46 protein-coding genes, 1 pseudogene and 1 riboswitch (1 of these 48 cut by a window edge) are annotated in these 57,671 nt (G+C 43.2%); of the genes and pseudogenes, 10 read left to right on the top strand and 37 right to left on the bottom strand.

Features of this window, described 5'->3' with window-relative positions:
- Positions 1 to 337 precede the first annotated feature (337 nt).
- Positions 338 to 1,252, top strand: coding sequence for a LysR family transcriptional regulator (locus ASD24_RS02905; protein ID WP_056691219.1), 915 nt, complete (start codon positions 338 to 340; stop codon positions 1,250 to 1,252).
- A gap of 420 nt (positions 1,253 to 1,672) precedes the next feature.
- Here ASD24_RS02905 and ASD24_RS02900 read toward each other — a convergent pair whose 3' ends face one another.
- The 6 genes from ASD24_RS02900 to ASD24_RS02875 all read right to left on the bottom strand — a co-directional run bounded on the left by ASD24_RS02900 (position 1,673) and on the right by ASD24_RS02875 (position 7,954).
- Positions 1,673 to 2,026 (bottom strand): hypothetical protein, encoded by a 354-nt coding sequence (locus tag ASD24_RS02900; protein ID WP_056691215.1) that lies wholly within the window; start codon positions 2,024 to 2,026, stop codon positions 1,673 to 1,675.
- Positions 2,027 to 2,054: 28 nt separating this feature from the next.
- Positions 2,055 to 3,233, bottom strand: a complete 1,179-nt coding sequence (locus ASD24_RS02895; protein ID WP_056691213.1) for a Ger(x)C family spore germination protein — start codon at positions 3,231 to 3,233, stop codon at positions 2,055 to 2,057.
- A complete protein-coding gene (locus ASD24_RS02890) occupies positions 3,230 to 4,330 on the bottom strand; it encodes a GerAB/ArcD/ProY family transporter (RefSeq protein ID WP_327205218.1) in 1,101 nt (366 codons plus the stop codon). Before ASD24_RS02890 ends, ASD24_RS02895 begins: the two co-directional genes overlap by 4 nt.
- Positions 4,331 to 4,358: 28 nt before the next feature.
- Positions 4,359 to 6,047 carry a spore germination protein gene (locus tag ASD24_RS02885; RefSeq protein WP_056691206.1) on the bottom strand — a complete coding sequence of 563 codons (1,689 nt, stop codon included), beginning with the start codon at positions 6,045 to 6,047 and terminating at the stop codon, positions 4,359 to 4,361.
- Between the two features lie 542 nt (positions 6,048 to 6,589).
- Positions 6,590 to 6,898, bottom strand: a complete 309-nt coding sequence (locus tag ASD24_RS02880) for a Dabb family protein (protein WP_056691203.1) — start codon at positions 6,896 to 6,898, stop codon at positions 6,590 to 6,592.
- Between the two features lie 33 nt (positions 6,899 to 6,931).
- On the bottom strand, positions 6,932 to 7,954 hold the full coding sequence (locus ASD24_RS02875; protein ID WP_056691201.1) for a Gfo/Idh/MocA family protein: 1,023 nt from the start codon (positions 7,952 to 7,954) through the stop codon (positions 6,932 to 6,934).
- 214 nt (positions 7,955 to 8,168) lie between these two features.
- Here ASD24_RS02875 and ASD24_RS02870 point away from each other — a divergent pair, with 214 nt between their 5' ends.
- Positions 8,169 to 9,365 carry a helix-turn-helix domain-containing protein gene (locus ASD24_RS02870; protein ID WP_056691198.1) on the top strand — a complete coding sequence of 399 codons (1,197 nt, stop codon included), beginning with the start codon at positions 8,169 to 8,171 and terminating at the stop codon, positions 9,363 to 9,365.
- A gap of 137 nt (positions 9,366 to 9,502) precedes the next feature.
- Here the strand turns inward: ASD24_RS02870 and ASD24_RS02865 are convergent, their stop codons facing one another.
- The 13 genes from ASD24_RS02865 to ASD24_RS02805 all read right to left on the bottom strand — a co-directional run bounded on the left by ASD24_RS02865 (position 9,503) and on the right by ASD24_RS02805 (position 29,503).
- Positions 9,503 to 10,927: a GntP family permease gene (locus ASD24_RS02865; RefSeq protein WP_056691195.1), complete on the bottom strand. Its 1,425-nt coding sequence runs from the start codon at positions 10,925 to 10,927 to the stop codon at positions 9,503 to 9,505.
- A 49-nt stretch (positions 10,928 to 10,976) separates the two neighbouring features.
- Complete coding sequence (locus ASD24_RS02860) at positions 10,977 to 12,050, bottom strand: Gfo/Idh/MocA family protein (protein WP_200956121.1); 1,074 nt, start codon at positions 12,048 to 12,050, stop codon at positions 10,977 to 10,979.
- Positions 12,051 to 12,484: 434 nt separating this feature from the next.
- Positions 12,485 to 12,667 carry a heme-binding protein gene (locus tag ASD24_RS31490; protein WP_056691188.1) on the bottom strand — a complete coding sequence of 61 codons (183 nt, stop codon included), beginning with the start codon at positions 12,665 to 12,667 and terminating at the stop codon, positions 12,485 to 12,487.
- A 272-nt stretch (positions 12,668 to 12,939) separates the two neighbouring features.
- Positions 12,940 to 14,097 carry a glycoside hydrolase family 88 protein gene (locus ASD24_RS02850; protein ID WP_056691185.1) on the bottom strand — a complete coding sequence of 386 codons (1,158 nt, stop codon included), beginning with the start codon at positions 14,095 to 14,097 and terminating at the stop codon, positions 12,940 to 12,942.
- Positions 14,098 to 14,140: 43 nt separating this feature from the next.
- Positions 14,141 to 15,586 (bottom strand): glycosyl hydrolase family 28 protein, encoded by a 1,446-nt coding sequence (locus ASD24_RS02845; protein ID WP_056691182.1) that lies wholly within the window; start codon positions 15,584 to 15,586, stop codon positions 14,141 to 14,143.
- Between the two features lie 101 nt (positions 15,587 to 15,687).
- Positions 15,688 to 17,262: an extracellular solute-binding protein gene (locus ASD24_RS02840; RefSeq protein WP_056691179.1), complete on the bottom strand. Its 1,575-nt coding sequence runs from the start codon at positions 17,260 to 17,262 to the stop codon at positions 15,688 to 15,690.
- Positions 17,263 to 17,340: 78 nt separating this feature from the next.
- The gene (locus ASD24_RS02835; RefSeq protein WP_156395303.1) at positions 17,341 to 18,213 is read right to left on the bottom strand and encodes a carbohydrate ABC transporter permease; all 873 of its coding nucleotides are present in this window, start codon (positions 18,211 to 18,213) and stop codon (positions 17,341 to 17,343) included.
- A gap of 29 nt (positions 18,214 to 18,242) precedes the next feature.
- Complete coding sequence (locus ASD24_RS02830) at positions 18,243 to 19,217, bottom strand: ABC transporter permease (RefSeq protein WP_056691176.1); 975 nt, start codon at positions 19,215 to 19,217, stop codon at positions 18,243 to 18,245.
- A gap of 235 nt (positions 19,218 to 19,452) precedes the next feature.
- A complete protein-coding gene (locus ASD24_RS02825; protein ID WP_056691172.1) occupies positions 19,453 to 21,669 on the bottom strand; it encodes a helix-turn-helix domain-containing protein in 2,217 nt (738 codons plus the stop codon).
- A gap of 326 nt (positions 21,670 to 21,995) precedes the next feature.
- On the bottom strand, positions 21,996 to 26,267 hold the full coding sequence (locus ASD24_RS02820) for a discoidin domain-containing protein (RefSeq protein ID WP_056691170.1): 4,272 nt from the start codon (positions 26,265 to 26,267) through the stop codon (positions 21,996 to 21,998).
- 260 nt (positions 26,268 to 26,527) lie between these two features.
- Positions 26,528 to 27,247 carry a hypothetical protein gene (locus ASD24_RS02815; RefSeq protein ID WP_235540300.1) on the bottom strand — a complete coding sequence of 240 codons (720 nt, stop codon included), beginning with the start codon at positions 27,245 to 27,247 and terminating at the stop codon, positions 26,528 to 26,530.
- 124 nt (positions 27,248 to 27,371) lie between these two features.
- Positions 27,372 to 28,676, bottom strand: a complete 1,305-nt coding sequence (locus tag ASD24_RS02810) for a sensor histidine kinase (protein ID WP_235540299.1) — start codon at positions 28,674 to 28,676, stop codon at positions 27,372 to 27,374.
- Between the two features lie 119 nt (positions 28,677 to 28,795).
- A complete protein-coding gene (locus ASD24_RS02805; protein ID WP_056691165.1) occupies positions 28,796 to 29,503 on the bottom strand; it encodes a response regulator transcription factor in 708 nt (235 codons plus the stop codon).
- A 157-nt stretch (positions 29,504 to 29,660) separates the two neighbouring features.
- Between ASD24_RS02805 and ASD24_RS02800 the strand changes: the two genes are divergently transcribed.
- Together ASD24_RS02800 and ASD24_RS29805 are read left to right on the top strand one after the other, a co-directional pair.
- Positions 29,661 to 29,918 (top strand): GlsB/YeaQ/YmgE family stress response membrane protein, encoded by a 258-nt coding sequence (locus tag ASD24_RS02800; RefSeq protein ID WP_056691161.1) that lies wholly within the window; start codon positions 29,661 to 29,663, stop codon positions 29,916 to 29,918.
- A 350-nt stretch (positions 29,919 to 30,268) separates the two neighbouring features.
- The gene (locus tag ASD24_RS29805; protein WP_082560249.1) at positions 30,269 to 30,772 is read left to right on the top strand and encodes a hypothetical protein; all 504 of its coding nucleotides are present in this window, start codon (positions 30,269 to 30,271) and stop codon (positions 30,770 to 30,772) included.
- A gap of 156 nt (positions 30,773 to 30,928) precedes the next feature.
- On the opposite strand, the gene ASD24_RS02790 is transcribed toward ASD24_RS29805, so the two are convergent.
- From ASD24_RS02790 to ASD24_RS02775, 4 genes are all read right to left on the bottom strand, one after another.
- Positions 30,929 to 32,896, bottom strand: a complete 1,968-nt coding sequence (locus ASD24_RS02790) for an elongation factor G (protein ID WP_056691159.1) — start codon at positions 32,894 to 32,896, stop codon at positions 30,929 to 30,931.
- 288 nt (positions 32,897 to 33,184) lie between these two features.
- Complete coding sequence (locus ASD24_RS02785; RefSeq protein ID WP_056691158.1) at positions 33,185 to 33,658, bottom strand: GNAT family N-acetyltransferase; 474 nt, start codon at positions 33,656 to 33,658, stop codon at positions 33,185 to 33,187.
- Between the two features lie 12 nt (positions 33,659 to 33,670).
- A complete protein-coding gene (locus ASD24_RS02780; RefSeq protein ID WP_056691155.1) occupies positions 33,671 to 34,273 on the bottom strand; it encodes a DJ-1/PfpI family protein in 603 nt (200 codons plus the stop codon).
- Positions 34,274 to 34,331: 58 nt separating this feature from the next.
- Positions 34,332 to 34,413, bottom strand: a riboswitch (ZMP/ZTP riboswitch).
- A 149-nt stretch (positions 34,414 to 34,562) separates the two neighbouring features.
- Positions 34,563 to 34,988: a MaoC family dehydratase gene (locus ASD24_RS02775; protein ID WP_056691152.1), complete on the bottom strand. Its 426-nt coding sequence runs from the start codon at positions 34,986 to 34,988 to the stop codon at positions 34,563 to 34,565.
- A gap of 299 nt (positions 34,989 to 35,287) precedes the next feature.
- On the opposite strand from ASD24_RS02775, the gene ASD24_RS02770 reads away from it, so the two are divergent.
- Positions 35,288 to 36,844, top strand: a complete 1,557-nt coding sequence (locus tag ASD24_RS02770) for a glycine betaine uptake BCCT transporter (RefSeq protein WP_056691150.1) — start codon at positions 35,288 to 35,290, stop codon at positions 36,842 to 36,844.
- Between the two features lie 215 nt (positions 36,845 to 37,059).
- Here the strand turns inward: ASD24_RS02770 and ASD24_RS02765 are convergent, their stop codons facing one another.
- From ASD24_RS02765 to ASD24_RS02735, 7 genes are all read right to left on the bottom strand, one after another.
- On the bottom strand, positions 37,060 to 37,947 hold the full coding sequence (locus tag ASD24_RS02765) for an RCC1 domain-containing protein (protein WP_056691148.1): 888 nt from the start codon (positions 37,945 to 37,947) through the stop codon (positions 37,060 to 37,062).
- Between the two features lie 131 nt (positions 37,948 to 38,078).
- Positions 38,079 to 38,969 carry a carbohydrate ABC transporter permease gene (locus ASD24_RS02760; protein ID WP_442952576.1) on the bottom strand — a complete coding sequence of 297 codons (891 nt, stop codon included), beginning with the start codon at positions 38,967 to 38,969 and terminating at the stop codon, positions 38,079 to 38,081.
- A gap of 17 nt (positions 38,970 to 38,986) precedes the next feature.
- Positions 38,987 to 39,868, bottom strand: a complete 882-nt coding sequence (locus ASD24_RS02755; protein ID WP_056691145.1) for a carbohydrate ABC transporter permease — start codon at positions 39,866 to 39,868, stop codon at positions 38,987 to 38,989.
- Between the two features lie 292 nt (positions 39,869 to 40,160).
- Positions 40,161 to 41,477 carry an ABC transporter substrate-binding protein gene (locus tag ASD24_RS02750; protein ID WP_056691141.1) on the bottom strand — a complete coding sequence of 439 codons (1,317 nt, stop codon included), beginning with the start codon at positions 41,475 to 41,477 and terminating at the stop codon, positions 40,161 to 40,163.
- A 172-nt stretch (positions 41,478 to 41,649) separates the two neighbouring features.
- On the bottom strand, positions 41,650 to 42,492 hold the full coding sequence (locus tag ASD24_RS02745; RefSeq protein ID WP_056691138.1) for a response regulator transcription factor: 843 nt from the start codon (positions 42,490 to 42,492) through the stop codon (positions 41,650 to 41,652).
- Positions 42,493 to 42,515: 23 nt separating this feature from the next.
- Positions 42,516 to 44,336 carry a sensor histidine kinase gene (locus ASD24_RS02740; protein ID WP_056691136.1) on the bottom strand — a complete coding sequence of 607 codons (1,821 nt, stop codon included), beginning with the start codon at positions 44,334 to 44,336 and terminating at the stop codon, positions 42,516 to 42,518.
- Positions 44,337 to 44,511: 175 nt separating this feature from the next.
- Positions 44,512 to 45,279 carry a helix-turn-helix domain-containing protein gene (locus ASD24_RS02735; RefSeq protein WP_056691132.1) on the bottom strand — a complete coding sequence of 256 codons (768 nt, stop codon included), beginning with the start codon at positions 45,277 to 45,279 and terminating at the stop codon, positions 44,512 to 44,514.
- 145 nt (positions 45,280 to 45,424) lie between these two features.
- Between ASD24_RS02735 and ASD24_RS02730 the strand changes: the two genes are divergently transcribed.
- The gene (locus ASD24_RS02730; RefSeq protein ID WP_056691129.1) at positions 45,425 to 47,689 is read left to right on the top strand and encodes an FAD-dependent oxidoreductase; all 2,265 of its coding nucleotides are present in this window, start codon (positions 45,425 to 45,427) and stop codon (positions 47,687 to 47,689) included.
- A gap of 381 nt (positions 47,690 to 48,070) precedes the next feature.
- On the opposite strand, the gene ASD24_RS02725 is transcribed toward ASD24_RS02730, so the two are convergent.
- Together ASD24_RS02725 and ASD24_RS02720 are read right to left on the bottom strand one after the other, a co-directional pair.
- Complete coding sequence (locus tag ASD24_RS02725) at positions 48,071 to 48,832, bottom strand: pentapeptide repeat-containing protein (RefSeq protein ID WP_056691126.1); 762 nt, start codon at positions 48,830 to 48,832, stop codon at positions 48,071 to 48,073.
- Between the two features lie 37 nt (positions 48,833 to 48,869).
- Positions 48,870 to 49,244, bottom strand: a complete 375-nt coding sequence (locus tag ASD24_RS02720) for a DUF2750 domain-containing protein (protein WP_056691123.1) — start codon at positions 49,242 to 49,244, stop codon at positions 48,870 to 48,872.
- Between the two features lie 136 nt (positions 49,245 to 49,380).
- Between ASD24_RS02720 and ASD24_RS02715 the strand changes: the two genes are divergently transcribed.
- Entirely contained in the window at positions 49,381 to 50,703 is a 1,323-nt protein-coding gene (locus ASD24_RS02715; RefSeq protein WP_056691119.1) for a hypothetical protein, read from the top strand.
- Positions 50,704 to 50,713: 10 nt separating this feature from the next.
- Here the strand turns inward: ASD24_RS02715 and ASD24_RS02710 are convergent, their stop codons facing one another.
- Both ASD24_RS02710 and ASD24_RS02705 read right to left on the bottom strand, forming a co-directional pair.
- The gene (locus ASD24_RS02710) at positions 50,714 to 50,995 is read right to left on the bottom strand and encodes a hypothetical protein (RefSeq protein ID WP_056691116.1); all 282 of its coding nucleotides are present in this window, start codon (positions 50,993 to 50,995) and stop codon (positions 50,714 to 50,716) included.
- Between the two features lie 41 nt (positions 50,996 to 51,036).
- The gene (locus tag ASD24_RS02705) at positions 51,037 to 51,525 is read right to left on the bottom strand and encodes a hypothetical protein (protein WP_056691115.1); all 489 of its coding nucleotides are present in this window, start codon (positions 51,523 to 51,525) and stop codon (positions 51,037 to 51,039) included.
- Positions 51,526 to 51,814: 289 nt separating this feature from the next.
- Here ASD24_RS02705 and ASD24_RS02700 point away from each other — a divergent pair, with 289 nt between their 5' ends.
- Together ASD24_RS02700 and ASD24_RS30870 are read left to right on the top strand one after the other, a co-directional pair.
- Entirely contained in the window at positions 51,815 to 52,291 is a 477-nt protein-coding gene (locus ASD24_RS02700; protein WP_056691112.1) for a hypothetical protein, read from the top strand.
- Positions 52,292 to 52,690: 399 nt separating this feature from the next.
- Complete coding sequence (locus tag ASD24_RS30870) at positions 52,691 to 52,933, top strand: hypothetical protein (RefSeq protein WP_056691109.1); 243 nt, start codon at positions 52,691 to 52,693, stop codon at positions 52,931 to 52,933.
- A 307-nt stretch (positions 52,934 to 53,240) separates the two neighbouring features.
- Here the strand turns inward: ASD24_RS30870 and ASD24_RS02690 are convergent, their stop codons facing one another.
- A complete protein-coding gene (locus ASD24_RS02690; protein ID WP_056691106.1) occupies positions 53,241 to 54,149 on the bottom strand; it encodes an AAA family ATPase in 909 nt (302 codons plus the stop codon).
- Positions 54,150 to 55,090: 941 nt separating this feature from the next.
- Positions 55,091 to 55,659: pseudogene (locus tag ASD24_RS02685) on the bottom strand (alpha/beta fold hydrolase).
- 242 nt (positions 55,660 to 55,901) lie between these two features.
- Between ASD24_RS02685 and ASD24_RS02680 the strand changes: the two are divergent.
- Positions 55,902 to 56,453: a glutathione peroxidase gene (locus ASD24_RS02680; RefSeq protein WP_056691103.1), complete on the top strand. Its 552-nt coding sequence runs from the start codon at positions 55,902 to 55,904 to the stop codon at positions 56,451 to 56,453.
- A gap of 104 nt (positions 56,454 to 56,557) precedes the next feature.
- Here ASD24_RS02680 and ASD24_RS02675 read toward each other — a convergent pair whose 3' ends face one another.
- Positions 56,558 to 57,671 carry the 3' end of a DUF5695 domain-containing protein gene (locus ASD24_RS02675; protein WP_162248914.1) on the bottom strand. It continues 6,215 nt past the right edge of the window, so 1,114 of the gene's 7,329 nt are visible here — the last part of the coding sequence; its start codon lies off the right edge, out of view; it ends in the stop codon at positions 56,558 to 56,560.

The raw sequence follows: 57,671 nt of genomic DNA, 5'->3' as shown, positions 1-57,671 counted from the left end.
TAAATCCGATTCTTCAACAAACGAATAATTCGGAACTACTGTCGAGCCAGCCTGTGTTTGTACAGGACGAAGGAGTCTGCTACCAAAAACACATCCAATTCCGGATCAAGTCTTCGCTTTACCGAAAATACGCTGTAAAGTGCGGCATAGTCGATGACTCCGCATCTTTAAACACATAAATGCCTAATCAAAATCCGCTTTTCCTCATCATGATGGTTCCTCCTTGAAGATATTGTTGGCTTGAGAACTTCTTCATGTTATCATCGGTTTATCCATTTTAAAAACGAAAAGATATGATAGAATCCATTTGTTTTTTCGATACCTAGGAGGAAAAATCATGTTGGAGACCTTGGAAGGGCGATCGTTGCTTACTTTTTTGACCGTATTGGAAGAAGGGAGTTTCAGCCGTGCCGCTGAAAAGCTGGGATATGTACAATCAACGGTTACTTCACAGATTCAGTTATTGGAGCAAAGCTGTAATAAAAAACTTTTTCACCGACTTCCCCGTGGCGTAAAGCCGACTGAAGCGGGCGAACAATTTGCACTTTATGCCCGGAAATTTGTACAGTTGGGTTATTCGCTCGAAGAAGCATTGGAAAATCTGGATCATCCCCGAGGCACGATGCGTTTGGGATCGTTGGAATCTTTTTTGGTGACACGAATGTCTGATTTTATGCATTCTTTTTTCACAAAATATACCGAAATCCATCTGCTGCTAGAAACGGGATTTCAGGCGGACATTGTTGAACAGATTCAGTCTCATGTACTCGATTTCGGAATCGTACCGGTGGATCCCAAAAAAGAAGATTTGATTTTTGAACCGCTGATCGAAGAGGAAATGATCGTTGTCGCCTCCAAAAATCTGGCTCGTTTGATCGAAAACGAAGGATGGGAAAATACTTCGGGGATTCAGATGATCGGATTCGGCTCCCGCTGCGTCTATCATACGGAAGGACTCAAACTGTTAAACGAAATGGGGCTACCCTCCGGAATCCGTTCGACGGGATTTGCAAGTACCGAACTTGTACGACAGGTCGTAACTTGCGGACTTGGTGTTGCTCTTGTACCTAAAATCACGATGGCTCAAGAACTTGCGGAAGGCAGTGTCATCTCGCTCCCCATGCCTCGAAAAGTCACCTTCGTTCACGGCATCGTTCGGCACAAAAAACATGTATTGAACACACCTTCCAAAGTGTTTTATCGCGCATTGATCGAATATTTTTCCAATCGAACTTCAATAGAACCGATCTAATATAAAAATGTCGCATACTGAACTGGAAAAATCGTTCCTGTCTCGTATGCAACATTTTTTTTACATGCAGATCTGTTCGTTCTTGTTACATTCGCACGCCGTAATGCTGATTATCTGCTCCCTGATGCCCGGCCGAAAATCGTAGGTCACGCCAATAGCTATCTCCCGCACCAATTCGTGATAAGACGAGCTACGCATTGCTTTCGACAAAAGAGCAAAATGAAATATCCTTTCATTGCTGAAAGGGAATATACGCACGTACTTGTGAGAAATAACATTATATAAATATAATTGCAGCTTTCTTCCCTAACCCTAGTGAAGCAACTGACGAAGTTCCTCAACTTCCAGACGCGTAGCAGGCTGGTATGCTAGACTCTGCACATAACGTTGGAAGCTGTGTTACCATTAACCTCTCCAGATTCAGCGCTCCCATAGCACCGAGCCTGTGATTCCGTTCAAAATTATCAATGGTCTGCACAATTGGCTGAAGTCTGTAATTAATTCATCGAGAATGATAGGTGAGGATTTGGATACGAAGATCCACCAAGGATAAGTGGAATACTCCTTTGTGACAAAATATTCAAAAGCCGGATGGTTTTGTTGAATCAACAGGCCATTGTGCACACGGAAACTTCTCTTTTCATATTTTCCGATATCGATCCGAACATGGGATAGGATCAGAAATCGGTGCTGTAGAAAACTTGGATCATATGTGGGATTCGGGAAAAGCAGAATATCTTCTCCTTGCTCTAGCAGCGCCAGTGCCTGAACCATATTCTTGTCCCTCCACACGTTCTTTCTCTTAGTCCGCAGTCATGGATGAGGCTCCGTAATCATCGAGATGAACCTTGGTACGGAAGGTCACTGGAATTGTGACGAATTCTTCTTCCCAATTCTCCTTCACTCTTTCCCAAACAGCAGGATGTTGGATCCGTAGAGCTTTACCCAGGTCAGCCACCTCAACATGCATTTCTTTGAGTTTAGCCATTGATTTCTTGGCAAGCTCCGTAACCTCTTCTTCCACAATTTCAGAATAATGCTCCAGTGTATGATTGTCCATTTTCTTTATTTTAGATGAAAACACCTCGGACAAGCGTCCTTTTGAATTCATCTCAATCTGAAAGGAGATATCATTACCTTTCACCGTTGCATTAACCTTGCTCTTCAATGATTTAATTTCATATACAAATTGTTGTTGTAGTTCAGGCTCTTGTACCTTGTAGATCCCTCCAGAAATCTCTCCTTTGATCCACTGTAAACCCTCGACCTGAGATTCGTTCAGATATCCTGCATATGTTTGTGTTTTCCCTTTGACGACACCTGCTCCTCTAATCTTCAATACACCTTTTTCGACAATGGCATTAGGTAAAAGAAAGCTGGATTCCGATGTTAACGGTCCAATCATATTCGCAAGTGTAACAGGTTTAACTAGCCTTGAGATTCGTTTGCGGTTATCAGATAGTTCTTTGAGTAAAAATGCAGGAATTTCTCCAGCTAAATGTTCTTCCAAGATATCACTAGCCGTTCCTGTCGATATATACACCTGGAGACTTAGGCGAATATCATTGTCAGCTAAATAAAAATCAAGTAACTCATGCATCGGAATATCTTGTAGAAGTCTTGAACTAATCACAATAGTTTTTAAATGGAAGCCTGCAGGCGAACGGTTTGTCAGAAAAGTCTCTCTTGTCATTTCCATAATGGAATCACCAACCACCTCTTCATTTTCAAACTTCTTTTCTTGTGAGCTACTAGACTTTGCTCCTGCTTCGGGTAGAATATATTGGACGGTTCGTCGAATTCTCTGTTTTTGAGGATAATCTATTTGCTCAACTCCCCGCTCTGCTGGCGGTACGGTGTCAAACGCAATGCCTGCTTCAAGATAACGATCCTCAATAGGTAGGCTGCTCCAACATCCTGTCAACAGAATACTACATCCGACAATCAGTAATAATACTTGAGTTGTTCGAGATTGGCTCATGTTGATTTGGACCTCCAACGGGAAATAAGAAGAAGGATTAACGAGAGGCTCGAGAATAAAATCAGATTAGCTTTACCAATGTATCTTCCCATTTGAAGTAACTCATTGATATCCCGAGGGACCCGGGACACAATTAACATAACGGGCAAAAGAAAGTAAACACTCCATGCATAAGGAAGCTTCGCTACATGGGATAAACCCAATGCGGCACAATAAAAAGCAATACTAAATGTAGCAAAAATCTCCATAACCCAGATGGACAAAAGTAAGGACTCAAATCGTTCCAAAGGTAGATTCTTCACTTCCACACTGCGTGTGAGGTCAAAAAATGGCCAGACCCGAGTCAGTATTCCTTCAGCTGTAAAAGCGCCAATACATAAGATCGTTGCAGTCGTATAGAGTATAATTGCGATACCTATTCCCCAACCCATTATGCGGACTGCTTTCTCTGGTTGTTCCAACTTGGCAAGTATGAATAACATGATCTCACTCCCACTAAAGGCCAGGGTCGTTGTATTCACGCCATGAAAAACAGGAGACATTCCTTTAGATAACACAGGACGCAGTGTGCTAAGATCAAAATTTTTCAGTCCAAGCAATAAAATTAGAATATAGATCACAATCGTAATTGGAACGATAATCTGACACACTTTAGCTATTACATTGGTCTTCTCCATACACAAGTATAATGAAATCCAGACAAATAAAGCTTGAATAGCCCACCACGGTGTACCTTCAAGAAGGAAAAAGGAGGTAACAATCTCCATAGATCGCATCTCATAGCTTGCTAAGTTGATGTAGTACACGATTACTATACTTCCAATGAATTTTCCAATCCATGTTCCTACGATTTCTCCAACATATTCATAGAAGTTCATTTTAGGGAATTTCCGGCTTAATCTGATCATGACCCATGCCACAACCATGGCTGCAATTCCTCCAAGAATGACGGACAACCAGGCATCTGCACTCTTAACGCTATGTACGACTTCTCTAGGCAACGTAAAGAGCTCTACACCGACAATAAATGTAATCGTTAGACTTATGCCCTGTAGTGTAGTAAGCTTACCAGTCTCGTTCAAACCTGATGACATCATGTACCCTCCTTGGCGAATGTCTTAGGTATTAACTTTTTCGTTTTTTATCCTTAGTTTGTAAGATCCGCGGCCGTCCTCTCATGAACTGAAACGGTGCACGTATGAGGTAATCTCTCCATTCCTTAATGGAAGGCGAAGCAGCCATGTCGATATAGGGAACTCCAAAGCTTTTCAACTTGAACATATGGACGACCAAAAACAAGAAAGCCATGATTACGCCATATAGTCCAAACATTGCAGCTGTAAACATGATCGGAAACCTTAATAAACGCATGGCAATCCCTGCACTATACATTGGCGTAGCAAAAGAAGAAATCGCAGTCACCGCAACGACAATAACCAAAATTGGGCTTACAATACCGGCATCTACCGCAGCTTGTCCAATGATGAGACCACCTACGATTCCCATTGCAGGACCAATGGGTTTAGGCAAACGTAATCCTGCCTCGCGCAAGATCTCAATGGATCCTTCCATAATGAGGGCTTCAATTAACGTTGAAAAAGGTACCCCCTGCCTCGTCCCAATAATTGAGATCACGAGATTGGTAGGGATGAGACCTGGATGAAAAGAAATAAATGAAATATATAGCGCGGGAGCAAATAATGAAATCAGAGTAGCTATGAAGCGCAGAAAGCGAATAAAGGAACTTGGAATCCAACGTTCATAATAATCCTCGGGCGACTGGAGCATCATGGCATAAGTTACAGGCATCAAAAGAGCGTAAGGCGATCCATCCAGTAAGACCGCTACCCTTCCTTCCAATAAGGCTCCCATGACCCGATCAGGACGTTCAGTATTTTGAATCTGAGGAAACGGACTAAGGAAATTATCTTCAATTAATTGCTCTATGTAGCCTGATTCCAGCACTTCATCTATATCAATTGCGTGTACACGTCGTTTTACTTCTTCGACTAATTCGGAATTAGCGATATCACGAAAATAGACGATCATCAGTTCCTTTTCGACTCGACTTCCTACCTTGCAAGAGACCATCGCCAGTTCATTACTTTCCCCCTGTCTTCGCAACATGGACGTATTATCACTAAGTACTTCCGTAAAGCCAATCCTAGGTCCCCGTAGAACAGATTCGGAGATCGGTTCTTCAAGCGATCTCGATTTCCCCTTTGGCGTTCCAAGAACTAACACTCCCTGTATCCCATCTAGCATAAGAATGACTGAACCAAATAAAACTTTACGTAGGCTTGGAATAACCTCTTGTACAAATTCTATTTCAGACACCAACAACAGTTGTTGATCTAATAAATGTACGAGCTGCTCAGGAGCTAGTTTTGTATCAAGGGGTTTGTTTGCCCACTCTAGTAGGGGTTTCAGCACGTTGTGATCCATTTCATCCTTATCGGTTAATCCATCTACAAAGTACAATACCGCATAACAATCCAGATTGCTTAAATACAGCGTTCGTTCATTAATATCATCCATTTCCATGGCAGCTTGTTTAAAGAGATTCATATTCGTTTCATAATGATCTGTATACTTCAATCCTTCATCGTTAGGAAGAATCGTAGAAGAATTATAATTGCCCTCTTCTTTATCTACAAAAGTACTCTCCATTCTCTGTTTACGTTCACTTAGTCTCGCGTCTGCTAACTTAATCTGGTGAAAGAAACCCATGATCAGCAAAGGAATTCCTGTTAAACATACTATGCTAATCCATACACTCCACTCAGGTACATGATCCAATATTTTCTTCCACATGACCTGGTTCTTCCCCCTCTGATTACTTATTTCACAATTAGAGTGACCAAGATTCTACAATTCATGCATCAGTGGCATAAAAACCTTTATTCCTGCTCATATTGAGCAATGGTCTATCAGTAACATTTTTGAATGCACGATAAGTTTGAACCCCTAGAAGCCATTTGAACATATGTTGCAAGAGGTCGATACTTATTTTCAGCCTGGTCAGCGTATATGTCTTATTGGTGCATTTGCTTTAGACGAAACAAGAGATCGATCTGCTATTGTAATTCGTAGTATTTTATACGATGGATTGAGGCATTAAGTAAATTACTAGTTTGAAAAGGCATCTCCAACGAGGATGATGATCATATTTCAGAGGAAACAATCGGCAGTAATTAGGAGGGAGGATTAATTTTGAGTAGAGTACTTGATGATTATTCCGTTTTTGAATGTACATTGACAAGTTGACTCTCGGAATGTTAATTCTTCGGGAGGGGTTTCACTATAAGTGAAATGAAGCAGTCGATTCAATCGACTGCTTCATTTCCTACACTTTCCTAATCGAGCTTTCCATAATCAATTTCCATAAACTGTTTCACTTCCTTCGCCCAACGACTTGAAACAAATCCAACATGTGTTGGGTGCGCATTATATGCTTCATAATCTTCTCTATTGTTAAATACCATAGAGAAGCCGAAATCATAATTATTCTTAGGACTGATCTCACGAAAGACTTGAAAATTGTTTACCGTAGGTATACTGCTCAACAAGGATTTTCCATCCTGCAGAAACTGTGTTTCTTCTGCCGCTCCCTTCTCATGCTTAAGTGAAAATACGACAGAATGAATGATTTGCTCGTTGTCCATTAATATCTCTCCTTTAATCACGTTTAATAGCCACTAATCCTCAAACGGGTATTGCAGATTCCATTGTCTCCGGAGCTCATCACACTGCCTGATCACACCTAGACTCTTATCCCATGTCATAATCGGTGATTCCTTCAGACCTTGTCTAATACATTCGTTCACATGAGCTATTTCATACTGAAAGCCCTTATCCTTAATCCCGTCTATATGCTGTGGCACAGGCTCATCATACGTCGTTAGCTCCCCATTCTTCATCACTTTTATCGTAATTGGTCTCCAGAACGTGGGTACTTCAATGTACCCCTGTGTTCCATAGATCATCGCTACACCAGCCATATCTGTTCTAACACCACTACTCATTACGGCAAGCTCACCTTTGTCATACTTAGCAATATACGTGGCTTGTTCATCCACTTGTACATGGTGTTCATCAGAATTAATGGTTGCAAAGCCTGTCAAATCTACAGGTGATTTTCCCAACAATTCCTCCACGAAGTGAAGGTTGTATACTCCTGTATCCAGGAGTCCACCTCCGGCAAGATCAGGATTTATCAATCGTTGCTCTTGAGTCATATATGCGTCGGGTAAACGGAAGGAAAAGGCCGAGTGGATGGATCGAATCTCACCAATACCCTCTTCCGTAAGAAGTGCTTTTATTTTGTTGATCATCGGGAAGAAGCGAGTCCAGGTACCTTCCATAAAGAAGACATTGTTTTTCTTAGCTGCTGAGACAACCTCAAGTAATTCCTTTTCATTGACACAAGCTGGCTTCTCTACCAAGACAGATTTCCCATGTTCCATTGCCAAAATAGCGAGTTCTTTATGCGCTGTGTGCGGAACGGGGATGTATACCACATCAATATCATCTCTTGATGCCAAAGCTTCGTAAGTTAGCGCTAAAGGTATAGCATGTTTCGCAGCCATCTTCTGAGCGCTCTTCATTGTCCTAGAGGCAATGGCAACAATCTCCATCTCGTCTGATTGCCTTGCGCCATTCATCCATGTATCTACGATTCTTCCGGAGCCCATAATTCCCCATCTTATTTTGCGTTCCATATGCTATCTCTTCCTTTCTCAACCTAGACATGAAATCCTGCTAAATTCTAATTATGAATTGGGATATATATTTGACTACGGATTCATTCTAAGAGCTGGGGAAATATACTTATATCACAAATCTCTTATTTGTATCACTAAAGCTATATTAGTATGTTGGATAACATCTCATTTATTTGATACAATGCCCATAATAAAAAAGGAGGTTTAACGATTGAATACAGATTACCTTATCCAACACGTCTCAACACAATTGAAAGCAGATGTGTATCAATATACACCGCACGGCGAGCTAGTCTATACCCTCATCCATTATCCGACAATATCCTCGGATGCTTCATACGCTGTAAAACTAAAAGACTTCATGTTATCTATAGCAACGAACAACATCCCTATAATCGCCACCTTTAATCAGCTACTCTATTCCATTGTTACCACCCCTGACCATGTATTTCTAGTTGGGCCTGTTCGCATGCAGGATCCTATAGCCCTGAAGCACTCTGCACCTGATCTTGGTATAAAATCAGACCTCGTCCCGTTATGTCACTTGCACCACCTGATTCAGCATCTGTTATTACTTAACAATTTGTATTCAGCTGAACCTATAACAGAAGAAGTGCTACGAAGTAGCAATATAAGTGTCCAGGCTGAGGAGGATGTCAAAAGACATTTCACTGATGTTATTTTCCATAACCAAGAAGTAGGGAGAATGCATTTTCCCTACGCTCAAGAAATTCGCGAAATGAGTTGTATTCGTAATGGAGACATAGATCAATTAAAGAAGAGTTGGAACGAACAAATTGACGGGTATTTTGGGTTATTGGCTGAAGACCATCTGCGATCATTAAAAAATGTGAGCATTGCCGGTATGACTCTCGCATGCAGGGCAGCCATTGAAGGTGGAGTGTCCCACGAGATGGCCTATTCTCTAGCCGATAGCTATATCTATAAAATGGAGGAGCTCTCCGAGCCCCAATCCGTACAGCGTTTGTTTCGAGATGCAGAACTGGAATATACACGTATGGTTTATGAAGTAAAAAGACATAAGTCTCGTACTCATCATCCTAGGAGCAGTCACCCACGTATTGAACTGTGTAAAAATTATATTTTCAAGCATCTTCACGATAAGATTTATATTAAAGATATTGCACAGGAATTAGACATGAATCCAAATTATTTAACAGAATTGTTTTATAAAAAAGAAGGCATCACTATTCGCGATTTTATTATGCAAGAAAAGATTAAATTAGCACGAAATCTATTAATGTATTCAAAATACACCTATAGTGAGATTGCGACTAATCTCGGATTTTGCTCTCAGAGTCATTTCGGTAAAAACTTTAAATCAATTACCCAGCTAACCCCTAAGCAGTATCGAGAGATTTATGGAATACGAGATTACATTCAATAAACGCAAAAAGGATGCGATTCACAGATAGGCGGCACGGTCCACAAAAAAGAAGTGACCGTTTCCCTTGAATCGGAAAACGGCCAAATTTACTTTTGGATACAATTGCTCAATAGTTTGGGATCGCAGATATGTCTACCCTATGCCCAACCAAGAATTGATAATATACAAAGTATTGCAAAGGCTACTATACCACCTAATCCGTTAATAGTAGTAAAATACTTCAAACCTTGTTTCGTGTTGAAATTATAAAGTGAAGTCATAATCCAGAAACCACTGTTGTTTACGTGCCAGAATACCATTGACCCAGCCCCTACGGCCAGAGTAGCCGCTACCGGAGAAATCCCAAGTATACCCAGCATTGGTGCAACCAAGGCAGCTGCTGTCATAGATGCAATCGTCATTGATCCACAAACTGCCATTAATATTGCAGAGAGAATAAATGGAATTAACAATTTTGGAAAGTCAGTCCCAGCAACCATCATTCCTAATTCATCAATAACAGGATTTTCTCTTAACATGCCCCCCATTGCACCACCCATACCGGTAACGATCAGCGGCATAATAGCAATTTTGAGAGCTCTGGTTAACCAGTTATTCGTTGAGATTTCCAAAATTGAAGAATTCTCACTAATAGGTTCATTTTTCTTTGCTACTTTAATTACTTTTGGTTTTCTTCCTAGAATCAGGAACATCATTAGAATGACACCGACAAACAAAGCAAATACTTTATCTCCAACTGTGGACAATACTGCATAAGCATACGATCCTTCTTCAAATATCATCTTACCGAATGAACCAGCGGAAATAAGAACAACTGGAACAATTAACGGCATAAATGACGTCCAAGTAGATGGCGTATTATCCTCTTTGATATATAGTTCTTTTATCGTTGCGTTTTCTTGTACAGTTTCAATTTCTTTAGAGAATTCAGGTAATGGTTCAATAAATTCTACTTTGCTCATCTTTTTAATTGTAAGCATATAGGTAATTACAAATGAGGCAACACAAATAATTGTACCCCAAAGAATTACTTTACCTAAATCAGCACCTAATAGAAGAGCAACTGCTAGAATACCAGGATGCGGAGGCAAAAGTCCGTGTGGAAGAGTTAATCCAAGATTTACATAAGGAGCGATTTTTGCCATATTAATTTTTTTTCTTTTTGCTAAAATGGATGAGATTGGAGCAGTTAACACCATTGCAATATCACCAAAAACCGATAAGGCAACCATGAAGCTTGTTAAAGATGGAGCAAGCTCAAGACGCTTACCTTTAAATAATTTAATAAAGAAATTTGCAATACTTGTTGATGCACCTGTATCTTGAATTCCGATTGCAATCACTGCTCCAAAAATTATAGTAATTGCAACCCCGGATAAAGTCGAACCAAAAAATTCATTAATCTTTGCTAATGTTTCAAGAAGCGAATTTCCGAAACATAAACCTAAAAAGATTGAAGTTAAAAAGAGAGCAATAACAGGATGGATCTTTAGCTTCAGCGTCCCGAATGTTAACATGATGACTGCTGCTATTAAGATAATAATAAATATCGTAGGTGTCATACCAAAACTCCCTTCTCGCTTACATTGTCATAGTTGTGATCATACGTTTTTATTTCAAAGGGAATTTTATCGGTCTGTTCTCTTGCGTACTCCGATAAATTGCAGTGAAAATCTCTACTGTCCGTCTTCCGTCGAGGCCATCTATGATTGGCTTATTTCCAGTTGATACCGCATTCAAAAAATCTTCTATTTGTTCCTGATGATAGTGATACAAGGAATCTGCTTGATTGAAAAAGTCAGAATCACTCTGCTTCCATTCCTCTAGCCTATGTTCTTCCCCAGGTACAGTCCAAACATCGTTAACTGGTGGCTCAGTAATTTCAGACATTCCTGCGATAAACATGGCACCTCCGTCGGTTTGCACTCCAACCGTTGCACCATTATCACCATGAATATGAACTTTTCCATAGAGTGCAGGATCCTGTGAGTTACTCACCACAATGTTGCCAAGCCCTCCATTTTTAAACTTAATGACAGCTACAGCAGTATCATCAACCTCGATGTAAGGATGATTGAGATTAGCCCATTGTCCATACACTTCCTCTACTTCACCCATATACCACAAGAGCAGATCGATCTGGTGGGGCGCTTGATTAACCAGTACACCTCCGCCTTCACCGTCCCATGAACCACGCCACGGATCACTTTCGTAGTAAGCTTGATCGCGCCAGCCATACATATTAACTGTACCTAGAACGGGCTTGCCAATCTTTCCTTGATCAATAGCCTCTTTTATTCTCATACATGGAAGATAGAATCTGCGCTGCGAGATAGTGCCCACTTGAACTCCTGCTTTTGATGCAGCATCAAGAATGGTGTCAGCATCTTCTAAACTGGAAGATAGGGGTTTCTCAATAAGAATATGAACACCCAAATTGGCAGCGATTACTGCTGACTCAGCATGATTTGGATGCGGTGTACAGATGCTGACAACCTCAATTTTTTCACGAATAATCATCTCTTCAATGTTGTCATATGCTTTAACTCCATATTGGTCAGCAAATGATTGTGCACGTCCCAAATTTCTACCACACACCGCTGTAAATTCAGAATCCTTCAATTTCGCAAAAGCTTTTGCATGGAAATGACCGACTTTTCCAGTTCCGATTATGGCAGTTCTCATGGTGTTCATTTCGACCCCTTTATTGTTAGAATTAGCACGCTTTCATTTCTAATGATAAGAAATTTTCACCTCTTTCCTGTGATCGGTCTACTTGTATACAAGTTAGATTAAAAAGAATCCCTCTCTACTTGCATATCTTAGTTATTGCATCTCAACTTAGAGATGATTGCCTAACACTTCTTCTCTAGAGATTGAAATGAATATTCGATTACGAGTCCATTGTATGTTCTGAAAGGGTTTACTTATATCACAATTCTCGTATTTTTATCACGAATTACATATTGACATTTTGGATTTATGAGCAGACCTTCTCTCATATTTCCATTCCTACATCTTCTACGTTTCATTGGATCAATTTGTAAATAAACGAAAAACCGTTTCCGCTAAATCGGAAACGGTTGCTACTTTAATCCTGAGACTTAATTATGGACTACTCAAATAGTTGCACACGGAAACATGGGAATCTTTTTTTGTAGTGCTATACTCAGAGCACGAACGACCAGTTCATGATCCCTACCCTCGTGTAGTCCACTTAGTGCAAGTGTTGCAACCCATTCATCATGTACGCGAATTGGGAACGCTCCGCCTGTAGGAATGTAGTGAGGAATAATCTTCATTTCTGCATTCCACTGTCGTTCAAGACATGGTCAACAGGCATCCACAGACTGGAGTGCCCGACTAACTTAGCGACTCTATCTTTGCCTTCTATTTTCGATCTTTAAGTCTACTTCATTTAACACGGATTTTAAACAGTATTTTTACAACATAAAACCCGCCTATTCCTTCTGTAGAAATAGGCGGGTTCAGTACAGCAGGTTTTGTGTTTGGCATCCATCCCCTAGCGTTTCATATACTATGTTCACATGTACTATACTCACATGATGATTGCTTACCAAAGATACAGATCTTTTCCCTTTAATTTGAAGATCGCTTCAATAAAGAAATAATCTCCATAAATGATGGACTGGTGATGTTCTTTCGCATGATAAGCCGCTGATCCATTCACTAGGATGCAGTCACAGCTCTTTGTCCAGTCTGAACGAGCCTCATCGAGTACCTTCAAGAGCTTGATCGCAGCACGGAGATAGATCTCCTTCTCATGAGGTCCGACAGCCTTAGATATTTCAATGAGTCCACAAGCAGCGATGGCTGCGGCCATGGAGTCTTCGTATGCAGGTTCTTTTGGTTGCCTAAAGTCAACAGGAATAATTCCGTTCTCTGGTATATTCGCGATAAAATAATGAGCAATGCGTTTAGCTGCATTAAGGTAATCTTCTTTGCCCGTATGAATATAGCTCATCATAAAACCGTAAAGCCCCCACGTCTGACCTCTGGACCAGGAAGAGCCGTCCCCATATCCTTGTCCTCCATACGTTCTTACGACTCCCCCATAAAACGGGTCAAATTCAACAATATGATGAACCGATCCGTCCGGACGTACAAAGGTTTTCATTACTGTATCCGCATGCTTCAAGGCGATCTGCATAAAACGTGGATCCCCGGTTTCTTCTGTGGCCCAATAAAGGAGCGGAATATTAAACATACAATCAATAATCGCCCAACCTCGACTATCTTCTTCTGGAAGGTCGTTCCACGCTCGTATAAATTCCCCTACTAGATTATAGCGACCTGCCAGAAGATTAGCTGCATGTAACGCCCGTTTTCGGGACTGTGGATTTTGGGTGAGTTTATAGTTCGCAACGCTGGTTGGCAGCCACATAAAGCCCACATCATGATGCAATCCGTAATACTGCTGCAGCCCGGCATCTAATTTATCTTCTGTAAGATTCGCATACTTTTTGTATTTCTCCTGACCCGTTACATGATACATTTGCCACATCATACCACCCCAGAACCCATTGGTCCACCAATTGATTCCGTCAGCGTGCGTCCCGCTTGGATTTTGGACAGATCTGTCATCATGTACTCCATTTATAGTCGTATAAGGAATTTTATCCTTCGATTTCTCACTCACCCAGTCCATTTTTTCGATTATACGTTGAACGACTCCTTGAAGCCAAATATTCGAATTTTCAATGGTTAACATGGCTATTCTCCTGCTTTCAGTTTAATATCTATATAGCCAAATTCTAGTTATAGTCGTGGATCTTAATTTTAGCGACGTGGGCTCCGACTACAAGATCTTTGTCTTTGCATAAGTGTTCACCATTTAGCATTACATTCTCAAATCTCACATTCTCTACCTTGCGACCTATGTCGTAGCCTTCAATATGGGAAGGATTCAGACAACTTCCGTTATACTCAATATTTTTGAAAAGAATATTGCGGATCCGTTTACCTGGAGCAGGATTATACTTTGGATTTTGTAGCACTCTCACATTAAACAATTCGCCTAATTCGAAAGGTTCAATACGGATGTTCTCATACAGCACGTTCTGTACCGTGTTATTATCTCCCGCATTGATCGCTAGACAACCCCAGTAGTCCGGCTGTGGTTCGTGATGTTCCAGAATATCTATATCGCTGAGTACAATATCCTCAATTATATCTCCGTCTCCTTCATAGTTGCCGTGTGTACCTATATTGGCTGGGTGCGCCACATCTGCCCATAAGATCGAACGTTGAACTCGAACTCTCCGGGTATCTCCCTGATATTCGCCCCGAGAGGCATAGATTGCAATGCAGTCATCCGAAGTACGCAGAAATACATTATCAATGTTCACATCCGAACAGGCCATCATGTCAATGCCATCTGACCAGCCTCGCGTGCTGAAAGTTTTGATGTTACAAATATCTATAGCTTCAGATTGCCCGATCAGGATTGTATAATGGGGCGGATCGATGAATGTTATGCCTTCAATGGATATATTTCGGGAATAACTGATTTCTACCCCGCGATAAAAGGTCGTTTTCTCAAAATCAGACATATACAATATTCCTCTTCCTCGAATGACCACATCCTCCACGCGGTTACAGATAAATCCTCCATAGATGACTGCACCACCGGCGATATAGATAATTGTATGGGAAGGTACCTCTAATCGAGATGTATCAAAATGATGGATACCGGGTTGAAAATAGATCACATTGGTTCTCACCGCTGAACCCACACGTGCCAAAGTCTCCAGCATGTCTGCCGTATGATGCATTCCGGGGGCTAGCAGCAAAACACCCTCATCTGAAACTTGCGGAATATCCTGCTCCAGCGGATTAGCAAAGATGTGCAAATTGTGGAATCGGTCTCCATCCACTTCTAAGGATAGCTGCTGCGGACCGTCCAGATGAAGCGACATGTGGTTTGCTTCCAACGCACAGCTTAAGCCTGCTGAGATCGGGCGGACAATCGCCGCCTGAACAGTTCCCGTATTTTTCACAATGTGCAGTTCTACCGGACCGTTACAATCGAACGTGATCATCGATGCATTACGAACATCATGCATATCAACCTTCACATTGTAGCTAGACAAGAGATGCCATTCTCCGTGCGGCTTACGAACTTTCACAGTGAAGTCAGAGTTAACTACGGCACCAGTCGGGGCTGGATAAACCACTACATCGGTATTAACAGTCTGCATATACTTCCTCCTCTAACCCCAGAGATGAGCCGGTTAGCAGACGAGCACCATTCCCACGTTCATCTGCTAACGATCTTGCCTTCATCTCTGAAAAGTTCTTTTTATTTATTGCGCTCCTCATAGATCTGTTGAGCCTCATCCAGTTCCGACTGTCCGCCCGAGTTCAACCACTGTGACCGAAAATCATCAAAGTCTTTGTCCGTATTGGCTTCACCTGAGATGGCTTTAATATAATATTGAGCCTGCAAAGTATTTAAAATTGCCTCGTACTGGGCTTTCGTCGTCATAACCGTGGACTGCATCAGATCAGTCAGGACAGTAACATCCTCAACATTAGTCAATTTCTCTTTGAAAGCCAGCTTTTCAGGAGAATAGTGATGCTTCATCATGGAACTTACTTTGGCACCGAATGGATTATAGAAACCTGCACCCAGTTCACTCATTAACTCGGTACCCGCCGCGGCTTCCGTAATAACTGCCAATTCGCCTTCAAGTTTATAAGAGTTTCCTTTTTCGCCAAACACTGTCGTTAAGTAGCCCTCTGTATCCGTTGTGACATACTCAAGAATTTGCAAAATCTTGATTCGTTTGGCATCATCCTTCTCCAGCTGTGCTCCAAACAACAATGGAGGCTGCAAGGCTCCGTTAGCCATCGCATACTTCTTGCCGTCCGGTCCAGCGAACGGAACACCGGGAACAAGCTCAATGCCTTTATCTTTGGAGATCAGTCCAAAATATCCATCATCATACAGATGGTGCCACATTCCTGTCTCGATGATGCCCGTTCGCAGACTGACAAACTTGGTTTGAATCTCGCTGTTGCCATCTGTGATGAACTCAGGATCGATAATGCCCGCCTTATACCATTTATTTAGCAGCTTCAGTGCATTGCGAGCTTCCTCTGTAATCGCGCCATAAGTTACTTTGCCATTTTCGTCTAGCTTGAACTGGTACGGAGCTACTCCGTAAGCTGCAAACACCGTATTGAACAGCTGCGCCTGAGCATCCTTGCCTCGTCCAGTCAAGCCATACGTATCCTTTTTACCGTTACCGTCCGGGTCGTCATTCAAGAATTTGGTCAGCACATCCTCAAGTTCGGCAAGACTCTTTGGCGGTTCATTGTAACCAATAGCCTTGAGCCATTGTCCGTTATAGGCCGGAATAAACCCTGTTGCGCCTTCTCCCCATACTTTGGGAACCCCCCAATTCTTGTCGTTGTATGTCCCCGGATCCCAGGCATTCGGATCAACACTTTCCACGTCCGCCGTGTATTTAGGCATATATTGCTTAATTTCCTCTTGGGATACACTCGCAAGGATACCTTGATCCGCCCATTGCACCACATCACCTACAGTGCCATCTACCGAAATAATGTCCGGAATCTGGCCGGAAGCCAGCATGACATTGAATTGTTCTTTCCAGGTAGCCGTTTCGAAGGAAATATTCTTGAACTTCACATTAAATTTATCTTCCAAAAACTTTTGAACGTAATTGTTATCGGCTTTTGGGATATTCCAGTTGTTTGCAATTGAAATTTCCATCGGCTTCTCAGTGCCCTTGTCTGAAATATCACCTGTACTATTTTCGGTAACTCCTCCACCACTGCAACCGCTTACCAACACTGAAGCAGACAACACTATACCTAGCATACTGGTCAACAATCTCTTTTGTTTCATCTCTGAATTCCTCCTTTTGATCTAACGATTCTTCTTATTTGAATCAAGACACCTTGAGGCAACTTGAATGGATCCTTGTTAACCTTTAAGCGAACCTACCATCGTTCCTTTCACGAAATACTTTTGCAAAAATGGATATACCATAATAATGGGTAGTGCGGTGAACATGAGTGTAGCGGCTTTTATCGGTTCCTGGTATCCCAATTCCGAGCCCTTAACATCTGCTGCGAACATGGATAGATTCTCTCCTGTGATGACCACTCGTCTCAGAAAGGTCTGAAGTACCTGCTTGGAAGGATCCTGAATATATAACACTGCGTCAAACCAGGCATTCCAATGTCCTACCGCAGACCATAGTGACAAGGTGGCGATAACAGGCATTGATAACGGAAGTACGAGCTGAAACAAGATACGCAGATCGTTCGCACCATCAATTTTCGCCGAATCCTCCAGCTCGTCAGGTATGTTTTGAAAGAAATTACGCAGAATCAGCATAGAGAACGTACTAATCAATCCGGGGATAATATACACAAGCCGCGAATCCAGCATTCCCAGGGATTTGATCAAGAAATAGGTAGGAATCATCCCGCCGCTGAAGAACATCGTGAACACAATGATCATGGTATACACATTACGATGCGGTAAATATTTACGAGATAGCGGATATGCCCCTAACGACATGAACAGAATCGAACATATCGTCCCCACTACGGTACGAAAAACCGTATTTCCGAATCCCATCCAGATATCCTGACTACCCAATACCTTCTCCCATGCAAAAAAGGATACCTGCTGGGGATACAGATGGATCCCCAATCTCAATGCTTCTGCCGGTGTACTAAATGAGATCGAAAGCATATGCACAAAAGGATACAGCATGACAATACATAAGATCATCATGAACATAATCAAACCCAACTGAAACAGGTTACTGCCCCTGCTATACTTCACTGCCTTGTCCTCCAATCTGGTTATTCTGTTTAGAAGAGCCCCTGCTGTCCAAACCTTTTAGCCATATAGTTCGTTGCCAGTACTAGCGCAAAAGCAATCACATTCTTGAACAGGCCGACCGCTGTCGTCATGCTAAACTGGAAGTTTTGTAAGCCTACCCTGTAAACGTAAGTATCCAGAATATCCGCCACACTATAGGTTGCAGGGGAGTAAAGGTTCAGAATCTGGTCAAAGCCAGCATCCAGCACATTGCCAATACGTAGAATGAACATCAATACAATGACCGGCATAATCGTCGGAAGCGTAATACTGAGTGTCTGCCTCCAGCGACTCGCTCCGTCCATCACCGCGGCCTCGTACATCTCGGGCTGAACGCCCGCTAGTGCGGCCAAATAGATAATCGTGCCCCAACCAACTTCTTTCCAAATCGCCGAAATGACCAGTGTTGAGCGGAAATGATTCGGATCTCCCAGAAAATAGACCGACTCCAAACCCACAAGCTGGAGTAGATAATTGACCACACCGGATGATGGAGACAACAGTGTGATTAAAATCCCTGAAAGAATGACCCAGGAAAAAAAATGCGGCAGATAGGTCAGCGATTGTGCTATCCGCTTGAAAGCACCTGAGCGGATCTCATTAATTAGTAGCGCAAGGATAATCGGTGCCGGGAATCCAAACAGAATATGCAAAAAACTGATGATGATCGTATTCTTCAGAATCCGCAAAAAATCAGGAGATTGAAAGAACAAAAACTCGAAATGCTTGAAGCCGACCCACGGACTGCCCCAGATTCCATCCATGATTCTGAAATCCTTGAAGGCCAGCTGGATCCCGTACATTGGGCCGTATGCAAAGACCGCATACCACATCAGCACCGGAGCAAGAAGAAGAAATAGATATCTGCACTTCTTGTATTCCCTCCAAGTTGCTGCCCATTTTGACGGCTGTTCATTATAGATACTTTTCTTGCCGTCCACTTCCGGATTATGCACCGGGTTCATGATAACTGCTCCTTTCCAACCATCCAAAATTGCTCAAGTCCACACTCCAATCTTAGTGTTATGTAAGCGCTTTTTCTATTGTAAGTTCTTTCGATTCTTTATGATTTCTTTCAGGGTTTCTTATAAAATCTAACGAATTCATAAAAAATGACTGCTGCTTGGATAACATTCGTTAAATGCTCCAAACAACAGCCCATATGCACCGCCTTACCTTCTATCTCTATCTTTGCTTCCCCTATTCCTTATCCAGAGACAAAGAATCCAGCGTTGCCAGCTGTGAATTCCGATATTGTACAGGCGTTACGCCATAACGTGATTTGAATTTACTGTGAAAATACTGCGGATTCCGGTATCCCACTTGTGTTGCAATAACCGAAACCGACAGACGTGGTTGATCACGCAGTAGATCCGCTGCTTTTTCCAGTCGCAACCGCGTTACATATTCCGTAAATGATTCTTTGGTCCCTTCACTAAAAAGGGTAGAAATATATGCAGGGGCTAGTGATACTTCCTTCGAGAGGATCTGAAGAGATAACTCTTCATGCAAATGATCTGCAATGTATACCTTCAAAGTTCGAATGACATCCGTATGTGCATGGTTGCCCGCATACCTCAAATGTTCAGTAATCTGCATACATAGTCTACGTATACCTTCCACCGTATCGATCAGCGTATCCTTTTTTAATTCATCAAAGATATTGGAATGGGGTAGAAAGTGTTGTAATTTCAACTCAAGCACCGATTGATACAATTGCATTATTAATTGCAGCACAGCGAGCTCTGCAGTCTCGATCTGCATGTGACCATCCTGAAGAACCTCTAGAAAATGATTAATAAACTCAGCAACCGTTTCCTGATCTCCCGCCTGTAATGCATTCTTGAAATGATCGTATTGAAACAGATAAGGGGTTGTGTTCATGTCCTGCACGCTGGAGTATGCAACGATTGAATCTTTTCCATATAAAAAGTGATATCTACTTGCCTGCTTGGCCATCTGATACGAATCAGCGAGTGCTTCTGGGTGTCCTACCCTACTTCCCATTGCCGCTCCAAACCGGGAACCCGACTCCGTAGATCGCTGAAGCTCCTGCAACTCCGCTAGGATACGCTTCTCTGCGTCTTGTTCATCAGGAAGAATACAATAAATCATAGCCGCCTCATTCTCATTTAATGGAACGAATATGCTATGGAAAGACCGATTCATCTTTTCATAATGCATCTTCAAACCTGCACTGCCCTCTTCCGGAATTCGGAGATAGACGGTGCTATAATCATATCCTGTTTGAATGAATTGCTCCGCTTCAATCTCTAAACTTACGCCAAGCAAGAGGTTTTTCAGATGGTTTTTCTTGGCTTGGGTCTCAAGGTTTACGATCTTTTCCTCCATCAGATGAAAGGTGTTACCAATGAAAGCGTACTCATTACCTAAGGAGGTGACGGCACTTGATGTATGCAAACCTTTGATCTGCATCATCAGTCTCTTGATCGGGATGTAGAGCTGTTTGGAGAAAAAGAACGATAGTAACAAACCGAATAACACAACTACGCCGCAACTAATTACAAGACTGTTTTTCAACTGTTCGGATGATAGGACAAATGAGTTCATCGGACGATACATCGCATATGTCCATTCCTGCTGCGAGTTGGCGGACTCCAGGTAAGACAGCACGGCTTTGCCTTCTGCTCCTTCAATAATCTGTTCTCCACTATGCTTGTTGTGAATGGTATTCTGCAATAACCCACTGAGCGTCTCATTATACTGTCCCGTGTGCAGCAGCTCTTGACCGGAAGAGTCGAAAATATACAGCTGGTCTGCCGAGGAACTCAAAATTCGGGACGCCGCCGTCTGTAGATACTCCACCCCAACATCCATGAAGAAATACCCCATAGTGGGTACGCCAGGTGTCTCGTATGGCAGTTTAATCACATAGGTCATTACCTTGCTACCATCCGCCAATGTCCGAAACAGCCATTCTTTAGAATTCACTTCGTTCAGCTTAAAGATGAATTCAGCATCTTCTGATGTATCACTCTCCATATGGAAGTTACTGGCATCCACGACATAATGATTAGCCGGAAAATAAACCGTAACATTGGCTAGACCTTCATTTTCAATCCTGTAGAATTCCAGTTCCTGCCGAAAGGAGGCAATTCGACTCAAGTTTCCTTCCCAGCTCTTCGTTAACAATAGATTCAAATTGAAATTATTCTGAATAAATCGAATGGAAAGTGCTTTATTCTGCAGATTGTCTTCATATTTCTTTAATATCGTCTGCTCGATATAATCCTTGGCAGAGCTCAGGCGGTTTTTATTGTCTTTGGCAATCTCATCCTCCATCATTTCATTGGCTTGGGTATACCAATACCCACCCATGATGCCGATCAGCACCACGGACAGAACGGTGTATGACAATATAAATTTGATAAAGATCGTTTTTTTATATTCAGGCATTTACATCCACCCCCTGTTACTTCGTTCTTCGGTGTGCGATCCCATCTCTACGGCAATGTATGCGCTATCATAAATGAGGTCAGCTATAGTTATTCATATTGCTTAAGCTATCAAATTCATTCTCTAAAATCCAGTATAAAATCTTTCACTTTATTCTAATTTCTTTTAACCGTGTACCTGATCTGCACCGATCTGCTACAGTACAATGAAAAAAATGTCCCATAGCCTCCTTATTCAAGGGCTTCGGGACATAAACGCTTGCTTTCTTTACATCAAGGGTTTCGTTAAATTCTTACTATTTTTTCATTCTGGAACAACACGACCGTTCATCCTTCATCGTTCGTTACCGTCTTAGTGATCAGCCCCTGAATCGCCTGAAGTAGCTCGGTAGCTGCGGAGTCAATCTGTGCCTGGGTACGATCAGCATCTTCCGCTATTGTTGTGGCCATTGATCTGGCTTCCAGCATGGTGGTGAAGCTAGCCTCATCATAGATTTCCGCATCTAATGTACCCGCTTGTTCCAGAAGCTTTACCAGCAGCGTTGGGTCAGTGGGCTTTTTGTACAATTCCAGTTCGGCCACATTGGTATAGCCGCCCGGTGAGTAGTACCTCAGATATCGGAACGATGTATCATTGGTTATCGGAGCTGTATACCATTGGACGCTGCCGATCCCGCTGATGGTATACAAATCGGTGTATTGCGTACCATCATTAGAACCCTGAAGCGTAGCTCCGTTAACTCGCGTTATTTCTGAAGCCTTACCATTTCTCGGATAGAACTTGAAGCTCGATAATGACTCGGCCTGATTCTCTCCCAAATCAATATCGATCCATGACACAGCGTCCGTGGTATCAGTAAACGTATCTACATTGCCGTCCACGGCACGCCAACCATTCTGTTCTTTGGTTCCCTTGTTCTGATAGACTGGCGTGGAAGCCGTCACCATGGAAGGTGTTATGCTAATCTTCTGTGCAGGCAGCGAAACAAGAGAAACCAGCTGCTCTTGAGCTTGGTACAGCTTCTGCAACAGAGCAGGACGATCCGATGCGGGATGGTTAAAGAGTGCTCGAATTCGCTCAACCTCTTGCATATATTCGTAATAGCTTCCCTTAGTATATCCATCCGGGCTAACTACTTTGGAATCAATGCTGCGAATATCATATTGTCCGTACAATTCCACTTCTGCCACGTTTCCGTTCCATGCAGCGCTGTTGTAAATTCTCAGATATCGGTAAGCATCATGCTCTACGATTCTATTCCCACCAATATAAGTCCACTTGCCTTCTGCTGTTCCTGCGACAGCTGAAATCAAGTTCGTCCAGCTATTATTGTCGTTCGAACCTTGCATGACAACGCCATTCATTCTTGCAGGATAGGAGGCTCTAGGCATCAGCATGATATCGCTCAGCGTAACCGATACATCAGGCCCAAAATCAACCGTATAGTAGGCTCCAGCTCCAGTAACCAGATCGCCGTAAGTGCCCGTATTGCCATCAAACAATAGATAGCCTACCTGCTCTTTACTCAGTCCGCCTGTACCATACTGTTTATCTGAAGCTGTTACGGTGGCCAGCCTGGTTACATCGAGGAGCTTGGATTGGTTTACTAAATACAGGGAAGAATGATCGGTCGTGAAGATGGTAGGATCTACCGACATTCCATTAGCCGCCTTATAGTCGATGGCAAACTTGATAGGCCCTGTAGGTGCAAGATTGTCCATGACTGCCGATGCCGTCCAGTTCAGGTGATCCGTTGAATGCACCGTTGCCTGCTTACCTTGAATTACAGCCTGCACATCATGAATAGGTTCGGTCGATTCAAAGGTCAGCACAATCGTATTGCCTGTATTAACGCGGTTCTGATTGCTCTCGGGAGAGCTTATTGTAAGAGATTGAATTTTATTATTCGTTTCGTGTCGTTTTCCGAATATTCTCAATTCGGACAACTCCAGCATGGTACTCGATGGCTCAATCATCTGAATCTTGAAGAAACGGAAGAGCGTATTTTTGTGTGCTTCGCTGACCTCCAGTGTCTGCATATCTTCTGAAACGACGGTTAACTCTGGAGTTAATCGTGTCCAGCTTTCATTATCATTGGAGCCAAAAACAGCAGTACCGCCAATTCGCTCAGGAAAGCTCGCCCTTACCTGAAGGGAGAAGGCATCTGCACTCACTTTATAATCCGGTCCAAAATCCATCGTGTGCGTTAAATTGATGGCATTACCATAAAATGCAAAGCTTCCTGCGTAATTATCCAATAAATTGAGCGTTTCATTATAGAACGTTGCGGCAGCCAGCATATTGGAATAATCTATGCTTCCATCCTGAAGCTGCGGTGTTAATTCCTGAAGATCCACTACCGCAGCTCTCAATTGCATCAGTTTTTGCAAAAATTCGTCATCCGAAGCCGTTGTGATTACGTCCATGATATCCGAATATATGCGATTGTAGTGCATCAAACTTGTCGATACATAACTGATTTCCGGGATATAGGGGACGATGACTACATCAACAGCAGATGCTCGGTCACCGCTTACAACGATCCTGACTTCTTTGGCTGTAATGGAGGTTCCATCCGTCGCTCCTACTATTACATAATAGGTTCCGACTTGCTCCGGCTTCCACGAAAAAGCACCCGTACTCTCGTCAAAGACAGCCCCCGCAGGTTTATGATTAATCTGGTAGGTGACGTTGTCATTTGCGTCTGCATCTGTGGCCGAGAAATCGTACTGCAATGCAGCATCTGATCCGACATACGTGTACAGATCAAGAGAGCTTCCGCTATCGTCAAAGACAGGTGGTGTCAGCTGTTCACTTGCTTTAAGATGGATGTGATCCATATCCACCTGAGTGCCCGATCCCTGAATTTTGAAATAGGTCAAATCACTTAGCCCTCGTAGATGGTGCATCGTATAAGTTACATATTTCCACTGTCCCTGGGTATTATGCAAAATCAAAGGATCGTCTTCCCACCCATTGATTACAAGCTTGGCTGTACCATTGGTTCGTATTCGCAGTCCTATGGTTTTAACGGGAGTGCTGGTGCTGACAATGGAGATACGACTTCCTTCTTCCGTAGCTGTAATCTCTACAAAGGATGTTTCACCCTCTTGTTTGATCTCGGAATTAGAATCCAGACTTGTAGTTCGGTGCTCTATTTCATTCCAATCTGCATTCGTCGATACTTTGGGAAGTGTTGTTGCACCTTCACTCGCTGCTTCTGCAGGGATAAACATCCAATAATCAGCGCCTCCATCTGGAGATTCCCAATAGAAAGGCAGCCGCTTTTTAAACATATCGGCATAGTAGGGAGCTTCCTCTTCCATATCTACGCCTGCTGCATATTTGTAATAATAATAGAGGCCATAGACGTTGCCCCCAATACGTCCTCTGTACCCTTCAGCCAGCTCCTTATAGATAATAGTTGGATTGCCATTGGCATCTGTGTGAGCCGCAACCGGCGTCCATGGCGTATCATGACCCAGCATGAACTGTGCAAAATAATCAGCGGCCTTCAATATCCTTTGATCGAGATATTCGTAGGCATTAACCGCATTTTCCGCCGTGGACACCGTTCCTACGACTGGATCGACTTTGGTTTCCTGTGCCTCCAACAGGCGAGCCAAAATCTCCACATTAGTGATGTCTCCAGCGCCATGAGCCTGATCTCTGCCCATCTCCACATGCTGAACTCTCGGAGGAACCACTGCTTCACCTGTCAGAATATTAGTATCCACTAGTCGAAATAACTGCTTAATCGAGCCATTTTGTCCTTGATCCACAGCGCTCTCATTCACAGTAAACCATTCTACGCCCTCATTGTATCGTTCACGGTTACCTGTAAAGATATATCCTGACATGGCTCCAAGAAGGGGATACAGATGCTGGTTCATAAAATAACCGTTGTGATGCTGGAATGTATCAATGACCGGATAGATGAGATTAGTACTAAAATCGGTTGTGTCCTGGTCTGTCCACTTCAGTTCTTGTGTGGTGCTGCTGGTATATCTTAAAATTTCTGCTGCTGTCACCATGCGATTCAGTGGAATTCCGGTATGAATATGCGAATCATTGAAATAGCTGTATTTGGCCGGATCCATCTGAGACCAGATTCGGATAATACCCATCGCGTTAGCTCTGTACTCCTGTTCTCCTGTTACATAATACATAATAGCCTGCGTGTAGGCCTTTAAGCTATCTGCTATAAATTTGGAGTTGAAAGATTGGCTATTGAAATCCACGCTGCCAGGCTTTGTCGGATCCGAACTGCTACGATTGCTGGATGTAACGTTTCTAGATGCAGCTCCAGATTCGCTCATTCGATTAAAATAACTGTGCCAAGGCTCCTGCTTGGCCAGCACCTGCATGCGCATATTCTCCAGAATGTCTTTAGTAAGTCCAATACCAGGATGTTTGAAACCGCTTGCATCAATTTCCTCATAAATCGTTGGCAGATATTCTGCTGCTGTATTCTCGATCACAGACACCTCACCTGATACAGGATAAGGATAACCCCCAGCAACTAAACTAATGATTAACATAAACATGACAATACACTTAGTCTGGTTTTTTAAGCCGCGTTTTTGTCTTAAAACCATGTTCCCGCCCCCTTCATGTCGTAGACTTGTGTGCCATTCCATTCGTTATAAATTGATGTTTTGGTATACTATAACATTGCAGGATTTCTCAAACTTCGTCCATTGCAAATTCATTCAATTTGTTAAGATATCTTTCAAATCATCAAGATATTGCGAGCTGAAATAGGATTGGAGCAGCTTTCGTATTATGAGCGCAAAAGAAAAAAGCACCCTGAAGGATGCTACAAAAATGATATTTGACCAACATTGATCACTAAATATTAGTCCAAAAGGCTAAAGATCTGAATGCTCTCCACTTTGGCATCCTTGATATGAAACGACATCACATCTACATAGTTGGATGGCTCATAGCGGAAATCATCTTCCTCATCGGGAGCTCCATTACCAAGCAGTTTCCCCTCAGGGTAGGTATTTTTGAGTGTATCCAGACTATCTCCTGCTTTAATGTTACGCACTGTCGTGTACTTAGGATCTGTAATTTCGATATGGAAGATGGAGTCTTGTTTCCCCTCCGGTATACTTATTGTTTTAATCTCCAGTCCAGGATACGTATAAACCTTTTCTGTAAAACCGATTAATGTATCCATGTTTGTTCCATCATCGGCACTGTACGTATGAGATTTCAGGTTATCCGGTTTGCCCAGCATCTGTTCCATCTGATCTTCATTCGCTGTATCCGAGATCGCAATAGTGTGCTCATTATAGACAAAAGCAAGCTCCTTCAGCACCACATTGCCTTCCTTCTCGATCGAACCTTCTTTAATTGCTTCAGCACTCTCTTCTTCCGAATTTCCTGAAGCAGGTGCAGTAGAGTTGGATGCTTCTTCGCCTTTAGCCTGTTCGTCGGGCGTGTTATTTTCAGCCGAGTTCTGCGCCGCTTCTGGCGACTTGGCACTATTGGACTGGCAGCCCGCCAGTGCCATCGTTAGTAAAATACTCATCATTACAAAACATGCAGTTTTCTTTGTTAATTTCATCATGATCCCTCCATAAATGTATGATTTCTTCTTATGAAGTGATTATATAAAAAGCATTTGTTAGTCTGATAACAGAATTGTACCAATCTTGTAACGTACCTATTTAGTCTTGGGTTTAGATATGGGTTTATGCGCGAGGCAACACAATCGTGATAGTAGTCCCTTTTCCTAACTCGCTTTCCATGTCGATATATCCATTAAACCGCTCTACAATTTCTTTGCAGATCGAAAGTCCAAGACCCGAACCGTTCGCTGTGCTTGCATTTTTCGCCCGGTAAAATCGTTCCTGCACTCGCTCCAGCTCATCGCCCGCGATACCTATGCCTTGATCACGTATCCGAATGACCACCTCGCTTGGCGTATGCTCCATCTCCACTTCAATCTGCGAATGACTGCCTGAATATTTAATGGCATTGTCCATAAGGTTGGCGATCGCATGGGACATTAGCATTGGATTGACGTTGGCGTAGACTCTTGTCAGACCTTCATCTGCCGGATCTCCCTCCGTCTTATTAATTATGATCTTGATCCCTTTATCGTTCGCTTTGGCTTCCATATTCAATGCGACTTGCTGAATCAGTTCGTTCATTTCCGTTTTCTCCACTTCCAGTTCGTCAGAACCAGCCTTGTCGAATCGGGATAGCAACAACAGTTCATTAATCAAGCGCGTCAGCCGATCCGATTCCTGCAACAGATGAGCATAGATTTTTTGCAGTTCCTTATTTTCGTTCTCCCCTTCCACCAAGTATTGAGAGAAGCCACGAATGGCTGCCAAGGGTGTTTTTAACTCGTGTGATACGTTGGAGACAAATTGTTTCTGATACTGAATGTAATCATGAAGCTGGCGTCCCATGGAATCCAGTCCATCTGCCAGCATGCCCAGCTCATCCTTACGGTTTAGATGAATTCTCCGGAATTCCTGTCTAGAGAAATTTTGCACAGCGCCAAGCAACAGCTTAATCGGCTTAGTTGTGTTGCGGGCAATCCATAGACTGGATAACGTAATCAGTACAATAAATCCACCCGCACCCACAAATAGGATATAACGGATTTGATCCATAATCGCATAAAAGTAAGAAATATCCTCCACGAACTCATACACATAAGCGTTTTCGTAGAATTGATCCTGAATAGGCGTCGCAAAATAAAGCAGATGATCATCCGTTACGGTGTATGCATAGCTGCCGCTCAGGGCTTTCTCAATATTTTTCTCGAAAATGTGCGGTTTGCCATCATTAATGATGATGCCATCTACAGCCAAGCCTATTAACTGCTTGGAGCTGTCATAGATACGCACTTCTTTACCTGAAGCTTTCAGCTTCTCCAGAGCAAGTCTGACGATTTCCGTAGTCTGCGGCTCCCCTGATGATGACCTATGCTGTGCCAGCACCTCACGAAAGGACAGCTCGGACAGATCTGCCTTCTCCATCATCTGTTTTTCAATAGTGATGAAGCTGTAGTAATCGATGGCTTTATTGACCGCAAATATGATGATGCCGAAGGACAACACGGAGAAAAACAAATAATTCAGCAGTAGCCGAGTTGCGTACTTCAGGTCTCGCCACCCCCAAGCTGATAGCCAAATCCATAGATCGTCCTGACATACTTCGGTTCATCCGCGTTATCCTCCAGCTTCTTCCGTAATCGCATGATGGTCATATCCACACTGCGACTGTCTCCCATAAAGTCATATCCCCATCCGATCTGCAACAGCTCATCCCGGGTAAAGATTTTGTCTGGCCTTTTGAGTAACGTTTCCAGAATCTTAAACTCTTTAGCCGTTAAAGACACGGGTACACCATTTTTCAGTACCCTTCGGCTTTCCAGATCAAATGTCAGCTCTTCATGAATAATGCGTGTAGATCTCACTTCTGTTCCTTCACTTGATTCCTCCTTGCTCTCGTTTCTTCTCAGAATCACCTTGATCCGAGCGAGCAATTCACGGTTGTCAAAGGGTTTGGTCATATAATCTTCCGCGCCTAGCTCTAGTCCGAGTACCTTGTCGATGACCTCATTTTTGGCAGAGAGCATGATCACAGGAACGGCACGTTTCCCGGTGATTTCCTTGCAAAGGTCATATCCGGAGCAGTCAGGCAGCATCAAATCTAGCACCACCAGGTCGGGCTGAAAAGAAGCCAGCAATTGCAGTCCGGTTTTGCCATCTTCTGCAGTTTGCACATCGTAGTTTTCTCGCCTCAGCACGAGCTCAATTAAATCTCTAATTGCAACTTCATCGTCAATGACTAGTATTTTCTTCAATGTACTGCACACTCCTTCTAGCCTGGTTCCCTGCTTGAATCATCATTACCCTCATCTTAGCACAGACACTTTAGATTCCTCCACCAACTGGAAGATGAGGTCTATTCCACTGAGTCCAACATAACTTGTAATAAACCCGAAGAAAGGAGAACAAACCATGGATCTGCTCTGGGTACTCATTGTTGGTGGACTTATTGGCTGGTTAAGCGGCAACTTGATTGGACGGGACGTACCGGGCGGTGTTCTTGGAAACGTTATTGCGGGTTTTATCGGTTCCTGGTTAGGAACCGAATTGTTGGGAGCAAGGGGACCGGTGATTGGCGGATTTCATATTATTCCAGCCATCGTTGGCTCAATTATTGCCCTGCTCATCTTCTTCGCTCTGGCACGCGGAGGAGCCTTCCGAAGACGTTAACAAAGAGAAATCGATACCGTCGTTCATTAGATATTGTTTTAAAGATGCTGCCTTGGCATGAAGGTACAGGATAAACATAAAAAGACCGTAAGTGTTCATCGATGGAAGTTGAACACTTACGGTTCTTTTTTACGTGTGCTTCCACACCATAACTCCGTTCCTTCCTCATCGACCACTACGTAATCTTGAGCGTGGTCTACTTCTCGGAATGGAATTTACTGCTTTACTTATCGATCAGGTAAAGCTTTACAAATATTTTACAAAATCTATCAAAAAAAGAGTTGATTTCTATTCATTTTATGCTATATTTTACTAGAAATAAAAAAATATCCTAAAAGGAGCAGTCGACTATGAAAAAAATCGCAAAAAAATCGGTACTCATCTTGCTGGCACTGTTTATGCTTCAGATCACCCTCGTCTCGGCAGCTTCTGCGAAGAACTCTCTTACAGCAGGTGAATCACTAACACTAGGTCAATCACTTACATCGAACGACGGAAGATTTACTCTAATCATGCAGACAGATGGAAATCTAGTGCTTTACAAACAAGGGAAGTCGCTTTGGTCTACAAAAACAAGTGGTGCAAAATATCAATGGCGGGATCACACAGGTCATACAATCACAAGGTATCCGCAGGTGTTAAAAGTTCAAAATAATTTGCTTCGATTAACAGATTATAACGATTCTCATTGGTTTTGGTTTTCAAAAATACAAGACTGGACTAACGCCCACTACGGAGGTAATGTACCACCAGGCCTGAGTGGCGATACATTGGTTGTTCAAGACGATGGAAATGTTGTGTTCTACTCCACTGGAAAAGGTCCTGTTTGGGCTACCAATACAGGTGGACATTAATATCAACAAACAAAAGAGCCGCGCTTAGTGCGGCTCTTTCCTTATCTAAATCTGGGTGGATGAACGAGAACTCGCTTACGACCTTCAAGTAATACCTCTTGCTCTATCACATGATTAGACTCACTAAGCTCGATAATTGCTTAATTTCTTAAAAGATCATTTAGGTACTAATTCAAGGTGCATCTTGGCTTCAGCTTCATCCCATGGTACCGAGTAACCTGCTCCCTTGGCGCAAAAAATAGATGAAGATGTATATAGTGGGTCTGCCTCTTTGCGGTAGTCCATCCGCTCTATGACTTCCTCCGTGTTATGGCAGCGGTCGTATCCGCTGAACACGCAGCGTATACTGCCTCGTCCATGCGTAAAGGATGCCAATTCGGCACTGTAGTTCATGAAAGTTGATACGGGCACTCTGCCCGTGACCACTGCTTGCGTTCCATCTGTCTCTGGCGGATTAAATGTACCTGAAGCACGCTGAATATCGGACAGCACCCTACCCATTTCATCGAGAGTGACTTTGATTTTGAAATCGTAATAGGGCTCAAGCAGCACGATGTCTGCCTTCTCCATACCTTGACGTAATGCTCGAAAGGTAGCCTCACGAAAATCGCCGCCATGAGTATGTTCTTTGTGCGCGCGACCCCTCAGCAGCGTGATGTTCACGTCGGTGACTGGCATGCCAGTCAGCAGTCCGTGATGCTCCCGTTCGTAGAGGTGATTTCGAATCAGATTCTGATAGCTGACATTCAGATCATCGACATGACATCTGCTATCGAACGTGATGCCGGTTCCCCTTTCTCCCGGTTCAATTAGCAGATGCACTTCTGCATAATGTCTGAGCGGTTCGAAGTGACCGTACCCTATCACAGCCGAATGAATTGTTTCCTTATACAAGATTTCCGGTTGTCCAAAAGAGATAGCGAAGCCAAACCGCTCTCCAACAATCTGCTCTAACACTTCCAGTTGAATCAATCCCATGACGCGGATAGAAATCTCCTGCAATTTCTCATCCCAAACGACGTTTAGAGACGGCTCCTCTGCCTCAAGCGTGCGGAATGCACCGAGCACCTTCTGAACATGTATTGAATCGTCGAAAATCACTTTCGATTGTAAGGTCGGCTCCGAATCGTAAGTTAGCTTGTCAGATATCGACCCCAGACCTTGTCCGGTCTCGGTCGCGGATAATCCGGCAACGGCAAACAAATCCCCGGCTTCTACTTGTTCCACCGACTGCGATTTAAGGCCGTTAAACAAGAAGAGTCGCGTAATTTTTTCGTCATATTGAACCCCGCCGCTCTCATAACTAAGTTGTTCTCTCACCTTCAACCGACCGCCCAGTGCCTTAATGAACGTGAGTCTCGCTCCCCCTGCATCGTGCCGAATTTTATAAACTCTACCCTGGAACGAAGCATCCTCGTCATAAGTGGTTGTCGTCAGCAGGTGCAGCTGATCCAGAAATTCAACAACCCCAGTATCCTGAAGCGCAGAACCGTGAGCACAAGGGAAGAGAAGACCGTCCGCAATCATCTTCTGCAAGGCTTTCAACCAGAAACCAGAATCGTCTCTCCCCTCCAGGAAAGCTTCCAGCAAGGTTTCGTCCCGCTCCGCCATAGCCTCACGCAGCGATTCAGCGATGATACCGTCAGCGAACCTCTCTGTAATGCAACATACTTCCCCTGTCAACTGCTGCCGAATATCCAACTCGGTTCTGTTTGCATCCGCTCCAACTCGATCCGTCTTGTTTATAAAGAAAAACGTTGGGATCCGATGTTTCCGCAGTAGCTGCCAGACTGTTTCCGTATGACCCTGGACACCCTCAACTGCGCTTACGATCAAAATGGCATAATCAATGACCTGGATTGCCCGCTCCATCTCTGGGGAGAAATCGACGTGTCCAGGCGTATCTATTAAATAGTAGCTGTCACCTTTATACTCTAGTACTGCCTGATCTGCGAACACGGTAATGCCCCTTGCCCGCTCGATGTCGTGGCTGTCCAGAAACGCATCCTGATGATCCACCCGCCCTCGCGACCGGATACTGTTCGTATGGTACAGCAGTTGTTCGGCAAAAGTTGTTTTACCTGCATCCACATGGGCGAACAGGCCAATCGTTAGTCGTTTCATAGAATCCCACTTTCAACATTTCTTGTTATTACTGCTCATTTCATTAAAGCATAGAAATCGGGAGAGTGGGTAGGGGTTGGTTTGGAGATGAATTAGTCAACTTCAATCATTTTATCAAAGCAGTATGAATCTCTATCATAGCCATTATGCTCATAGAAAGCATGGGCTCCAGTTCGTTTCATTCCGGATAACAACTTCAGTATAATTATCTGGAATAATTTCTCGTTGTTTGATCATTGATGAAGCAATCATTCTCGTTGAATTAATCAACTCGTTTCTTGTGCTCTCCTATAACGTTTTAACCAGTGCAAGTCTATGAAACCCAGACGTATAATAGTTCATATCGACACATTCCCTTTGAAACTTCATTCGTTCATAAAATGCGAGTGCAGCTTGATTTTTTTCATGATCAAGCGTATAGAGCATGACATCACCGCCTCCAAGTTCAGTTATTTTTGTACAAATCTTAGAGATTAGTCTATGTGCAACTCCTTGTCGAAGGTGAGATTTGCACGTAACAACGCCAACGATTTCATACCGGTTAACAGTAGGCTGAAGAATGTAGCCAGCATGACCTATGACCATATCCGCTTCATCAAGCATGACATAATAAGCATGGATACGCTCATCCGGCATGTCTAAATATGAATCCCAGCGCGCAGGGTACTGCTCGCGAATAAACGCCGGGAACTGAAAATCATGATCTTTCATCATTTTCAGTACGACTGGCATGTCTAGCGCTTGAAAAAGGCGAATTGTCATCTTCTTGTCCCCCTACCGAAAAGTTTGCATGTAGACATCTTTTATATTACCAGCCTCATAATATGGATACTCTAATTTCTGCTGAACTTGAAGAACAATCTCTGTACTCGTCAACATTTCAACCATGTAAAGCCCCAGGTCAATGGAAGCTGTAACCCCCGCACCAGTTACCGTATTACCGTCACGCACGACACGCGCTGAAATTACTTCTGCACAATAAGGAGCCAGTAAATCATAAGCTGATGAGTTTGTTGTAGCCTTTTTTCCATTCAGGAAACCTGCTGCACCCATCAGCAAAGCTCCTGTACAAATAGAAATTTTATACGGTACGTTCTCTGCCGTTCGAACCCAGCCCATGAAATCCTCATCAAATCTAAGCATTCTAGTTGATAATCCACCGGGGAAAAACACTAGATCAAAATCACCTAGATCAGGTAACACCGCACCGGATTTCATTTTCAGTCCCCGATCATCTGTAATTTCATCCTTGTTTGCACAGAATGTCCATGATACGTTTTCCTTCGCTTTTAGAATCGCTAGCCAAGTCACTGCTTCATAAAATCCAACTAAGTCCATGCTTGTCATTGCATCGAATAACACAAACGCCATTTTCATTGCCGCTACCATCCTCTCATTACCTGAATAATAAAAAAGTGTTTGATCAACAGATCAAACACTTTGCCCAGGCGTACGGCATATAAAATATGTGCTTCCTCGTGGTTCACTCCACGTTTACGCCAGTCACACATACCGGAAATTTAACATTAATTATACATGACATCTTTTTCCTTTGTAAATATATGAAATTTATACATACTTTCACTTCTCTCCATTTTTTCAGTTAACCTGACCCTTAGCTTAATAGATTAATGAGGAAATAACTGCTTGTCCTTGACCTGGGACACTACTTTTTGACCAGAACTGTTAAATCTCCTTCAAAAACGAGCTCATCTTTACTATTAAAGGTAGAAAACTTCACCGTTACAAGACCTGTTTCGTTTCTCTTTTCTTCCACATCAATAACTTTAACCTTGTTGTACAACACATCGCCAGGATACACGGGTTTTATAAATTTGATATTATTAAACGCGGTACCTGCAATGACATCGTCACCATAACTACCCGTTTCAATCCAAAGTTTAAACGAAACCGCCAATGTTTGAATTCCCGAAGCAATGATCCCATTGAATCTTCCTTTTTTGGCTTTCTCTTCGTCCAAATGCATATATTGTGGATCAAATTCAGTAGCAAAACTTGTGATATCCTCTTTCGTGAGCTCAAGAGATTTGGTTATAAACGTCTGTCCTACAAAAAAATCATTGAATTTCATTGATTAAACTCCTTTGTTTTCCATGTATGTTTACCCAATTATTTCGGAATAAAGTTAACTCGATTACCAATTATAACACTTGATAATAGTACTTGATACTAATTACTCTGTTAAGTTCTCATGTTTCTTATATTTATAGGCAATATATTGGTTCTCAAAAGATCAAAATAAACTGAAGTGTTTCATTACACGGCAGTTTGTTTTATTTTATCAACAGCTAGCTTTCTTGAAATATTGCGAGCTGGACTAGCACATACTAAGAAACAGTTGGCTGTAGCTTACATAACGGAGGTCTCTTCATGGTATTTACAATCACAATTATCATCGTTGCACTATTTGCTCTTTGGGGAGCCGTCGCTCCTGACCAGCTAGCAGAAGTCGCCAACGTGGTTTACAACTTCTCTATTCAGAATTTTGGCTGGTTTTATTTGCTAGCGACACTGTTCTTCCTGATCTTCGCTTTTTATCTGGCGTTCAGCCGATTTGGCTCGATCAGGCTAGGAGATGAAGATGATGAACCAGAATATTCTACAGTTTCCTGGCTGTCCATGCTGTTTAGCGCTGGTATGGGCATTGGATTGGTTTTCTGGGGAGTTGCTGAACCGCTGTCCCACTATTTATCTGCACCCGAGGGAGCAGAAGGCGGAACAACGCAGGCAGCAAGACTTTCGATGCGTTATTCCTTTTTCCACTGGGGACTCCATCCTTGGGCTATCTATACCGTCATCGGCCTAGCACTTGCTTACTTCCAGTTCCGGAAAGGCTACAAAGGGTTGATCAGTTCAACCTTTATTCCTCTGATCGGTGAGCGACTTGCTGCAGGTTGGCTTGGCAAGATTATTGATATTCTAGCGGTCATTTCCACGATCTTTGGTGTTGCGACCTCGCTTGGATTGGGTGCACTTCAGATCGGTGGGGGTCTGAATTACTTATTCGGTATCCCTAACTCAACAATAACTCAGGTTGTCATTATCATCGTTGTAACCGTACTGTTTCTAATATCAGCAACTTCTGGTCTGGATAGAGGGATTAAGGTTCTGAGCAACACCAACCTCGTTATAGCTGTGCTATTGATGTTGTTTGTATTAGTGACTGGGCCGACTTCTTTTATATTTGACACATTCACAACAACCTTAGGCAGTTACATGCAGAACATTATTAACATGAGTTTGAGACTTACGCCATTCTCAAGAGAAGCCTGGATTGGAGCTTGGACGTTATTTTACTGGGCATGGTGGATCTCGTGGGCTCCATTTGTCGGTACTTTTATCGCAAGGGTATCCAGAGGAAGAACGATAAAGGAATTTGTAATTTACGTCATGCTCATTCCAAGCCTGTTCGGATTTATCTGGTTCTCCGTCTTCGGCGGTACAGGACTTCATATGGAATTGTTCAATTCCGCCCATCTGGCGGAAGCCGTCAAGGAAGATACGACAACCGCTTTATTCCTTATGCTGGAGCAATTGCCTTTGGGCACAATCTTAGCAGTAGTCGCTACACTCCTGATCATGATCTTCTTTATTACGTCGGCTGATTCCGCTACATTTGTGTTGGGCATGCTGACTTCAGATGGCAAGCTGGATCCGAGTACAAGAGTGAAATTAACCTGGGGAATCATGCAATCCGCCATCGCGGTAGTACTGTTGTTCAGCGGGGGACTGAGCGGTCTCCAGACGGCTTCCATTGTGGCCGCGCTGCCGTTCGCCGTTGTCCTTATCGGTATGTGTATCTCCCTACTCAAAGCTCTACAGGCCGAGGACAGAGAACGCCGTCAGAAGGAAAAGCGGCAGCGCCAAAAGCTGAAACGACTGCTGGAGGAATACGAAAACTCACAGAACGAAATTCCAAGCAAGTAATATATAATTGATCTGGATAAAAAGGTACCCGCCTTCAGGTGGGTACCTTTTTTTCAGGAGTATCGTATTTTTTTAACCGGTACATTCACTCCATCGGATTACATTAAGTTATGGGTAACTCGCTTTAAAGTTCACTATTTAGATTCGCATTAAATCGGACATCAGGCTATATTTTAGTCCATTTCAATAATTATTGATCGGAACTTCCACGCGGTTTAATGTTGGATGCTGCACCATCCGCTTACATCACATTGCCCATGATCATTATTACCCACCGCAACCATTGTACCATCAGATTTAAGACCAATAGTATGGGCACACCCCGCCGAAATAGCCCTAATGTCATGCCAACCACTTACATCGCATTGGTGATGTTTATTCAAACCCACCGCAACCAGCGTACCATCAGATTTAAGACCAACGGTATGATAACTCCCCGCTGCAACTGCTACAATATCGCGCCAGCCGCTTACGTCGCACTCACCATCATTATTTCTACCCACAGCCACTACCGTGCCATCTGATCTAAGCCCAACAGTATGAAGATAACCCGCCGAAACAGCCGATATGCTGCTCCATTCGTTTACGCTACATTGCCGATACTTATTGTTACCAACCGCTGTTACCGTGCCATCTACTTTTAGCCCTACTGTATGCCAGTCACCCGCCGTGACTGCTACAATATCACGCCAGCTGCTTACGTTACATTCACCTTCATTATTTCGACCCACAGCAACCACCAACCCATCTGATTTTACCCCGATAGTACGGCACCAACCTGCCGCAACTGTTACAATATCGCTCCAATTGCTAACATTGCACTGGTCATGCTTATTCCAACCTACGGCCGTTACAGTCCCATCGGATATAAGACCAACGGTATGTGCATTTCCCGTGTTTGTCGCCATATGTACATTACCAGCAACGACTGCGACGATATGGCACCAATCGTTTACATTACATTGACCGTATTTATTATCACCCACTGCCGTTACCGTTCCATCAGATTTAAGACCAACGGTATGACGACGACCCGCCGCTATGGTATCGTTACGTATAGGTATCGTCTCAAACACCGTCTCCTTCCGTAAATTGCAATCCATATTTTACCTCCACTACAAATTAAGATTCTCTCCGTCCTCCGTTAGCTCAACAATAAGTCATCCGTCTAACCGCGAGAATCACCTTGCTCAGCAAAAGGGTGCATTAATATTACACCTCAGTGATATTAGCTTTAACCTTTTACGGAGCTTCCAGCCACGCCCTGGATGATATAACGCTGACCCACTAGGAATACGATAATCATTGGAATAATGCCTGCCGTGGCAGCCGCCATCATACCATTGTAGTCCACATTATTCTCCAGAATAAAGTTCTGTAGTCCGAGTGGCACGGTGTATAGGTCTTTGTCGATCAGAAACACGAGCGCATTCTCATAATCATTCCAATGCCATGAGAAATCGATGATCGCTAGTGTAGCTAGCGCAGGCTTCGCCAGAGGCAGAATTAACCTGAAGAATATACGCAGGTGACCGGCACCGTCGATGAACGCAGCTTCTGAAATCTCTGAAGGGACCGAAAGGAAGAACTGCCGCAACATAAATACACCAAAGATAGTGAACAATCCGGGCAGGATCAAGGCCCAATGGGTATTATATATCCCCACCCATTCAAACATCAGGAACTTAGGCACAAAGAGTACCTGCGGCGGCACCATCATCATTGAGAGATAGATCAGGAACAGTGTCTCCCGACCTTTGAATTGTATCCGTGCGAAGCCGTAGGCTGCAAAAGCCGAGAGAAATACAGCTCCAATGGTGCTAATTAGCGATATTTTTAACGAGTTCAGATAATATGTTGCAAAGGTATCTACCCCGCTCCAGACCTTGATATGATGCTCCCAGTTGAGGCTGGAGGGTATCCATTGGATCGGATAGGTGAAGACGTCCGCAGCAGATTTGAAAGACGTACTGATCATCCAGATGAACGGCATAATCATCAGCAAGGCAAAACTGGACATCAACAGTGTCAGTAGAATCCTCCAAACCCGGGTCAAAGACTCCATACGAATCTTAGGTGAATGCGGAGCTGTGGGCTGCGCGTTCGCGGCACTTGGTTTCTCCATGATGATCCCTCCTCTCCTTAATAATGAACCCAACGTTTCTGGCCGAGCCACTGTAACACGGTGAAGATCATGATGATGGCAAAGAGTGCCCAGCTAATAGCGGCGGCATATCCCATCTCGTAATATCGAAATGCATTTTGATAGATAAAGAGTGATAATACCGTTGTACTGTTTCCGGGTCCACCCTGAGTAATAGCCTGAATGATGCCAAAGTTCTTGATGGTCATGATCAGTCCTGTAATCAACAGTAAAAACGTTGTTGGGCTAACAAGCGGCCATATGACTCGGCGTATCGTCTGCCATGGGCGGGCACCATCTATACGGGCTGCCTCAATCAATTCCTCCGGAATTTCCTGCAAAGCTGCCAGATATATAATCATGTTGTAACCCAACATGAACCAGATCCAGATGATATCAATCGCATACATCGACCATTCGGTTGTCGATAACCAACCCGGTGGATTCGTAATACCGATCCCCCGCAAGAAGCCGTTAATGGGTCCCGACGTCGGCTGGAACAGCAGCATCCAGACAAAGGCGATGGCTACACCGCTGGTGATGTAGGGCATGAAATAAAGCGCACGCAGTGTTTTTTGCCAGTACACAGACTTGTTCAACGCTACCGCCACGATAAATGCCAAACCCATTGATATCGGAACAGCTAAAAGGAATATAAATGTGTTTCGCAACGCCACGCCAAACAGTTCATCATTCAACATTCGCCGGATGTTATCCAGTCCTACAAAATGGGTCTCCGGGTTCATGAATTTGTAATCGGTGAACATGAGATAGAACGAATAGATAGCCGGTATAATAAAAAACAACAGCACGCCAATCATATTAGGCCCAATAAACAGATACCCGAGCCTGCTCTGCCGTTTCATCCAGGATTTATGCATATGCTTTCCACTCCTTAACATCTGTTCTGCATTTCTCTTGACTCAAGCATAACAAGATGTCCTGCAGCATTTAAGGAACATAACCATGGTCCTGATATCACAGATATATGTATTTCGACCTTATTTTCCGAGAGGGAAATAACATGAAATTGTTCTATTGGCACCAACGACTTGGACGAATTCATTGAGGTCTATGTACAGAACACAAGTTAATTGGTATGCCAAACAAATTATTTCCACAAAAAAAGCCGCCTCACGCGAGGACGGCTCTTGCTCTAAGTGCATTTGCATTCTATTGGTTCTGCTTCAACCAATCATTATGGCGTTTAACCATGTTCTGGACAGTAACTTCGGCAGTTTGGTTACCAAGGAAGTACTTTTCATACTCCTGTGCACGCAGATCGACCACTTCTTGTGCAATGCTGCGGACAAACGTAGGTGTCTCGTCGCCATATAACACGAATTCCAGTGACTCTTTGTCATAAGACTCGGCATAATCACCGAGCAGATGATTAATGGCAGTCTGTTGATCAACCGCATTCGAGGAAGGCAGACGTCCACCAGCAGCCATCGGCATCATTCCCCCATCAGCATACCATTTCAGGAACTCCCATGCGGCTTCTTTATTTTTCGACTTGGAATTGATGGCGATCAAGTCACCCAAACCTCCGCTTTTCACCATATCCGCTTCCTGTGCAACCAGTCTCGGTACAGGTGCAAAGGCGATTTTCCAATCTCGAGGGAACTCGGTCATATTGTTCGAAGTGCGGATCAGCCATTCGCCAATGTTAATCATGGCAGATTCGCCGCCAAGGAACATGTTCTCCACTGGCATTTTGGAAGTCAATTGCTCACCGAGTGGCGGCGTAGTTGCATCCTCCTTCATCATTCCGTTCAACGTCTCGAGCCATTTGGTGACCAATGGATCATCAAGGTTGGAAGTGCCGTCTGCCTTGACATAGCCATTCTTCACTAGCACAGAATCGAGCGGGTCTACATAAGAAGCGGTATGCTGTACCAATCCATACTTGAAACCAGAAGATTTCAGCTTAAGCGCATAGTCACGGACTTCATCCCAAGTCCAGGCTGTGGGTACGCTCAGTCCCGCTTGATCAAGCGCTTTCATATTTAAAGCGAAGAAAGCTGCATTTTTCTTGGTCGGCATCCCATAATATTTTCCATCTACTTTCCAGGAGGCTGCATCTTCTCCCATTTTCTCATCAATGTTGTAGTCGGTGAACTCGCCTAGATCCAGTGCTGTCCCGCCCTTGATACGTTTATCGAGATTCGTAAGGGTATAGTTGACATACAGGTCAACGTTCTGCCCCGTGGACAATGCCGTATCCAGCTTCAAGTTGCCATCATCGTCATTGACAAACCGCACATATTCCACCTGAATGTCGGGATTCGCTGCATTCCAGGTGTCTACCACTTCCTGCGGGCCATTCTCAGGCGGCACCGCGCCCCACATGGTCAGCTTCACCTTTCCTGCGGCAGATCCGCCTCCGTTATCTCCACCGTTCGTCTCACTTTTACCTACGCAACCGGCAAGCAAGCCCAAAATTAGCACGCCTACGATCAATCCGGTTAATCCTTTTTTGGCTCTCATCTGGTCACATGACCTCCCTGAATTGAAGTGAATGTACCTTCCGTTACATCGTAGCAGGGACCTTGCGGACTTCATAAGATACATATCCATGATTCGAATTGAACAAAAATACGGATTTATCGCCTCTTGCTTGAGCACTCGGTACACATATTCCTTCTACTCATCTTGTGAGTCACGAGCGGTGGCGATACTGGCTGGGTGTGCAACCGGTCCAACGCTTGAATATTTTGATAAAATAATTATCGCTTCCGAATCCCACCCGGTAACCAATCTCCTGTACGGGAAGATTCGTCTCCCTCAGGTATTCAGCTGCTTTCTCCATCCTCACCCCATGAAGATAATGAATCAGGGTATGACCCGTTTTCTTTTTAAACAAAGCACTGACATAATTCTCCCCCATCATCACATATCGTGACATGGATTTGACGGTAATGTCCTGGTCATAATGCTGACCGATATACTCAATAATCTTGCTAATTTCAGGATGCTTCACCACCGGCTCACGAACAGGTATGAACGGAAGATCAGTCTCAGAAAGGGAATCAGGAGAGATCGTAAGAGAAGCAGACGTTGATGTGATTAGTGGAGTAGGAGATGACACTTCCTGATGGCCTTCCTCCATTCGTTCTTCCGCCGAAGTACCAAGTTCTGCACTCACTTTGCGCAGTGTATCGCGTAATGAATCCACACTCATCGACAGTTTGAGAATATAATTCGAAGCCCCATATTCCATCGCTCGGCGCACATATTCGAACTCTCCCATACAAGTGAGCATAACAAATTTGGTTTTCAACCCGGCTTGACGGGTCTGTTTAAGTAGTTCTAGACCGTCCATGCCCGGCATGACAATATCGGTCAGTACCAGATCCGGTGTGTCCTGTATGATCATCGCCAGCGCTTCAGTTCCATTCCCAGACTCTCCGATCACCGTGTAGCCCAACTCTTCCCAGGAAATAATCTCTCGCACCGACTCTCTCACGAAAACCTCATCCTCTACAAGCAGTACTTTCCACATTCCAGATTCCCCTCTCCAGTCGTCTAGTCAGAGCGATTCTGTACATAAGGCGTCGACAATAAAAAAGGAATGCTAAACCTAACTAATGTCCCAGGCTTGGTATCGATTACTTCAAATTCACTTTGACCTTTGAACAATAACCGCAAACGTTCCCTGAGATTAGACAGGCCAATTCCTGGACGGGTCCGGGTTACCTGCATGCGCCCAGATTCCTCTATGCCGATTCCGTTGTCTGCCACCTCCAGTACCAGTGTTGCTATGTCTTGCCTATAAATTCTGATACGGATCTGACCCTGATGCTCCAGTGGCCCGACACCATGGTGGATCGCATTCTCCACTAGTGGCTGCAAGCTCAGTTTGGGTACTAACGCATACTCCAGATTGTCATCAAATTCACAAGTCACCTCGAAGCTATCCCGGTAACGAGTCAGTTGGATATGAAGATAGGCTTGAACCAATTCAATCTCGTCCTTCAGGTACACCAATTCAACCTGTGAATTCAGGCTAACCTCCAGTAATTTGCCCAAGGAGACACACATCTCGGAGATCTGCTCATTCCCGCTGCGGATCGCACTCCATTTCATTGTATTTAATGTATTCAGGAGAAAATGTGGATTCATCTGAGCCAAGAGCATATGAAAATGAACCGCTTCTTTTTGCCGTTCCTCTGCCTTGAGTCTGGCAATCATCTGATTAGCATCGTCCAGCATCGTATTGAAGGTTCGTGTCAGTTCAAGTACTTCACCACGGCTGCGACCCTCGGGAATACGAATCTTGAGGTTTTTGCGAACAACCTCCCTTATCTGATCCTGCAGATGCGACAAGGGACGCGTGAACTTCGCCGAGATCATAAAAGCCATCAATACAAATGCCCCTGTAAACCCGAAAAAGGTCAGAAAGTAACGTTTTTTGAGTTCGGATATCTCTGTAAAGAGGATCGAAAGCGGAATGCGGTTCACCATATACCAGTCCAGTGATTCGATATACACATAGTTAATCAGCGTATCCGAAGCTGGATCGGTCAGATAAGCTTCTGCCGGATGGAGGGCTATTTCACGCGTGACCTCCGGGGAGAGTGCAACCGTTCTGGATGAACGGGCAATGGTCTCTCCACTACCCGTAATAAGATAATACTCTTGGCTATTCTGCGAGTCTTTCAACATGGTTTGAAACCAGTATGAATAATCAATGCTAATTCGAGCCAACCCGTATCGTTTGCCGCCGCTATCTTTCATGTACGCATACAATGACAAAAGGTACGGGCTAGAGGATAACTCACGCAGTACATAATTGATATCCCTGGCATCCCAGCGATAGAAGAGTTCTTCTGGCTGGAACAGCGTCGAAACAGTACCACCCTTTACCAGGGGGATCTCGCCTAGACGCTTGCTGAATTGCTCTAAGTGAGGGTCATAAGACAGTGCTTTTTGGGGTAAATACGAAGTGTAAACGCTCTCATGAAAATCCAGCAAGGTAAAGTAGACTGAAGGATTATATAGAAAGAAACTGTTGTTGATCATCTTGAACTTCTCTTCCACGAGCGACTTGTTCTCAAGCGGCGTACGACTGTCTGGAGAGGTTAGCACACTTCTTACCGCAGAATCCTGTTCCAGAAAAATGAGCGTTTTGAAAGCAATGCTCATCTGATCCTCCAAAGAACGGTACATCTGTACCAGCTGCTCATGACTCTGTTCGCTGATTTTCTGCTCGACCAGCGATTCAATCTGCTGATAGTTGTAGACATTCAACGCACTGAACGGCAAGAGAATCAACACCACAAAAGCGCCGAACAGTCGGTACCTCAGCCGCTGTGGCAATAAGCTCTGCCAGTGTGGTTTCTTCATACCTTTGTATTCGCTCCCCTACAATTAATGAACCCATTATAGCACCTGCCTACCCTTTATAACCGGAGTCGAATGATTTGCATGAATTTGTGATACTCCCTTGCCTGCATCGAAATGAAATGCATAGATATGTTCTATCGTACAAGCAAGAAAAAGAAAGAGGTGGAACCTTTTCTTAAACCTGATGTCGTTTCCGGTATTCCGAAGGGCTGATCCCCATGGTGGACGAGAACACCCGACTCAGATAAAATCCGTTCTCATATCCACATCTTTCCGCGATCTGGGTAAGGGTCAGGCCACTATCGGCCAGTAAGTCCCTAGCCTTTTTGAGACGAATCGCTTTCAGATAATCGGAAGGTGTTTCTTGAAAGGCATCACGAAAACGCCGGGTTAGCTGGACTGGACTCAAAGCCAAGTACTCTGCCAATGTTCGGAGACTGACGGCCTCCCCTGCCCAATCCTCGAGCAGAACCGCCGCTTCAGCCATCAGAGCGTCTTCTGTGAACTTTCGTTGCATCAACCTGTTCTGTCTGCTCTCCCACTGATACAACTGCCACAAATCCATCATTAAATGAGTTTTCCACTTTGCCGAATCCCCATCATTGTCTTCACTCGCCTGACGCAGATAAGCATACGTTGAAGCCAGACGTTTTGTATCATTAATCAGGGATTTTCCGACCGGCGGCAGCAGGTTTTCATCCTCTAGGGAGTTAGAACGAAACTGTATATAGTGAAACGTCAGCGGGGTTACCGTCTCTCTGCGAAAAAGCACGCGGGGTGGACATAACACCAGATCAGCGAAACCCGCCTCTCCCGTCTGCCCCCCAATCTCATAACGAAATACGCCCTCTTCCACGGCAAAGACTACCCAAGCGTCGTAGATATCCTCTGCCAAGGCAAACTCAGCTTTCTTCTTCCAGTAGATGTGATTCAGGAGGTCCATGATACACCTGCCTTTAATATGAAATAAAGTATATGCTCGATGATAATATAGTGTATTTGAAAAGTAAATATATAGAACTAATATGAAATTATAGATATGAATTACGAGCTTAGGTTCCTCCATATTCCAAGAGAGAGGTGTTCTTATGAAGCACGAACTTGTTAAACCGGATATCACCGTCATCGGGGGCGGGCTTGCTGGTGTATGCGCAGCTATATCTGCGGCACGACTCGGCCAACAGGTCGCGCTAGTGCAGAATCGTCCCGTACTCGGCGGCAATTCCAGCAGCGAGGTACGCGTATGGGTCTGTGGCGCCACAGCACACGGCATTAACCGCTATGCCCGCGAGACTGGCATCATGGGCGAACTGTTTGTAGAGAATCAGTATCGCAATCCGGAGGGTAATCCTTATCTCTGGGACTTAATCATTCTGGAAGCCGTTCGAGCAGAATCCAACATCCGTCTGTACCTGAATACCGATGTCCATGAAGTGGAGGCTACAGGAGATGGAGATGGGCGTATGATCACCTCCGTTACCGGTTGGATGATGGGATCTGAGCGCAAAATCCGATTCGAAAGTAAGATCTATCTTGACTGTACGGGGGATGGATTGGTGGGCTTCTTAGCTGGAGCCAAGTTTGCGTTAGGTCGGGAAGCCCGCAGCGAATATGGTGAAGAATGGGCACCGGAGGTGGCCGATCAGATCACGCTGGGCAGCACACTTCTCTTCTATACCAAGGATACTGGTGCACCTGTCCGTTATATCCCGCCCTCTTTTGCCAAGGATATCACGCAGACCAGCATTCCGATTCGCCGGGTCATTCGCAGCGGGGATTCCGGTTGTCATTACTGGTGGATTGAATGGGGTGGTGAACATGACACCGTACATGATAACGAGCTGATCCGTGATGAACTGTGGGCTGTGATCTACGGCATCTGGGACTATATCAAGAATTCCGGCAAGTTCGATGCAGAGCATATGACGCTGGAGTGGATCGGTTCTCTGCCTGGCAAAAGAGAGTACCGACGTTTCACGGGGGACTATGTACTCACCCAGAACGATATTATCAGTCAGCGGGAATTCCCAGATGCCGTTGCTTTTGGCGGCTGGTCTATCGACCTGCATCCCCCTGAGGGCATGTACGCCGAAGCGAGCGGCTCGAAGCATATGCATGCCGATGGCGTGTATCACGTGCCGTTCCGCTCGCTTTATTCCGTGAATGTACGGAATATGCTCATGGCTGGACGCGACATCAGCGCATCGCATGTCGCCTTCGGCACGACCCGCGTTATGGCTACATGCGCGGTCATCGGCGAAGCCGCAGGTACGGGCGCGGCGCTGTGCGCGACTATGAATGTGTCGCCGCGCGAACTGTACGCGAGGCATCTTGCGGTGCTGCAGCAGACATTGCTGCGGCAGGACGCTTCCATCATCGGCGTGCGAAGCAATGATGAGCTGGATCTGGCTCGGCGTGCCAGGGCTACAGCCTCCAGCACGCTGACGGGCATTGCTCTTGAGCAGCCTGGCGAGACGTACCAGCTGGATACGGATGCCGCTCTGCTGCTACCTGTGCATCCAATGCTAAGCGGCCTAGAGCTGCTGCTGGATGCATCCAGCGATACCGAACTAACGGTAGAGCTGTGGGATACGGGGCGTAAGGAAAATTACGTCCCGCATACGTTACAAGTTACGGTGACCGTTAACGTTACAACGGGAAGCGCTCAGTGGGTGAAGCTTCCACTCGAATGGCGACCGGAAGAACCGCAGAATTCATTTATTATCTTCCGGGCTAATACATCCATCTCACTCCACCATTCGACGGAAGCACACAGTGGTGTACTTATTTTTTTCAAAACAGAAGAAAATCACGTGTCCAAAAATCTGGAGGATCACGCCACGGATCAACCTGTCGTATTATGGTCCATGCAAGGGCTGGCACGTCGGCCATTCTGTTGTCGTACGCTCTCAATGAGTGATGCTTACTCGGCGAATCATACGATAAACGGTTATCATCGTCCTTTCGGCGGGCCACAGCAGTGGATGTCACAGCCGATGAAGTCAGGCACGCCAGAATGGGTGCAATTGACGTGGGAAGACCCACAAACCTTGGCTGAAGTGCACTTGACGTTCAATGATGATGTGAACGAGGATCTCGTCAATTTGCATCACCATCACACGACATTCCGTGTCATGCCCGAACTTATAAGCGATTATCAAGTCGAGGTTTTGGCTCAGTCTGGCGAGTGGATCGAAATCGTATGTGTAAAGGAAAACCGCAGAAGAAAAGTCATCCATTCTCTGGATGTACCTGTGCATGCACAAGCGCTTAGGGTGACCATTGAGGCCACTCATGGCACCAGATATGCGGAGCTTATTGAGATTCGTGCTTATGCCGAGCCAACAAGGTAGGGGAGCCATCTAATCGGTAAAGGGAACAATATGAGCTTATCCAGCCTGCAATCGGATGCTCTTATGTTATGAAGCTTAGAATGGCTCACATTCCGGCAGATGATCGGCAAAAGAAAAAGCACCAAGTTGGGTGCTCTACTGTTACGTATTCTCTTACCAGATAAAGCCAAGGTGGATGTGGATTATGTGCGGATGAAAATAGAGCATCAGCAGAGTTACGACGGCTGGTGCTCCTTCTTTTCAAAGTAGTATGCTGTTCAATTTTAAAAAATACACTATTCAACTACCATGCAGTAATCTGTGAGAGTATGTTCTCTAGCGAACTCCTTTCAAATCATCACTTCTTCCGGCACTATCGCAAATAATTTCTATTTTTGGGGTTTACGCATTGTTACATTCCAGACTAGCGAAAAATCGCTCAACAAAAACATCACCATATATTTTCTTCATATGTACCGTGTTGAAAATATATTGTTCCATCTGCTCAAGCTTGCGCAGACTACGTACCAGTACCTTCCGATCATCGTCGGATAGATTATTGTCATCCTCAATCTTCGTCAAAGCATTATTCACACGTGCAGATACCTGTTCAACATACAGATGGTTTTTGGATTTTGGCGGAGTACATTGTGTCAGGTCACAGCCCACATAACGAACACCATCAAGGATACAGTTTTCAAAATTGGCGATTAGCTTTTGTCTGCCATTTCCCTCAAACGTGATATCCACTAGCTTACCGGCAAAGGAACAATTGATGATTTTTGCCACTTGTAAAATCCGGTCATTGAATCTACATTTAACAAAAGTACAGTCGATAAACGTAGCATTCTCCAATGTCATGCCTCTCATATCGCAGGAGGAAAATTCGCAATTGGTGAAAATAGCTTCGTCTTGGGCAATACCAACTGAGCGCAAGTCGGAACGAATAAATGTACAATGATCAATCGTACTACCGGCAAAAAATTTCGCATTCGTAAGATCGCAGGTATCAAATACTAGATGATGCAGGTTACAGCTCCAAAATATCGGTGAGCCAACATTCGAGTTTATTATGGTCGATCCACTTATCGTTTCGTGTTCATACCTGACAATATCAGTAAACCATTCGCAGTCTACTGACATTCCAGACTCAAGTCTTCTCATCCCTATCACCTTATCATTTCTTCATTTAGAATTATGGTTAGTATTTTTCAAGTTCTGTTTTTAAATCCTCAATAAGTATATCAACATCTAATAAAGCAGAATCAGCATTATTGAAAAATATCGAAGGTAGAAAACCCTCTTTTTTAAAATTAGGTAAAAACTCGTTAATAAACTCGGTTAAATTTATCCTCTTAGTTGAATAAATTCCCCAATCATCACTTGCACAGTATTCAGCAAATTCTTTCTTAGGCCAGAATGGAACTAATTTATTACCTTTATCATCTTCAGTAACTGACCACCCATTCTCATAGAGACCCCACACTTCTTCTGAATCTACAACTTTTTTAATGAAGTATTCATAACGAATATTTGCAGGCAAATTGATGACAGATTCAAATTCTTTCTGATTCATAGTTCCTCCTAAGTGTTTAAAACACGGTTCGTTAGACTAGCGATTTGTATTGGTAAAATTTACTCATTAAACTGTGTTCTCATCTTTGTTAAAGTTTATAAGCATTATGAAGACAAAGACAGGAGTTTTAATTAACATGAACGTTCTCAGTAAATCCATCATTAGTCTGCTTTGCGTGACGACATTAGCGGGCGCGTATTTCAGCTTTACAGAGCATCAGAGTAAACGACAAATTGAGCAGCAGCAACAGAGCAATACGCAATACTGGTCGCATATGCAGTCGATCTACTTGCGTGGATTTGACTATGCGCTTGCGGAGTCCCTTGCAGCATCTTCAATTACAGATCGGCAAGCAGCACTTCAATCTGCGATTGAAAACGCCAATTATATCTTGCAATATGTAAGAATCGGATCCGTTACAATGAACTTTCAAATGGGGTCATTTGAGTCGTTTATCACGGACGCCAGCCGTTATTTGGCTTATCCTGCCAGCGAAAAGGAAATCTCGCTCAACGCGGATCAATTAGAACAAATTGAGCGTCTGAGAAAGTTTGCAAAGACCGCTCTGCCGTATCTCGAGCAGATGAGACATAAAGCTGTTTATTCCTCTATATCAGATGTACAACAGGTCTCGACCGAAATGGAAGAGGCTTTGTCTCAACTCGACTCAGTCTCTACGTATGGCAATAAAGCTTTTAACGAATTCCTGTACAACCAGAATCCTTACATACCTCCGAAGCCTGGAACCGTGTTCGCTGGTGAAACCACTTATAAGGCAACAGAGCTTGCAGCCAAAGCGAAAATTTTCATGGGCGAGGCATGGAATAAGGGCGTAGGTAAGCAAATCGTCCACATGTCCTCTGGCGGGAGTAGCCCCCAGTACGGAGAAGTTATGGATTTCAATTTATCGGACTCCAATGGGAAATCAACCAGCTCCTATACTGCAACGCTGAGTAAAAGCGGACACGTGCTCCAAGTAACAAGCAACGGCTCGATCTCTAATGAAGCAGCTGTAAAGCAATCTATGGACTTCAAGCAAGCTGTCGCGGTTGCCGACAACTGGATGTCGCGTTGGTCTGACGAAAGTATTGCATTAGTAGCGAAAAACTTAAATGATACCTCCATTTATCTCACGTATATTCCGGTTCGGGAGTACGTTCCCATTCCGCAGATGAAAGTTGTATGGCAATTTGATTCTCGTACTGGTGCGTTGAAGAGCTTTGATGCGTATCGTTATTTCTCCCATTATAATAAAACCTTCCAGCTTCACCCGAAGCTGACAATGGAGCAAGCTTCCATGAAGCTTAGCTCAATAGTAAAGGTTTCCGGTAAGCCAAAACTGGAAATCCACAACGACAAGCTCGTATATGCATTTCCCGTCACAGGGATCGAAGGCGTTTCTCGCGTCTACATCAACGCCCGCACAGGCGCTGGTGAAGGCATCAATTATAGCCTGTAACCTCACAAATCTAGGCAGTCTCATGAATATTCTCGCGCAGGGCTGCCTTAGATTTTGCACATGCCAATTTTGTATTTTTAGCATCCACAATATCATAATCTAAAATGGCTGGATACATCCCACCAATTGGTATCAAATCAAATCCATCCACTCCAAGTAAATGCCAAATTACTTTACTATCCAATATCCCTAAAGGTATATAAAAAAAGGATCGATAGCAATTCTGCAACGATCCCAATTGTCCACCCGTTAGTTGTAAACCGCAGGTAATCACGTTGATTCTTTTTTTCACTAAACTACCGCTTCTCGTAGCTTAATGTCGAACCCCTAAACTTACATCTTTTGAATTGCCATTTCAATTTGTTTGTTAAATTTCGCATTCTTCGAATTGTCTGCGTTTTCATGATGCCAATACAGAATAAGAACATTTTTGTATTCATAGATGTTTGGTATTTGCATATCATACTTTTCTTTTTGATGATTGAAATCATTAAGGCCTTCTTTTCGAGCTGCCTCTGAACTAAAAATGTATACTGAAATGTACTCTTTATAAACTTCTTTTACATTTGGTCGGGATACAGAAAACCTGTTGGCGTTAACGTTATTTAATACCCAATTATTATTCGGTTCCTCTTTAAACATTTCAATTCCCTCAGTTTTTAAAGCGGCTGTCACTTTATCCAAAGTAAGATTATTTTCGTTTTCCGTCGCAAGTTTCTTCTCTTTATCATTCACATTCACTTGCTCATTTCCCGTTTGACCAGAGAAGCATCCAGTTAGAATGAGGCAAATGGCTATCAATGTAATTAATATTTTTTTCATAATAATCCCCCTTTTCATGAGTTATCGACGTTCGAATATGGGGGAAGGTTGCTAAGATAAGGAATTATGCTATCCTGCACTTTAGCTTAATGATGTCATCCGTCTAATATAATTTTTCCGTTTGATACTGTCCCTAAAGGTATACCTTTGCGGACAATAAAAAACTTCCTAACTATCTCCAACTTTCTAGTAATCTACTCCGTTATATTTAGTAGACTTAAAGAAAAATATGATTAGCATTGCCAACTCTTTAGTTAGGGAATTTAACATCAAAAAGGAGTCTCAGTCTATGAAGGTCAAAAAATTAGTACCGCTTTTACTTGCTGGAATTGTTGCTGGTTCTATTTTAGTAGCGACGACTACAACTGCGGAAAGAGTTATTGCCCAAACTCCGATGGAGGCAGCAACTGAGTACTTCGATGCTTACATTGCTAAGGATGCAGAGGGAATGATGTTCTATTCAAAAGATACAAACTATTTAGATGAGAAAAGTCGTGAAGGAGGATATGTAAAGGATTTGAAAATCAATCCTACTTCTGGGTATGAGATTGTAGAAAGTACACAAATCAACGGTAATGAAGTTCAACTTTATGTGGTTCAAAAATATGCAGGACAAGGGTACAAACAGTCACCACCACTCCCATATAAAGTTTTCAAAAGCGAAAATGGATGGAAGGTTTTAGTAGAACCTTTAGAGATCAACACAGTTACAGGTGAAGTTACTAAAGGTACGCCGATTCACGAATGGAAGTATACGGATAATTAGCTAGAAGATCTCGACAGTATAATTAATTCTTTCGGAACTTTTAATAAGGTAGCCAAGAAAAAAGGACTTCTCCATTTCTGATGAGGAAACTGTTGATAATTTAGATGTTGTAAGTGCTGATACGATACAGATTTTTTATTACGGCATTTACTTTGTAAAAAGTGATTCCTAGCTAACGTAGCCTTATTAAGCTAACGGAAAACGTTAGCTTAATAAAACTTAAGAAGGCATCAAAGTGATCAGCTGCTGATTTCAACTAGCGGGCTGACAATAAGGATCGTAGCAGAAATGCTGATGATCCTTTTTTGTATACCTAAATAGCCTTTCAGATCGATTTAGCCTATCATAGAAGCCTATTGGCAGGAGGATAGATCAGATGTAGAACTATATTGGACTGTTATGGAAAAACAAGGTATAGAAATCCACTGCGCGGATCTGATGCTCTTTAATAAGTATTTATGGCGTAAAGCCAAGGAGCTGGAAGAAAATGAATCGGCCAATCTTAGGCGAATTGATCAGGTTTATGAGATGATCAAGGGCACTAGTAAGTTATTTGAGGTTAGGGCTGGACACGGCTTCATAGAAACAGACTCTATATATTTCAAGACAGACGATTCTATTTTCTGGCATGGTTGCTTGTAGGGCAAGAGTGCATGTTGGAGATTAAACGTAGAAAGCGCTGCAACAATCGTATTCTTCTTTTTCATTATTAATGCTCCTCTCATTTTTCAATATAATAGTTAGATTCTATTCAGAAAAAACAGTTCCGCGCATTTATGCAACGATCCCTATTATCAGTCCGCTAGTTGAAAACAGCAGCTACCCGCCGGTTAACTGCTCCATGATGTTTTCGACTAACGTTTCCCGTTAGCGTAATCAGCGATAAATAAATAAGCTCAATTTTTTTTAATATACGCGGTGGATATAATTTTGTTCAAATCTTGTTTCTCTACTTATTGTGTAGAAACAGCCCTTTATGCTTATCGAAAAAATCAAAGTACACTTTTGGGTTTTCTAATTCCCACCATTGCTTTATGTCGACTGGATTAGCTTCTAAATCATATATTTTTGTAAAGTCCATCGCCAGTAAAAACGGTGAGTGCGTTGCAATGATAAATTGACATCCGCAATAGTGAGCCATTTCCTCTATCATTTTGACAAGTTCAAGCTGCATTTTAGGAGATAGACTGTTCTCCGGTTCATCCAAACAATATAATGTGTCATTTTTAAATTTGGAATTAAAATAACTCAGGGCGGTCTCCCCATTGCTGTTCAGTTTAATTTCGGTGCCGGCGACTCTGCGAATAAACTCCCTGCGTGAAATTGATTTTTTTCTTGAGAGCACCTGTAACCTCAATGCTTCATAATCATCCATACTATTCATTTTCACTGTATTGCCGAATTTCAGATTTCCCCATTCCGATCTTATATCTTCTGTGCTATCCACGATTTCATCGTTGTTTGTGCGGACTGTAAGCATATAATCAAAAATATCGTCACTTGTGACTATCCTGCTTCCATTTGGAATTCGATGTTTAAATCCCTCGTCGTCAATTCCAAGTTCAAATTTACAATGTTCAACATATGAACTGAACAATTCACTTGAATTGAATGGAGCAATACGATTTAGTTCCAATTTATTCGCTATGAGATTTAGAAGTGTGCTTTTCCCCGAGCCGTTTCCTCCATATAAAATTGTGATTTTTGAAAAGCTCAATTCGGAAAACCGATTTTTTGAGAAAATGCCACATGGGTAAGTTTCGTCGACATATCCAAACCTACCGCCATTGTATGCCATTCTTTGTTCTATCAATGAGGATTCTTCATCTATAGGCAATATGAATTTATCTAAATACATCTTCATTCCTCCGTAATTCATCTAACCTGCTCTTATGTTTTCTCTTCCGTCTCAATTTGAAGTTTTCAACTAGTAAACCTCCCTCAATAATGTGGGAGCTTCCTCTTCTAAAAGCATTGATTGCTCAATCCCCTTCCATTCATAGTCGATGTAGGTATTATAGCAGACGAAATCTACTTATCTTATTTTAGTTGTGCTAATCTGCCCGTTAACTTAATGACAGTCTAATATAATTTTTACGTTTGTTACTGTCTTAAAAGGTATACAAAAGGGATTGTATGGATTTCTGCACGATCCCTTCTTCAGCTTTCATCAATATACATCGGAACGTTTAGTAATCAGTTTGATGCTTTTGTTCATAAACCCCTTATATTTAGGCAGCAGTTCTATTGGTTTTTTTCCATTCTGCTGCGTTTACAATCGTTTTTAATAAAAGAAGAACATAAGCTAAGGAGGGAATAATATGTTAAAACATACACTTTTCAATGTCTTTGTAGCAGTAATGAGTTCAGGAAAGATACCGCAATCAAATTTGTTTAGATCCCGATAAATTCAGATTTATTGGTACGATATATACAGAACACGGAACATATGAATGGTATGAGAAACAGACGGTTTTTAACGAATCCGAAATAGCTCGACAATTAAATCAAATTAATGATAAGTCCAAACAATTGATGATTCCTATGTTTAGATCTGTATATCTCAGAGTATAAAATGACGATAAAGAAAGCTAGAGATTGAAACTCTTTTTTTTAATGGTAGATAAGATAGATCTCGGAGCGAAATGCAAATAGTAGTGTTTATATGAAAGAGAGCATGATCAATGCTCTCTTTTTCTGTCCCTAAAGGTATACAAAAAAAGGATCGGTAGCATTTCTGCAACGATCCCTATTACATTTCACTAACGTTTCCTCTTAGTATGATGGAATATCATAAAATTAAAATCCAAACTCTGTTACTCTATCAAGCCACTCACAGATAAGTGAATCAAATAATAGAGCCTGTTCAATCTGAAGATTATGGCCAGCTCGATCTAGAACAGCAAATGTTGCTCTAGGGTAAATGTCTAAAATTCTAAAAGCGTCTTTGTAACGAACGACTGCATCTTGTCGCCCGAGTGTAAATACTGTTGGTTTATCAAAAACTAATTCATCTACATTTGTGGAAAATCCATAGTTTTTTTGACGCTCGTTAAGAAAATCGTAGTCAGCGATCTCACAACCTGCAACGATCTCTTCCGAATACCTTTTCCAATTATATTCATTGAGAACGACTTGATTTGCGCTAAAATCACTTATTTGCTCTTCAGTTAAGGTGTCCATAAACTCGCGATCACTATGTATAACCAAATAATGCGACGCCATCCGGGAATCTTTTCAAAAATAGGTTCCATACACCCACTCATTAACCGATGGTCTGGTGAAAAACCATGAATCATTATAATCGGTTTACCTGTACCCATTTCCTCGTAATATATATTGGCATGCTTAACTTTACAATATGGCATACATACTCCTCCAATTAAGCAGACAGATCTACGTTTCCGTTCCAGTAGTAGTATTATAAACCTCATATACCTCGTATGTAAAGAACGTAAGTTCCCCTAAATGAAGACGAAATCAAGTACATCAAATATTTCGATATAGGATTTACCTATGTAAGTAATTGATATTATATATTTCTCCAATGGGGTTTATTTAGCTTAAGATGGATATGTAACCATTTGAATATATTAGGAGGATGATTCAGATGTCTTTTTATGATATGAAGATCCATACCATAGATGGAACACCAGCTGATTTAGCAAGATTCCGTGGGAAAGTTTTACTTGTTGTTAATACAGCAAGTAAATGTAGCTATTCTCGCCAATTTACGACTCTTCAGCAGTTGTATGAAAAGTACCATCATGATGGTTTGGAGATTCTCGCATTTCCGTGTAATCAGTTTAATGAGAAGGAACCTGGGGACAATTCGGAAGTGAAAGCTTATTGTGAGAATCTGTTTAAGTTAACGTTTTCGTTATTCGAAAAGATTGAAGTTAGGGGCCAAAACGTCCATCCCATTTATCAGTTTTTAACAGCGCAAGCGCCATTTCAAGGTTTCGATACTGAAACCGCCAGCGGGGAATGGATGAAGAATTTTCTGAACGAGAATTACCCTGATATATATATGGGTGACGGAATTAAGTGGAACTTCACTAAGTTTTTGATCGATCGTAACGGTCAGGTGCACGGGAGATATGAGACCACAACTGAACCACTTGAAATAGAGCCAATAATTAAATCGTTGCTTTCAAAGTAGTTGAACAATGTATTAAACTTTTTTTGTCGGTTAAAGACAGCATTTCCTGAAAAACAAAACGATCTTGACCCTATAAGAAACAGGATCAAGATCGTTTTATTTTATTATAATTGCAAGAAAATCTTATACAGGACCTGAGTAGCTTCTGCTCTGGTTGTCATTCCAGTAGGACTTAAGATGGCATTGCTTCGCCCATTGATGAGACCCATTTTAACCATTGCAGCCATATCATCAATTGCGTACTTGGCTACATTTACGGCATCGGCAAATCTCTTGAGATCCTCTGCTGTACTATTCAGCTCGGTTTTCTCCACTGCCCGCAAAGCTCTCATGGTCAGCACAGCCAAATCTTGTCTAGTAATTTCCGTTTCCGGATAGAAGCTGCCATTCGAGCCCAGGGCGATCCCGAGTGCTTTGGCGATTCCGATTTCTTCATAATAAAGGTCTTCTAGCTCAACATCATCAAATGTGGTGTTAACCTCCGCTTTAAGCTCCAGTGTCTTTACTAACCAGGCTAGATACTCACCCCTTGTGACCTGTCGGCCGGGACTAAAGCTTGTTGCTGATGTCCCTTCGATGAATCCTTTGGACGCCATTGTTTCAACAGCTGGTGCATACCATGAATCCTTAATAACGTCATTGAAATACGTCTTAGTATACACAACTGTATATTCACCTGTATTTGCAGCTGTAAAAACCATGGCTTGTAAATCGCTATCGTATCTGCCATTCAGTAGCTGTACAAACGTACTGTTTGCAGCCATATACGAAACGGTAAGGTATTTGGAATTAGCCAATTCTTCAACATCAGGAGTATATGGCACTCTGATTTCAGCAGGTGCATTCAGGGCTACCATTTCTACTCCATCTAAGTGGACCGTAAATGCAATAACAGGCTTGCCGGTTGTCACAGATTTTACTTCTGAATGAATCTTTGCAGGATCTAACTGGCTTATTGCCAGTTCCACACTCTTCGCACCTGATACATACTTCAGCATATTAGAAGGCACGGTAATGGTACCAAATTCCGTATTTATCTCTATCTTGATATTGCCAGGATCTGCGGTTAGTGCAACTGCTGGAAGCTCAACTGCATAGGACCTCGCTCCCTCAGCTTTCGGTATTTCCACTACAATCGTTTTAACATTGCTGCCATTCGCTTGCGCATGATCAAGAGCCTTATTAATGTCTGCCTGCCGGATGGGTGCTCCTTTAGCT

The organism is Paenibacillus sp. Root52 (assembly GCF_001426865.1).
In the GTDB taxonomy this organism is placed as follows: Bacteria; Bacillota; Bacilli; order Paenibacillales; family Paenibacillaceae; genus Paenibacillus.
The sequence above is the reverse complement of the archived record's forward strand: the minus strand, read 5'-3'. Positions and strand labels throughout refer to the sequence as shown.

Coding starts and splice junctions, on each gene's coding strand:
- ASD24_RS02905 (WP_056691219.1), top strand. CDS start 338: ATGTTGGAGACCTTGGAAGGGCGATCGTTGCTTACTTTTTTGACCGTA.
- ASD24_RS02900 (WP_056691215.1), bottom strand. CDS start 2,026: ATGGTTCAGGCACTGGCGCTGCTAGAGCAAGGAGAAGATATTCTGCTT.
- ASD24_RS02895 (WP_056691213.1), bottom strand. CDS start 3,233: ATGAGCCAATCTCGAACAACTCAAGTATTATTACTGATTGTCGGATGT.
- ASD24_RS02890 (WP_327205218.1), bottom strand. CDS start 4,330: ATGATGTCATCAGGTTTGAACGAGACTGGTAAGCTTACTACACTACAG.
- ASD24_RS02885 (WP_056691206.1), bottom strand. CDS start 6,047: ATGTGGAAGAAAATATTGGATCATGTACCTGAGTGGAGTGTATGGATT.
- ASD24_RS02880 (WP_056691203.1), bottom strand. CDS start 6,898: ATGGACAACGAGCAAATCATTCATTCTGTCGTATTTTCACTTAAGCAT.
- ASD24_RS02875 (WP_056691201.1), bottom strand. CDS start 7,954: ATGGAACGCAAAATAAGATGGGGAATTATGGGCTCCGGAAGAATCGTA.
- ASD24_RS02865 (WP_056691195.1), bottom strand. CDS start 10,927: ATGACACCTACGATATTTATTATTATCTTAATAGCAGCAGTCATCATG.
- ASD24_RS02860 (WP_200956121.1), bottom strand. CDS start 12,050: ATGAGAACTGCCATAATCGGAACTGGAAAAGTCGGTCATTTCCATGCA.
- ASD24_RS31490 (WP_056691188.1), bottom strand. CDS start 12,667: ATGAAGATTATTCCTCACTACATTCCTACAGGCGGAGCGTTCCCAATT.
- ASD24_RS02850 (WP_056691185.1), bottom strand. CDS start 14,097: ATGTTAACCATTGAAAATTCGAATATTTGGCTTCAAGGAGTCGTTCAA.
- ASD24_RS02845 (WP_056691182.1), bottom strand. CDS start 15,586: ATGCAGACTGTTAATACCGATGTAGTGGTTTATCCAGCCCCGACTGGT.
- ASD24_RS02840 (WP_056691179.1), bottom strand. CDS start 17,262: ATGAAACAAAAGAGATTGTTGACCAGTATGCTAGGTATAGTGTTGTCT.
- ASD24_RS02830 (WP_056691176.1), bottom strand. CDS start 19,217: ATGAACCCGGTGCATAATCCGGAAGTGGACGGCAAGAAAAGTATCTAT.
- ASD24_RS02825 (WP_056691172.1), bottom strand. CDS start 21,669: ATGCCTGAATATAAAAAAACGATCTTTATCAAATTTATATTGTCATAC.
- ASD24_RS02820 (WP_056691170.1), bottom strand. CDS start 26,267: ATGGTTTTAAGACAAAAACGCGGCTTAAAAAACCAGACTAAGTGTATT.
- ASD24_RS02815 (WP_235540300.1), bottom strand. CDS start 27,247: ATGATGAAATTAACAAAGAAAACTGCATGTTTTGTAATGATGAGTATT.
- ASD24_RS02810 (WP_235540299.1), bottom strand. CDS start 28,676: ATGATGGAGAAGGCAGATCTGTCCGAGCTGTCCTTTCGTGAGGTGCTG.
- ASD24_RS02800 (WP_056691161.1), top strand. CDS start 29,661: ATGGATCTGCTCTGGGTACTCATTGTTGGTGGACTTATTGGCTGGTTA.
- ASD24_RS29805 (WP_082560249.1), top strand. CDS start 30,269: ATGAAAAAAATCGCAAAAAAATCGGTACTCATCTTGCTGGCACTGTTT.
- ASD24_RS02790 (WP_056691159.1), bottom strand. CDS start 32,896: ATGAAACGACTAACGATTGGCCTGTTCGCCCATGTGGATGCAGGTAAA.
- ASD24_RS02785 (WP_056691158.1), bottom strand. CDS start 33,658: ATGACAATTCGCCTTTTTCAAGCGCTAGACATGCCAGTCGTACTGAAA.
- ASD24_RS02780 (WP_056691155.1), bottom strand. CDS start 34,273: ATGAAAATGGCGTTTGTGTTATTCGATGCAATGACAAGCATGGACTTA.
- ASD24_RS02775 (WP_056691152.1), bottom strand. CDS start 34,988: ATGAAATTCAATGATTTTTTTGTAGGACAGACGTTTATAACCAAATCT.
- ASD24_RS02770 (WP_056691150.1), top strand. CDS start 35,288: ATGGTATTTACAATCACAATTATCATCGTTGCACTATTTGCTCTTTGG.
- ASD24_RS02765 (WP_056691148.1), bottom strand. CDS start 37,947: ATGGATTGCAATTTACGGAAGGAGACGGTGTTTGAGACGATACCTATA.
- ASD24_RS02760 (WP_442952576.1), bottom strand. CDS start 38,969: ATGGAGAAACCAAGTGCCGCGAACGCGCAGCCCACAGCTCCGCATTCA.
- ASD24_RS02755 (WP_056691145.1), bottom strand. CDS start 39,868: ATGCATAAATCCTGGATGAAACGGCAGAGCAGGCTCGGGTATCTGTTT.
- ASD24_RS02750 (WP_056691141.1), bottom strand. CDS start 41,477: ATGAGAGCCAAAAAAGGATTAACCGGATTGATCGTAGGCGTGCTAATT.
- ASD24_RS02745 (WP_056691138.1), bottom strand. CDS start 42,492: ATGTGGAAAGTACTGCTTGTAGAGGATGAGGTTTTCGTGAGAGAGTCG.
- ASD24_RS02740 (WP_056691136.1), bottom strand. CDS start 44,336: ATGAAGAAACCACACTGGCAGAGCTTATTGCCACAGCGGCTGAGGTAC.
- ASD24_RS02735 (WP_056691132.1), bottom strand. CDS start 45,279: ATGGACCTCCTGAATCACATCTACTGGAAGAAGAAAGCTGAGTTTGCC.
- ASD24_RS02730 (WP_056691129.1), top strand. CDS start 45,425: ATGAAGCACGAACTTGTTAAACCGGATATCACCGTCATCGGGGGCGGG.
- ASD24_RS02725 (WP_056691126.1), bottom strand. CDS start 48,832: ATGAGAAGACTTGAGTCTGGAATGTCAGTAGACTGCGAATGGTTTACT.
- ASD24_RS02720 (WP_056691123.1), bottom strand. CDS start 49,244: ATGAATCAGAAAGAATTTGAATCTGTCATCAATTTGCCTGCAAATATT.
- ASD24_RS02715 (WP_056691119.1), top strand. CDS start 49,381: ATGAACGTTCTCAGTAAATCCATCATTAGTCTGCTTTGCGTGACGACA.
- ASD24_RS02705 (WP_056691115.1), bottom strand. CDS start 51,525: ATGAAAAAAATATTAATTACATTGATAGCCATTTGCCTCATTCTAACT.
- ASD24_RS02700 (WP_056691112.1), top strand. CDS start 51,815: ATGAAGGTCAAAAAATTAGTACCGCTTTTACTTGCTGGAATTGTTGCT.
- ASD24_RS30870 (WP_056691109.1), top strand. CDS start 52,691: ATGGAAAAACAAGGTATAGAAATCCACTGCGCGGATCTGATGCTCTTT.
- ASD24_RS02690 (WP_056691106.1), bottom strand. CDS start 54,149: ATGTATTTAGATAAATTCATATTGCCTATAGATGAAGAATCCTCATTG.
- ASD24_RS02680 (WP_056691103.1), top strand. CDS start 55,902: ATGTCTTTTTATGATATGAAGATCCATACCATAGATGGAACACCAGCT.